This window comes from Enterococcus sp. DIV0970a (genome assembly GCF_051711265.1).
In the GTDB taxonomy this organism is placed as follows: domain Bacteria; phylum Bacillota; class Bacilli; order Lactobacillales; family Enterococcaceae; genus Enterococcus_D; species Enterococcus_D casseliflavus.
Genome location: NZ_JBIOMF010000001.1, coordinates 1,153,426 through 1,211,096, shown reverse-complemented (window position 1 = coordinate 1,211,096; position 57,671 = coordinate 1,153,426). Strand labels below are relative to the sequence as shown.

Annotated in this window: 38 protein-coding genes and 1 pseudogene (2 of these 39 only partly in view); 11 read left to right on the top strand and 28 right to left on the bottom strand. The window is 43.8% G+C overall.

Annotated features, from left to right (window positions below; genetic code table 11):
- On the bottom strand, nt 1-1,471 hold the 5' portion of the coding sequence (locus tag IGK14_RS05630) for an oligopeptide ABC transporter substrate-binding protein (RefSeq protein ID WP_081116753.1). The gene continues 323 nt to the left of window position 1, outside the view; 1,471 of the gene's 1,794 nt are visible here — the first part of the coding sequence; the start codon lies at nt 1,469-1,471; the stop codon falls past the left edge of the window.
- Between the two features lie 377 nt (nt 1,472-1,848).
- On the opposite strand from IGK14_RS05630, the gene IGK14_RS05625 reads away from it, so the two are divergent.
- The 5 genes from IGK14_RS05625 to IGK14_RS05605 all read left to right on the top strand — a co-directional run bounded on the left by IGK14_RS05625 (nt 1,849) and on the right by IGK14_RS05605 (nt 6,606).
- The gene (locus IGK14_RS05625; protein ID WP_081116754.1) at nt 1,849-3,150 is read left to right on the top strand and encodes a DUF1576 domain-containing protein; all 1,302 of its coding nucleotides are present in this window, start codon (nt 1,849-1,851) and stop codon (nt 3,148-3,150) included.
- Nucleotides 3,147-3,497, top strand: coding sequence for a hypothetical protein (locus IGK14_RS05620; protein ID WP_081116755.1), 351 nt, complete (start codon nt 3,147-3,149; stop codon nt 3,495-3,497). The genes IGK14_RS05625 and IGK14_RS05620 overlap by 4 nt, the downstream gene beginning before the upstream one ends.
- A 167-nt stretch (nt 3,498-3,664) precedes the next feature.
- Nucleotides 3,665-4,027 (top strand): YxeA family protein, encoded by a 363-nt coding sequence (locus IGK14_RS05615; protein ID WP_438711820.1) that lies wholly within the window; start codon nt 3,665-3,667, stop codon nt 4,025-4,027.
- 7 nt (nt 4,028-4,034) lie between these two features.
- Complete coding sequence (locus tag IGK14_RS05610) at nt 4,035-4,787, top strand: ABC transporter ATP-binding protein (RefSeq protein WP_142962718.1); 753 nt, start codon at nt 4,035-4,037, stop codon at nt 4,785-4,787.
- A 13-nt stretch (nt 4,788-4,800) separates the two neighbouring features.
- Nucleotides 4,801-6,606, top strand: coding sequence for an ABC transporter permease (locus tag IGK14_RS05605; protein WP_142962719.1), 1,806 nt, complete (start codon nt 4,801-4,803; stop codon nt 6,604-6,606).
- A gap of 104 nt (nt 6,607-6,710) precedes the next feature.
- Here the strand turns inward: IGK14_RS05605 and IGK14_RS05600 are convergent, their stop codons facing one another.
- The 4 genes from IGK14_RS05600 to IGK14_RS05585 all read right to left on the bottom strand — a co-directional run bounded on the left by IGK14_RS05600 (nt 6,711) and on the right by IGK14_RS05585 (nt 10,259).
- Nucleotides 6,711-7,418 (bottom strand): demethylmenaquinone methyltransferase, encoded by a 708-nt coding sequence (locus IGK14_RS05600; RefSeq protein ID WP_086292111.1) that lies wholly within the window; start codon nt 7,416-7,418, stop codon nt 6,711-6,713.
- A gap of 159 nt (nt 7,419-7,577) precedes the next feature.
- Nucleotides 7,578-8,306 (bottom strand): GntR family transcriptional regulator, encoded by a 729-nt coding sequence (locus IGK14_RS05595; RefSeq protein WP_081116759.1) that lies wholly within the window; start codon nt 8,304-8,306, stop codon nt 7,578-7,580.
- Nucleotides 8,307-8,407: 101 nt separating this feature from the next.
- On the bottom strand, nt 8,408-9,763 hold the full coding sequence (gene celB, locus IGK14_RS05590; RefSeq protein ID WP_081116760.1) for a PTS cellobiose transporter subunit IIC: 1,356 nt from the start codon (nt 9,761-9,763) through the stop codon (nt 8,408-8,410).
- Nucleotides 9,747-10,259 carry a hypothetical protein gene (locus IGK14_RS05585; RefSeq protein WP_015509419.1) on the bottom strand — a complete coding sequence of 171 codons (513 nt, stop codon included), beginning with the start codon at nt 10,257-10,259 and terminating at the stop codon, nt 9,747-9,749. The genes celB and IGK14_RS05585 overlap by 17 nt, the downstream gene beginning before the upstream one ends.
- A gap of 418 nt (nt 10,260-10,677) precedes the next feature.
- Between IGK14_RS05585 and IGK14_RS05580 the strand changes: the two genes are divergently transcribed.
- Nucleotides 10,678-11,046, top strand: coding sequence for an iron chaperone (locus tag IGK14_RS05580; protein WP_081116761.1), 369 nt, complete (start codon nt 10,678-10,680; stop codon nt 11,044-11,046).
- Between the two features lie 76 nt (nt 11,047-11,122).
- On the opposite strand, the gene IGK14_RS05575 is transcribed toward IGK14_RS05580, so the two are convergent.
- The gene (locus IGK14_RS05575) at nt 11,123-12,463 is read right to left on the bottom strand and encodes a peptidoglycan DD-metalloendopeptidase family protein (protein WP_010747909.1); all 1,341 of its coding nucleotides are present in this window, start codon (nt 12,461-12,463) and stop codon (nt 11,123-11,125) included.
- 283 nt (nt 12,464-12,746) lie between these two features.
- Here IGK14_RS05575 and IGK14_RS05570 point away from each other — a divergent pair, with 283 nt between their 5' ends.
- Nucleotides 12,747-13,178 (top strand): GNAT family N-acetyltransferase, encoded by a 432-nt coding sequence (locus IGK14_RS05570; RefSeq protein ID WP_010747908.1) that lies wholly within the window; start codon nt 12,747-12,749, stop codon nt 13,176-13,178.
- A gap of 253 nt (nt 13,179-13,431) precedes the next feature.
- Here the strand turns inward: IGK14_RS05570 and IGK14_RS05565 are convergent, their stop codons facing one another.
- The 18 genes and pseudogenes from IGK14_RS05565 to IGK14_RS05480 all read right to left on the bottom strand — a co-directional run bounded on the left by IGK14_RS05565 (nt 13,432) and on the right by IGK14_RS05480 (nt 44,026).
- The gene (locus IGK14_RS05565) at nt 13,432-14,742 is read right to left on the bottom strand and encodes an alpha-glucosidase/alpha-galactosidase (RefSeq protein ID WP_010747907.1); all 1,311 of its coding nucleotides are present in this window, start codon (nt 14,740-14,742) and stop codon (nt 13,432-13,434) included.
- 19 nt (nt 14,743-14,761) lie between these two features.
- Nucleotides 14,762-14,863 (bottom strand): annotated as a pseudogene (locus tag IGK14_RS05560) (carbohydrate ABC transporter permease); the annotation flags it as partial.
- A 147-nt stretch (nt 14,864-15,010) separates the two neighbouring features.
- A complete protein-coding gene (locus IGK14_RS05555) occupies nt 15,011-16,033 on the bottom strand; it encodes a LacI family DNA-binding transcriptional regulator (protein WP_010747906.1) in 1,023 nt (340 codons plus the stop codon).
- A 219-nt stretch (nt 16,034-16,252) separates the two neighbouring features.
- Nucleotides 16,253-16,945: a response regulator transcription factor gene (locus IGK14_RS05550; protein ID WP_010747905.1), complete on the bottom strand. Its 693-nt coding sequence runs from the start codon at nt 16,943-16,945 to the stop codon at nt 16,253-16,255.
- A gap of 11 nt (nt 16,946-16,956) precedes the next feature.
- Nucleotides 16,957-19,557, bottom strand: coding sequence for a sensor histidine kinase (locus IGK14_RS05545; protein ID WP_142962722.1), 2,601 nt, complete (start codon nt 19,555-19,557; stop codon nt 16,957-16,959).
- A 12-nt stretch (nt 19,558-19,569) separates the two neighbouring features.
- Nucleotides 19,570-20,106, bottom strand: coding sequence for a potassium-transporting ATPase subunit C (locus tag IGK14_RS05540; RefSeq protein WP_010747903.1), 537 nt, complete (start codon nt 20,104-20,106; stop codon nt 19,570-19,572).
- A 41-nt stretch (nt 20,107-20,147) separates the two neighbouring features.
- On the bottom strand, nt 20,148-22,178 hold the full coding sequence (kdpB, locus tag IGK14_RS05535; RefSeq protein ID WP_438711814.1) for a potassium-transporting ATPase subunit KdpB: 2,031 nt from the start codon (nt 22,176-22,178) through the stop codon (nt 20,148-20,150).
- A gap of 12 nt (nt 22,179-22,190) precedes the next feature.
- Entirely contained in the window at nt 22,191-23,867 is a 1,677-nt protein-coding gene (gene kdpA, locus IGK14_RS05530) for a potassium-transporting ATPase subunit KdpA (RefSeq protein ID WP_010747901.1), read from the bottom strand.
- Between the two features lie 259 nt (nt 23,868-24,126).
- Entirely contained in the window at nt 24,127-29,616 is a 5,490-nt protein-coding gene (locus tag IGK14_RS05525; protein WP_438711812.1) for a bacterial Ig-like domain-containing protein, read from the bottom strand.
- Nucleotides 29,617-29,643: 27 nt separating this feature from the next.
- Entirely contained in the window at nt 29,644-30,126 is a 483-nt protein-coding gene (locus IGK14_RS05520; RefSeq protein ID WP_311955104.1) for a LytTR family transcriptional regulator DNA-binding domain-containing protein, read from the bottom strand.
- On the bottom strand, nt 30,063-30,371 hold the full coding sequence (locus IGK14_RS05515; protein ID WP_438711810.1) for a hypothetical protein: 309 nt from the start codon (nt 30,369-30,371) through the stop codon (nt 30,063-30,065). Before IGK14_RS05515 ends, IGK14_RS05520 begins: the two co-directional genes overlap by 64 nt.
- Before the next feature lie 615 nt (nt 30,372-30,986).
- Complete coding sequence (locus IGK14_RS05510) at nt 30,987-32,021, bottom strand: DUF916 and DUF3324 domain-containing protein (RefSeq protein WP_142962726.1); 1,035 nt, start codon at nt 32,019-32,021, stop codon at nt 30,987-30,989.
- A gap of 111 nt (nt 32,022-32,132) precedes the next feature.
- Complete coding sequence (locus tag IGK14_RS05505) at nt 32,133-32,780, bottom strand: WxL domain-containing protein (RefSeq protein WP_142962727.1); 648 nt, start codon at nt 32,778-32,780, stop codon at nt 32,133-32,135.
- The gene (locus IGK14_RS05500) at nt 32,777-33,085 is read right to left on the bottom strand and encodes an LPXTG cell wall anchor domain-containing protein (protein ID WP_142962728.1); all 309 of its coding nucleotides are present in this window, start codon (nt 33,083-33,085) and stop codon (nt 32,777-32,779) included. Before IGK14_RS05500 ends, IGK14_RS05505 begins: the two co-directional genes overlap by 4 nt.
- A gap of 14 nt (nt 33,086-33,099) precedes the next feature.
- Nucleotides 33,100-34,569: an adhesive domain-containing protein gene (locus IGK14_RS05495; RefSeq protein WP_438711808.1), complete on the bottom strand. Its 1,470-nt coding sequence runs from the start codon at nt 34,567-34,569 to the stop codon at nt 33,100-33,102.
- 102 nt (nt 34,570-34,671) lie between these two features.
- Nucleotides 34,672-41,178: an Ig-like domain-containing protein gene (locus IGK14_RS05490; protein ID WP_438711807.1), complete on the bottom strand. Its 6,507-nt coding sequence runs from the start codon at nt 41,176-41,178 to the stop codon at nt 34,672-34,674.
- Entirely contained in the window at nt 41,175-41,606 is a 432-nt protein-coding gene (locus tag IGK14_RS05485) for an Ig-like domain-containing protein (RefSeq protein WP_260603259.1), read from the bottom strand. Before IGK14_RS05485 ends, IGK14_RS05490 begins: the two co-directional genes overlap by 4 nt.
- Nucleotides 41,603-44,026 (bottom strand): adhesive domain-containing protein, encoded by a 2,424-nt coding sequence (locus tag IGK14_RS05480; protein ID WP_438711805.1) that lies wholly within the window; start codon nt 44,024-44,026, stop codon nt 41,603-41,605. Before IGK14_RS05480 ends, IGK14_RS05485 begins: the two co-directional genes overlap by 4 nt.
- 984 nt (nt 44,027-45,010) lie before the next feature.
- On the opposite strand from IGK14_RS05480, the gene IGK14_RS05475 reads away from it, so the two are divergent.
- A complete protein-coding gene (locus tag IGK14_RS05475) occupies nt 45,011-46,324 on the top strand; it encodes an LPXTG cell wall anchor domain-containing protein (RefSeq protein ID WP_438711803.1) in 1,314 nt (437 codons plus the stop codon).
- A gap of 216 nt (nt 46,325-46,540) precedes the next feature.
- Nucleotides 46,541-47,425, top strand: a complete 885-nt coding sequence (locus tag IGK14_RS05470; RefSeq protein ID WP_194194742.1) for an Rgg/GadR/MutR family transcriptional regulator — start codon at nt 46,541-46,543, stop codon at nt 47,423-47,425.
- 72 nt (nt 47,426-47,497) lie between these two features.
- On the opposite strand, the gene IGK14_RS05465 is transcribed toward IGK14_RS05470, so the two are convergent.
- Nucleotides 47,498-49,060 carry a polysaccharide deacetylase family protein gene (locus IGK14_RS05465; RefSeq protein WP_438711801.1) on the bottom strand — a complete coding sequence of 521 codons (1,563 nt, stop codon included), beginning with the start codon at nt 49,058-49,060 and terminating at the stop codon, nt 47,498-47,500.
- 234 nt (nt 49,061-49,294) lie between these two features.
- Here IGK14_RS05465 and IGK14_RS05460 point away from each other — a divergent pair, with 234 nt between their 5' ends.
- Entirely contained in the window at nt 49,295-49,969 is a 675-nt protein-coding gene (locus IGK14_RS05460) for a CPBP family intramembrane glutamic endopeptidase (protein ID WP_142965761.1), read from the top strand.
- Between the two features lie 78 nt (nt 49,970-50,047).
- On the opposite strand, the gene IGK14_RS05455 is transcribed toward IGK14_RS05460, so the two are convergent.
- Nucleotides 50,048-54,112 (bottom strand): MucBP domain-containing protein, encoded by a 4,065-nt coding sequence (locus IGK14_RS05455; RefSeq protein WP_438711799.1) that lies wholly within the window; start codon nt 54,110-54,112, stop codon nt 50,048-50,050.
- Between the two features lie 637 nt (nt 54,113-54,749).
- Here IGK14_RS05455 and IGK14_RS05450 point away from each other — a divergent pair.
- Complete coding sequence (locus IGK14_RS05450) at nt 54,750-55,364, top strand: helix-turn-helix domain-containing protein (RefSeq protein WP_438711797.1); 615 nt, start codon at nt 54,750-54,752, stop codon at nt 55,362-55,364.
- Between the two features lie 270 nt (nt 55,365-55,634).
- On the opposite strand, the gene wecB is transcribed toward IGK14_RS05450, so the two are convergent.
- Both wecB and IGK14_RS05440 read right to left on the bottom strand, forming a co-directional pair.
- The gene (gene wecB, locus IGK14_RS05445) at nt 55,635-56,759 is read right to left on the bottom strand and encodes a non-hydrolyzing UDP-N-acetylglucosamine 2-epimerase (RefSeq protein WP_218212756.1); all 1,125 of its coding nucleotides are present in this window, start codon (nt 56,757-56,759) and stop codon (nt 55,635-55,637) included.
- Between the two features lie 2 nt (nt 56,760-56,761).
- A protein-coding gene (locus IGK14_RS05440) for a capsular polysaccharide biosynthesis protein CapF (RefSeq protein WP_218212939.1) crosses the window boundary here: on the bottom strand, nt 56,762-57,671 show its 3' portion. Its footprint extends 200 nt past the window's final position; only the last 910 of its 1,110 coding nucleotides appear in the window; the start codon falls outside the window, past its right edge — the gene reads right to left on this strand; its stop codon occupies nt 56,762-56,764.

Here is a 57,671-nt window from a genome sequence, read left to right as displayed (position 1 = left end):
GGAAGACATCGATATCTGGATCATCGTTTTTCAGCTTGTCGTAGAAGGCTTGGAAATCGATCAAACGACCTGTTGAATATTGAACATCTAAACCGATTTCTTGCCATTGTTGAACATAGTAATCCGCCAGTGGTTGGGCAACTTCCCCACCAGACATTGACGCAAAGTTGATGGTCAATTTGTTGCCATCTGGATCTTCTCGGAAGCCATCGCCATCCACATCGATAAAGCCAGCGTCATTTAGAAGTTGGTTTGCTTTCTCCATATCTAAATGGTATCCTTTTGCATCGCTGTTGTGCAACGTACCATAAACAGGTGGGATCAATGTTGAAGCATTTGAACGCAAGCCGTGATAGAAACGCTCACCGATCGCATCATTGTCGATGGCATAGCCCATTGCTTGACGCAATGCTTTGTTCGCCATTTTTGCATTTGGATCAAAATCAACACTGTTTGTTTCATCATTCCATGAACCTAAATTAAAGCCAAGATACGTATAAGATTGTTCTGGACGACCTAACATTTGGTAGCCATCCATGTTTTGATACGTATCAAAGGTATCTGTTGGCATTTTTAAGACTAAATCGTATTGCTTCGCGTTTAACGCTTCATTGATTGAAGCCGAAGGGACGTTACGCATCACGATTTTTTCTAAGGTTGGTGTATCGCCATAGTAATGTTCATTCGGTACATATTCCACCGTCTCACCTGGTACGATATTACTCATTTTGTATGGACCAAAACCGATTGGATTGGTTCGAACGGGATCACTTGAAGGCATATCTGCCACTTCAATGCCTTCAAAGGCATGTTTCGCTAGTGCAGAGTTCCAGATCGCTCCACCGGATTGCTGCATACCTGGATGCATTTCTTTAAACTCGATTTCAACGACTTTGTCACTGACTGCTGTGATCCCCGAGATCGTATCAGCTTCGCCGCTGTGGTATTCTTCCATACCAACGATATTTGTAAAATCATTGTTGTAACGAACGCCATCATAGTCTTGATGTCCGATGACTTCATAAGAGAAGATCACGTCTTCAGCCGTTACATCGACCCCATCAGACCACTTCAAGTCCTCACGCAAAGTGATCGTTGCCTTGTTATTATCGACATCTAATTCTAAATCAGCTGGTCCACCATTCACAATTCGGAAATCTTCATCTTGTAGGAACAAATATTCATGGCTTGGTAACATGAAGTCACGGTCATAAGCATCTTGATAAAACTCCCATTGAAACAACCCTTGGAATTGCGTATCTGTTACTACCGCAACATCTAAGACGCCCCCATCGATCACTTCATCGTTATTTTCAACTGCAAGCTGCAAATCATTGATATCAAATCCAGCTGCCTCAGTTGATGATTCTTGTGTATCTGTCGAACCTGTTCCACCTTCGTTACTTTGTCCGCAAGCCCCTAAAACAAGCGCTGCCAATAAAGTAATCATGCCAAACTTCGTTTTCTTCATACTCTTCCTCCTTATTTAAATCCCTTCCTCGTGATTCAGTGATCACTCGATCTTCGAATAAAAAAACCAAGCAAACAGTTTTTTTTATCTTAAAATGGCTTTTTTATTAGAAAATCTGAACGAGATTAACTAAATTATAACAATTTTCGTAAAATTCTTTCTGTCAATAATTTCACCGATTGATGAAATTATTGAAAAAAGGGCGATTCTCCTTGATACATCGCCGTTATTTTTATTCGCATTTTCTTAAATTTTTCTTTTTCTCCCTTTTTTGGTTCTCATTTCTCTCGTCGTCCTGCTACTTAAAACTGTCAAAAAATACTTTTTTGTCGCTAAAAGGTGTGATACTATGAAAAAAAGGAGCGTTCAATGAAACTATGGCAGATAAACGAGTTTTCTTACAAACAAAATCGAAACCCTTTGCACCTATCTCACAGCTCTTAACCCAGCGCTTGCTTTTGGCGTATAGCATCGTCTTGATCCTCATTGGCTTGGTTGCTTCCCCTCCTCAAGCTTTGTGGCAAGGCTCGCTGGCAATCTTAAATGCCCCCAGCAATTTGATTTCTGATTATTTTGCGATCGGCAATCTTGGAAGCGCCTTTTTAAACAGTGGCTTATTGACATTGATCAGTATCCTCCTTGCGAAAAAGCAAGGAACGATTATTAGTGGACCAATGATCGCTGCTTTTTTTACCATATCTGGCTTTTCTTTTTTTGGAAAAAACATCTTTAACTCGATTCCCATTCCACTTGGTGTCTATTTATATTCTTACATACAGCAACGCCCCGCTACACAATATTCACTAGTTGCCTTATTTGGCAGTGCCGCCTCGCCGGTCATCAGTTACTTAGCATTCGGTTTAGGGTTGCCTTTACCAGTCGGGATCGCTTTTGGTTATGGGATCGGTCTATTGATCGGTTTGGCGCTCCCTCCTCTAGCAGCTCAATTTTTACAATTCCACCAAGGTTTTTCTTTGTATAATATCGGGTTTGCTGCTGGCATCATCACTATGTTTTTCACGAGTTTTTTACGGCTGTTCGACTTGGAAGTCTATTCAAACAAACAGTTGACGACGGAGTATCACTATTATCTGACTGGGTTCTTGCTCATTCTTTGTCTTGCCATGTTTCTTATCGGTTATCTTCTAAATCAGCGATCCCTCAAAGGCTTGCCTGAGCTTTTTCAAACGTCAGGGAAATTAATGACGGACTATGTCACGATTTTTTCCCTTGGGGTCACGATGATGAACATGGCGATGATGGGGATGTTGATGCTGTTCTTTGTCTTCTTCTTACAAGGCGAACTATCTGGTCCCCTTTTAGGCGCAATACTGACCGTGATTGGTTTCAGTGCTTTCGGGAATCACTGGAGAAATAGTTTGCCTGTCATGATTGGGGTGGTTTTAGCAACCAAGGTCGGTTTGACCTCTGATGTCTCGACCTTCAGTTTATTGCTGACAGCGATCTTCGGCACCAGTCTAGCCCCCATCAGTGGGTATTATGGTCCAGTTGCTGGCGTAATCGCTGGGGTGGTCCATGCAGCCTTGGTCACAAATATCACCTATTTACATGGAGGATTGAACTTATACAATAATGGCTTTTCCAGTGGATTTGTCGCGGCAGCAATGGTACCATTGTTAGATGAATACCAGCAAATCAGAAGGCGGAGAAGAAAATGATTGAAAAAGAACGGGCACGGCGAATCGTCGATGAAGTGGTCACCTACTTTTTGTCCCATGACTGTCAAAAGATAATAAGTGAGATGGCCTTTGAAGCAGAGGGGTTTAAAGCAGTTGTGCAAGGTCAATTTCCAGAGCAGCCCACTGATTTAGAACACTTTATCGACATGCTCAACACACCAAGAGATAGCACGTTAGAAAATTATTATGTGGAGCTGTTAGGCGGTCATCAAACGATCCATGAAGAAAAAGATTACTATCTATTAGGATTAATGATCGACGAAGCCGCCATTATGTATGACGAGGGCCAACTAATCGTTGAACTATTTCGCAAAAAATACAATTGAAAAGCCCTACGCAAAAAACGTTTCTAAGCGGTGACCTTCACCCTTTAGAAACGTTTTTTGTTCGTTTGTCGTGACAAGATTGAAAGTTTATTGATAGATTTTTCACACTACTTTTCAGAAAACCAGCGTTATACTTTCATCATAATAAAAAATGAGGTGACCGATAGATGAAAAAACTTCTGATTGGACTTGCAGCGCTCCTCCTCATAGGGTTCGGCGCATTGCAAGTCGCACAAACCGTCATCATGGGCGGCGACAGCTACTATGTCCAAATCACCACAGATGGTGAAAAGACGAATTCTAAGGATGACAATGGGAATGTCTATACTCAATACCATTACGAATTTCCAGGGTATGATGAGAACGGCAAAAGCAAAACCCTTGATTTCAACGGTTTCCAAGAACGACCATTGCGCAAAGAAGCCTATTTGAAGCTTACTTGGAACGAAAAAAAAGGGGTAACTGGCTATGAAGAGGTCAAAGAAAAAGACATCCCAGCCAAAGCATTAACCCAATTAAAAGGAGCGTAACGCAACGATGGAAAAAATTATTCAAGCAAATGAACTGACCAAAGTATACGGAAAAGCCAACGAAAAACAAACCGAAGCCTTAAAAGGCATCAGCTTTGATATTGAAAAAGGCGAATTCATTGGAATCATGGGGGCTTCTGGTTCAGGGAAATCCACCCTACTCAACATTCTTTCAACGTTGGATCATCCGACAAAAGGTGCCATTCGCATCAACAATAGCGATATCACCAAACTAAAAGGCGATGCCTTGGCAGATTTCCGCAGCCGTGAAATCGGCTTTATTTTCCAAGACTTCAATCTATTAGAAAACTTAACGGCTTCAGAAAACATCGCTGTCCCGTTGTCTTTACAAGGAGTCAAACCAAAGATCATCCAACAACGGATCAAACAAGTCGCAGAACGCTTGTCCATCACACATATTCTCGACAAATATCCAGCAGCGATCTCTGGTGGTCAAAAGCAACGGGTGGCAGCCGCGCGAGCCTTGATCACGGAACCAACGATCCTTTTTGCGGATGAACCGACAGGTGCCTTGGATTCAAAAAGTGCGAAAGACTTATTGAATATGATGGACGACTTGAATACCAATGACCAAGTATCGATTTTATTGGTCACTCATGATCCCCTTTCTACCAGCTATTGCCAACGTATTTTATTTATCAAGGACGGAAAGATCCATCAAGAAGTCAAACGTGAGGATCAAAGCCGCGAAGCGTTTTACCGCCAGATCCTTGTCATTCTAGGAAACTTGGAACAATAAGGAGGAAGAACACATGCTTTGGAAACTATCACTTACCGGGATCAAAGCTCGGTTGAAGGATTATATCGTCCTCTTTTCTGGTCTAGTCATGGCTTCAGCCATCTTTTATATGTTCGAATCAATGGCGAGCAATGAAGCCTTTTTAAAAAGCAACTCGATCATCAGTATGGTGGTCTTCGTCTTTCGTTTTGGCTCGGTCCTCTTAGGGATCATTACCTTTGCCTACATCTTATACGCCAATTCTTTCTTGATGGCGATGCGCCAAAAGGACTATGCCATGTTTATGATGTTAGGAGCCAAAGGACGAAAGATCGCCCAAATGATTTTTATCGAAACCTTTATGGTAGGTATCGTTGCCACCGCAGTCGGCTCGATCTTAGGGATCGGCTTAGCAAGTGGTGTCAATACTTTGCTAGTCAATCAATTAAACTTGCAGATCTCCCATTATGCAGCATTTAGTCCCGAAGCATTGATCGTAACCGTCGTCTTCTTCTCGGTTCTCTTTTTGATTGCTGCCATCTTCAATGCACGGGCAATTGCCAAAAAATCGATTTTAGCATTATTACGAGAAACAAGCACGCCGGCACAAGTCAAACAACGGCCATTCTTGCTCTTCTTGCAAACCATTTTAGGTCTTTGTTCCTTAGCCATCGGCTATTATATGATGAGCGATTTGATGACCTTCCAATTGATCGGGATCGGCATCGCCCTTGTCACGATCGTTCTTGGCACATACCTCGTCTTTCGTTCGGTGATCATCGCTCTTTTATCCCTATTAAAGAAGAACGATACGATCGCGTTGAAAAAGTTAAACAATTTCACCTTGTCGCAATTAAGCTTTCGGATTCGTGAGTATACCCAGATGCTTTCGATGGTGGCGATGCTTTTTGCTCTAGCATTAGGTGCCTTGACGGTTGGTCTTGGCTTTAAAAACGAGATCCCTATCCTAGCAAAAACTGTTGCCCCTTATGACTTGTATTTGAACAATGCCCAAAACGCCTCTGACGAAAAAGTCAATGCGTTAAACCCGACCCTTGATGTGACCTACAGCATGAAAGAAACAGATGACACCATTTATTACGTGAAGGAACAATTCAACGAAAACAACTTGCTCAGCTCCAGTATGGATCAGATGAGTGTCGATGTCACTTACAACAAGCTGACTGGCGATCAATTAGCTTCTGATCTGACCGCCCAAGACCAATTGCGTAGCTACCTCTTACCAGAACAACGAGGTAAGGAGATCCAAGTCGTGGATCAAACCGCTTTTGGTGCAGTCAATGCGCCGGAAACTAGCTTGCGAATGGTACAAGTCAAAGACTTCCAAGCAAGCTACGATGCGTTGCGTGATTTGGCGCAAGCAAATCAAGACGCAAATTCTTCAGAAACCGCCGATATGAATTTCTCACAACGGGTCTTCGCCTACGACAGCTATAACGGGATTTTCTCTGGTTTTGAATTTATGGGCTTCTTCCTGGGTATCGCCTTCTTGACGATGTTAGCAAGCTGCCTGATGTTCAAAATTCTTTCAGGGGCAAACAGCGACATTCAACGTTACACGATGCTGAAAAAAATCGGTACCCGCACGCGTTTACTGAAAAGCTCGATCCGCAAAGAGATCGGCGTGCTCTTCCTAGTTCCTGGTATCTTAGGAATGATCCATGTCTTGTTCGGTCTAAAAATGTTCACCACCTTGATGATCGATCCGTACCATGACCTATGGCTACCTTTTGGCATCTTTATCGCCCTCTACGCCATTTATTACGTGGTGACCATTGGGTTATACACCAACATTGTTTTAAACCCAAAAAAAAAATAACAATCACACTCTGAATTGCTCAACGCAAAGAGACCACCAAGCCATAAAGGGCATGATGGTCTCTTTCATTTTTCTCGTTTTTTTCGGACAAAGGGAAGACAATTTTAGGGTTTGACCCCTAGATGCATCGCCGCCGCACCTCCTGCATAGCTTTTGACTTGCAGCACATCAAAGCCAGCTGCCTGAAATTCTCGTTTCAATGCCTCCCTGTCAGGAAAATCCCGTGCAGACTCCTGCAGCCAGGAATATTCTTGATAGCTTTTGGCGAACAGTTTGCCAAATAACGGCATGACATGGTGAAAATAAAAAGTAAACAGTTGCCGCCAGCCGATCAGTGTGGGCTGTGATGTTTCGAGACAAACGATTTTCCCACCTGGGCGCAACACCCGATGGATCTCTGCCAAGACTTGTTGGCGATCCGCGACATTTCTCAACCCGAACCCGATCGTCACATAATCAAAGTGCTCGTGTGGAAAGCTTAATGCCATCGCATTGCCGGTCTGCCACTGGATCTGCGTTTGTTGCTTTTTCTGTGCCTTTTCTTTGGCAACCGTTAACATTTCTTCGCTAAAATCAACGCCGGTCACTTGCCCCGTCGGACCGACCGCTTCATTCAACGCAAACGCCCAATCCCCGGTACCGCAGCATAAATCTAATATCTCAGCACCCATTGGTACTGCCATTCGTTTCATGGTATCCTTGCGCCACCGTTTGTGCAGCTGAAAGGAGATAATACCGTTCATTCGATCATAACGGGAAGCGATCGATTCAAATACATCATGTACTTTGGTTTCTTTGGCTGTTGTTGCCATTGCGGCACGTCCTTTCTTTTCCTCGTTTTAGACCCTAAATTCTTAACGTTTAGCTGCCAGTTGCTAAAAGCTGCTGATAATTTTAGTCTAGCACGAAAAAACGAGGGGAACAAAGACCATGCTTGCCATCGTTTTTAGTCGATTTGCATTGTTAATAACTTAAAGTATTATCTTTTTGTGCATATACAAGGTTGCCATCCGATAATCATAATGAATCATCGAAAATGCCAATAGTTCGCCATTTTTTAAGTAACTATCATCCCTTACAATCAGTGCGGGCATGCCTTCTTCTAGATGAAAAAACGCTGCTTGTTCCTGTGATAGCGGTTTGCTTTGGATGAACTTGTCGATGAAGGCGACTGTCAGTTGTTTTTCTTCTGCCAAAGCTTGGAACATCGACCCCTCCATCATTGTTTCGGAGATCTCCCCCACGATTTCAGGTATATAATAGGAACGTTCAATCAAATAGGGTTTGTCATCTAATGTGCGAAAACGTTGGACTTCGATAAAGTGTTGATCTTTCGCAAATTGTTTTTGACTTGGAAGAAACAGCGCCTCTGATACTTTGACCAGCCGCTTTGAGGCTTTGACCGTTCGAATGTTTTTCTCGCCCCGTGTCAAGTCTTCATTGAAGCCAAGATCACCTTGTTCAATGGCCGGTTTTTGGTTGTTTTGAAAGCGAATATACGAGCCGCGGCCTTGCATCTGGTAGATCCAGCCCATCTTGCTCAATTTATTGAGGGCTTGACGTAACGTATAACGAGAAACGGGATAAATCGCCAAAAGCTCTCGTTCACTAGGCATCTTCCCCTGCTCATTTCCTATGTCACCCGCTTCGATCTTTCTGATCAATTCCGCTGCTAAGTCTTCAATACTGAGTTTCGTCATTTGCCTACTCCTTTCCTTCGGATTCTCTACTACTATTATCATCTTTGGCGTAAAAAAAGCCAGCTATTTTTCATAGCCGGCTTATCAAAAAAACAGATTGATTATGCCTTCGTTGCGTTTGCTTGTTCGTCCTTGTATAATTTGCCATCATACATTTTGATGAATGGAAACCAAATCAAGAAAGCAACGACTGCACAGATGATTGCTAAGACAAAGGCACGCCAGTCACCACCTGAACCAATAAAGCCAGATAATCCAATTGGGGTCGGCCACGCTACTTGAGCAATCGGTGGGTTAACAAAGCCTAAGTTGATGCCAAAATAAGCAACGGACATTGAAGCCATTGGTGCTAAGAAGAATGGGATCGCTGTGTACGGGTTGTATACCACTGGCATCCCGAATAAAATCGGTTCATTGATATTAAAGAAGGATGGCACGATCGCTGCTTTTCCTAAAGCACTTAACTGCGCTGATTTTGCAAAGAAGGCGATGAAAATCACCATTCCTAACGTCGCTCCTGAACCACCGATCGTAACAAAACTGTTGTTAAATTCACCCGCAAAGGCAATGTTGGCACCATTTTGGTTTTCCACCATATTTGACAACACGATTGGCGTCAAGAATGAGGTCACGATCGTTGCCCCATGAATACCGACGATCCATAGTGCATGCATGAAGAAGTAGATAACAAGCAGTCCGATCCAGGTACTGGTCAATTGCGTCACGAAACTAAACGGAATCGCAATGACTTTGAAAATATCTGTGCCCATTGCGACTAATGCACCATTGATAACGATCACAGCTAATGAAGTCAGTGCCGTTGGAATCAATGCCGTAAAAGAGGAAGATACTCCTGTTGGCACTGTGTCAGGCATTTTAATGACAATATTGCGTTTCACACAGAACGCATAAATTTTTACGGCAATGATCGCCATGATAATCGCTGTAAAGATCCCAGTTGTTCCTAAACGAGTAACGCCGCCAGCCATTTCCCAGCCATCGATGATTTTTTGGTCATCAGAAATCACATTGACTAGTGTTGCCATACCGCCTTCAAAAACTAATTGTGGCAAGCACATAAAGAACGCCATCATAGAAAGTAATGCTCCATTGACTGGGCTAAGAACGATTTTCTCTTCTTGCGCTTGGATTTTCGTGTACTCGTAACCAAACACGACACAGAAGTAAAGTGCTAAAATCCCCATTGTTGCGGTATTACCTAACATGTAAAGATTTTGGATTTTATCGAATGACGCACTCCAAATACCCTCTAATACAGGAAAACTTTGTGGCAAAACGCTGATGATCAAGAACATTGATCCTACGATAGTGAAAGGAATCGACGCCATCCCGGCTGCCATGACCCCACGAACGATCCGTAATTGTGAGATTTTCCCCATTGGACCCATTAAGTAGCGGTCCAAGAAGGCAAACATTTTGTTATTTTCTGAATCCATTGACTGTTCCTCCTTGAGTTTCAAATGTAGTCAAATACGTGAAATATTTGTCGCGGTCATGCTCGATCAACCACGCTTTACGCTGAATGAACAAACACGCCATCATGCCGACAGAAAACAAAGCAAGTAAGATCCCTCTACCCGATTGATTCATAAAAGGAATCAACGTTGCTTGCTGCCCGATCAAAATACCAAAAATTGCAATGAGATTGACGCCGAATTGGAGCCAATAACCGATCTTTGTCACCAGTAAACGATTCGATTGCTGCCAATATTTTTGAGTTTGTTCAATAAGTATAAGTCCATCAACGATCAATAAGGCAATGGGAATCAAACCAGCCCATGTCCATTGAGACAGACTCAATAGGGTCCAATAAAGATTGACAAAGAAAAAGATCGCAGTCATATAACGAAAAAGCAAAAAACGATTAAACCGCATACTTTTGTTTGCATATTCTTTCTTGGCTGCTTGGGTTACCGGTTTCCTTTTGGTCACAAGTCCTCCTCCTTTCGTTTTGCTTTCGCTCAACAACTTGTTCGAACAAGTTATATTCTAGCAGAATTCTTGTTGAATGCAACCGATTTCTTTTTGAAAGTGTTCTCTGAAAATAATCTGCTTTTTCATTCGTTATTTCTGAAAAGTTAAGCGAATCTCAAGGAACCTTGCAGGATAGCGAGGGAATGTTCCTGACTCTTGGCTTTAGTTCGAGTAGAAAAAAGTTATTTTTAGCATTCGTTTTTGCAAACAGTGTTTGTTCCTGAAGGCTTTATCCCCCAAACAAGGCAACAGGTTTGTAAACTTGCTAACTTTACAGTACACTCTAAGTAACAAAATGTTTGATTTCGAACACGCGTTATTTTTAGTGATCGACATTCCCTGTACTCGTTCCTTAAAACGAAAGGAGATCCTCCCAATGGATGTATTAGAAACTTACTTAACCAGCATTGAAGATCCAGTAAAGCAAGAAAAACTGCGTGCCTTATTTGCCGCTATTACCAAGAAATTTCCTGACCTCGTTCCAGTCATCAAGTGGAATCAGCCGATGTTTACCGCCCATGAGACCTTTATTATCGGTTTCAGCGTTTCAAAACCGCATTTTTCTGTCTCCCCTGAAACCAAGTGTCTTGAACAGTTTGCCGATGCTATCGAAAAAGCTGGCTACAGCCATACGGATAACATTTTTCGCATCAGGTGGACTGAGCCGATCGATCAAGCATTGATTGAGGACATGATCGCTTTCAACCTGAAAGACAAAGCGGAGATGACCCGCTTTTGGCGCTGAGCCAATCGAGACTTCGTAAAAAATGAGCAACTTAAAAACCGCAGAAGCTGGTTCGCTTCTGCGGTTTTTCTGACTATTATAAGCCTAATTCTGGCGCCGGATCAAAGAATCCTGACCATAAGCTTGTTGACATCCCTAAATGTAGATGGACGCCAGTTGAATTTCCAGTCGTTCCCATACCGCCAACATATTGTCTAGCTGAGACGCTTTGTCCGACCGAAACAGCTGGCAGCGTACTAAAGTGCATGTAGTAGCTGTAAACGCCATTGGCATGTTTGATGATCACATAGTTACCAGTTGACGGACCATAGCCCGCTTCAACGACTTCGCCTGCTTGGATCGCATAGATCGGCGTTCCTGTCCCCCCAGTAAAGTCGATGCCATTATGTTGATTTCCTGATGCACCTGTTGGATCTGTTCGATACCCAAAACGACTCGAAATATGAACCGAATCGACTGGCATTTGCCATCCACCTGTGCTTGCTTGTTCCTTTGGCTCAGCTGCTTGCTGCACAGGTGCAGGCGTAGCTGCAGTTTTTTCTGACGACACCGATGTTTCTGGCGCCACTGCGGCTTCCGTCTTCGGCTGGGCTGCTGCCACTGCTGCTTGTTGAACGGCAGGACTTTCGGCGGTTTCAGCTGACTTGGCTTCTGCTGCTTGCTGACGTTTTGCTGCTTCTTCTGCTTCTTTGCGCGCTTTTGCTTCTTGTGCTTCTTGCTCAGCCAGTTGCTTCAACGCTGCTTCTTTTTGCCGTTGTGCTTCTGCTTTGTCTGCTTCCAATTGGTCTTTTTTCTCTTCCTCGGTGTTCAACGCCAAGGCAAGGTCGGCTAGTGCAACTTCTTGATTCAATTTGACATCAGCTAATTCCGCTTGTTTTCCTTGCAATGCGTTTGACTGCTCTTCGATCGCAACCAATTGTTCCTGCAACTCTTTTTCCAATTTCTGGCTCGTTGCGATATCTTCTTGCTGTTGTTCGACGATACTGTTGCTGGCATTCATGATCGTTACAGAAGCGATCGCCCGTTGAATGGCTTCTCCGATGGATTCCGCATCAACGATTTTTTGGAACAAACGATTGGAAGGTTCCGACGTTTGAATGTCACGCGCTTGATTCGCCAGTACTTCTGTGCGCTTGATGATTTTCTCTTCAAGGACTTGGATCTCTTGTGCCAAGGCATTGACTTCTTCTTCCGTCGCCGTTTTCTTTTGTAGGATTGCTTGGATTTCTCCTTCAATCGATTGAATCTCTGCCTCTGTAGATCGTTTCAGTGATTCTAATGAGGTGGATTCATTTTTTATGTCATTGATTTTTTCATTTTGCTGCTGGATCTTCTGATCAAAGCTGTCTGCGGATACCGTCACGACAGGCAGCGTCAGCAAAACAAGTGAACTTGCAACCAAAAGTGTCTTTTTCATTTTTTCTCCTTAACTAGATGTGTCTTATCGCTTTCTCTAGCATACCGAAAGATGTCACTCTTGGGGCTGTTTTCACACAAATAACATCTGGCTGCAAGAAATTGACATCTAGCTGAAACAAAGTTGTTAGAATATTTCAACGAAAAAGATTGCTTTTCTTCGCCATTTAACCTTCGTTACTTATCAATCGGTTCATCTCCTATCCGATTGCCTACGAAAATGCCGCGATTTGCAGTAATCAGCAGTGGACCTATGCTATACTGAATAAAAAAAGGAGGTTCTCATGATACAACAAGTGACCAAATTTACCGATTCTGAATTAGAAACTATCGCCCAGATTTGGCTGCAAAGCAATTTGGAAGCCCATGACTTTATTTCAGCTGCCCATTGGCAAGATAACTATGACTTTGTGAAAAAAGCCTTTGCCGATGCCCTTATCTACACCTATTCGGTGGATGATCAGCCTGTCGGCTTCATCGGGATGTTGGATGAGTATATCGCTGGTATTTTCGTTTTGAAAGACTATCGTGCCCACGGCATTGGAAAGCAACTTTTACAAAAAGTACAAGCAGAACACGAGAAGCTGACTCTGAACGTCTACCAAAAAAATACAGCTGCTATTGCGTTTTATCTCAAACATGACTTTACCATCGTTTCTGAACAACTGGACTCTGATACCAATGAAATCGAAAACACCATGGAGTGGCATCGTTGATGCTGCTTTTTTTCACCTTCTTTTTCCCCTTTTGATCAATCGTACGACCATAACCGCTGATCGGCTGACCCGTCGAATCAATGGATACATTAAACGTCAAAAAGCATTGACTTCCATTTGCTGGATCGGCAATGCTTTCTTTATTTACTAGCGGTATTTCAACCAATGGTTCCCCCATTGGTGACAATCACTTCGCGATACCAATCAAAGGATTTTTTTCGATACCGTTTGAGTGAACCAGTTTCCTTTTTTATCAGTGATAATCTGGTAAATAATCCCCATGGGCTTCGATCAAATCGTCGACTAATTGGGTAATGTCTGCCAATGATAGTTCTGATGATAAATGAGGATCGAGGTATGCTGCTTGATAAATCTTGTCTTTCTCAAGGGTCAACGCTGCTTCGACAGTCAATTCTTGCACATTGATGTTGGTTCGGTTCAATGCAGCAAGCTGCGTTGGTAAAGCGCCGACGTAGGTTGGTTGGATGCCGTTCTTATCCACCAAACATGGAACTTCCACACAGACATCTTCTGGTAAATTGGTGATCAAGCCTTTATTCAAAACATTTCCAGCAATAACGGTTGGATTGCCGGTCTTGATGGCATCCATGATATAAGAGGCGTATTCCCGACTTCTCTTATGGGTCAAATCGCCATTATCGACGATATCCTCCCGCATCGTTTCCCAATCGCGAATCTGATTTTCGCAACGGGTTAAATATTCATCCAACGGAATCCCCAAATCGTCGATCAATTCTGGGTATTTTGATTTAATGAAATAAGGGTGATACTCGGCATTGTGCTCACTAGATTCTGTAATATAATAGCCAAAACGTTTCATCAATTCAAAGCGGACTGAATCACGGTGGGGATTTTCTTTCTCTTCAGCCAACTGACGGATCGTTGGATAGAAATCTTCCCCATCTTTGGTAATTTCCAATAAAAATGCCATATGATTGATCCCAGCAATTTTCCACTGGAAGTCAGCCAGATCATATTGTTCTTTGATCCCTAAATACTCGAATAATTCTGGAACACATACTTGCACACTATGACAAAGCCCAACCGTTTTGATGGATGTTGCTTTCAATACCCCCATCGTCAGCATCGCCATCGGGTTCGTATAATTCAGCAACCATGCATTTGGACAAACTTCCTCCATTTCTCGAGCAAATTCCAACATGACTGGTAACGTACGCAACGTCCGAAATATTCCGCCAATGCCCATCGTGTCACCTATTGTTTGACGTAAGCCATATTTCTTCGGTATCTCAAAGTCAATGACGGTGGAAGGTTTGTAGCCACCAACTTGAATGGCGTTTACTACAAAGTCGGCATCTCTTAGTGCTTCTTTGCGGTCATGATAGACCTGTATTTCTGCTCGGTTTTGATTGGCATTTTTATTGATCGTCTTTAACATTGCCTCGGATTCACGAAGTCGTTTCTCATCGATGTCGTAAAGGACGATGTGGGAATCTGCTAAGCTCGGGGTCAACATTGCATCTCCTAGAACATTTTTAGCGAAAATAGTGCTTCCTGCTCCAATAAAGGTGATTTTTGTCATTCTCTATTGCTCCATTCTTTTATAATTTACCGCCAGTAGTGGCAATTCCTTCAATAAATTTACGTTGAAAAATGATAAAGACAGCAACTATGGGCCAAATCGCTAGTAGCGAGCCTGCCATTTAGAGCCACTTTCTTGAAATGATTCATGCTCTTTTTATGTATCCGTTTTCTTTTTACAAAACAAATATACTGTTTACTAATCAGATTGTCAATGCCTTTTAACTAAAATAAAAAGAGTAAACACTTTACAGTGTTTACTCTTAGCATTAATCTCTTTCTTTTTCACTTTCTCTGACGATCATCTTACTGGCCACCATGATTTTAACAGGTACTTGACGAATGCCTTTGATCCGCTCTTCTACCATCCGTAAAGCAATTTTTCCCAGTTCTTCCATATCGATGGCAACGGTACTTAAAGATGGGGTCAAAAATTCTGCAACTTCGATATTGTTGAAACTGACTACTGAAATATCTTCTGGTATCCGATACCCACGTTTTTGCAAGGAGCGATATGTACCAACTGCAATCGAATCATTGGCGACCATAATAGCTGAAGGAAGGCTCTCTTTGCATTGTTCAAGCAATTGCTCAGTGGCTTTGATACCGTCTAATGTGTTCCATCCTTCTAGGTAGACATTGATGTATTCTTCCAATCCTTTTTCTTTCATCCAATACACATAAGTGATCATCCGCATATCATCTGGCGATTGATGTATCTCACTGGATGCATCCAGACGTACCCGATATCCCCCAATAAAAGCGATATTTCGATGCCCTTTTTTATACAAACGCTCTAAGTGCTCGGTTGCTGCTATAGAGAAATCCGTATATACCGCATCCCATTCTGAAGACAAAGAAGGATCATCGATCACGACTATATGAGGATTGACTGCTGCGATCTTTGCTAAAAAAGTTGGCAAGACTTGACCAATGACAAGGATTCCCTGATACTCCCTTAGCTCCTCAATGGCAACGGGGTGTTCAGACATATAATACGTTTTTTTTATGCGAAACTTATTTTGTTCTGCTTGTGCTTGAATGCCACGACGAATCGCCCGAAAATAGGGATCTTCTAATTCAGCTTCTTCCGAAACAGTGGATACCACTGCAATATTCATTGCCTTTTTCACAGGTACTTTCTTCTTACTATAGTGAAAATATTCCACGGCTTCGTTGATCTTATTTTTTGTTTCTTGCGTGACAGATAACGTAGGATCTTCATTGAGCACCCTCGATACAGTTGCGATCGATACACCCGCTCGTTTTGCGACGTCTCTAATTCCTGCCATAATACTCTCCTTTTTTACTTTATACTATGATATAAACACAAAATGATCAGAATGAAAAGAAATTTTAGTTAACAACCAACCTACTTGTTTACCCACAGTTTCAAATCATCTATGGAGAAGCAATCAGTTCAACGTCTCTTCGCAATTAACAAAAAATAGAAACGAGCAGCGACCAAAGAACCGCTGCTCGTTTTTCCTCCTTATTTCCTATGACGACCGCTACTCTGCTGGATACTCCCGCAAGCGATACCCGACGCCGATTTCAGTGATCAAATATTCTGGCTGCAGCGTATTGGTTTCGATTTTTTTGCGAATGTTTGAGATATTGACTCGCAAAGTTTGTGCATCCGCTGCAAAAGGTCCCCAGACTTCGCTAGTCAGGGTATCGTAAGTGACGACTTTGCCTAAATTCTTGAACATAACTGCCATGATGCGGTATTCGTTTTTGGTCAAATGGATCTCATTTTGATTCTTGTACAGGATTTTTTTTTCAAAATCGATCGTTAACTCCTTGTTTACAAGAATTGGGCTGCTGCTAAAGGCAGTTGTCTCCTTGTGCCGTAGTGCCGTGCGAATGCGGGCAAATAACTCATTGGTACTGAAGGGCTTCGTTACATAATCATCGGCACCGAGGTCTAATGCTTGCACTTTGTCTTGTTCATCTTTGCGAGCAGAGATCACGATGATCGGTGTGTTCATGCGCTTACGGATGATTTTCAACAGCTCCATACCATCAATGTCCGGTAAGCCCAGATCCAGCAAGATGAAGTCGATGGTTTCTTCCTGCAAGAGCATCAATGCCTCCATGCCAGTGCCGACTGATGTAAAGTTGTAATGCTCTCTTTGCAAGACGACTTCCATAAAATCAACGATATTCGAATCATCTTCAATCAATAAAAAATGTCGCTGCATGTTCTCCCTCCTTACTGCTTTAAATAAATACGAAAGATCGTACTCCCTGCTTTCGTTTCGATCGCCAATTTGCCTTCATGGGCATGGATGATGGTTTTAACGATACTCAGTCCGATACCTAATCCATTTTTTGAATCCACCGGCACTTCGGTGTCATTGGTCAAATTCGCTTGGATTTTTTGGTATTGCCCTAAGGGGATCTCCCCTTGGTTTTCGATTTCAATGACCACTTCTTGCTCTTGAGAAACTCGCAAGAAAATCGGTGTATCGGCGGTTCCATGGCGAACCCCATTTTCAATCAAATTAAACAAGGCTTGTTCGATCAAGATGGGATCGACTTGGACAAAAATCAGCTGATCAGGCATCTTCACGATGATTTTTTGTTGCGGATAGACTTTCTTTAGGTGTGTCAAAACCGCTTCGATAATTTCTTCGATTGGTTCTTCACTGCGCTTGACCGCCATATTGGTCAAGTTGATACGGGTCACCGACAATAAGTTTTCAACCATGCGGATCAACCACTGGGATTCACTTTGGATGTCTCCTAGCAGCTTTTGTTTCGTTTCCTTTTTGATCACGCCTTCGGTTTCACTCAATGTTTCGGCAATGCCAGAAATTGTCGTCAAGGGGGTCCGCAAGTCATGGGAGACCGCACGCAGCAGATTGCTGCGGACTTTTTCCCGTTCGTTTTCTAATTGGATCTGTTCTTTCTCACTCGCTAATGAGACTTGTTCCAACACGGTCGCGATTTGGGTGATCACAAGGCGCAAGTAATTCAATTGACTATTGGCCAACTGATGCTCCTCGTTGCGTTCTACCCCAAGGGCGCCTAGTGGTTTGCCGTTTAAAACGATCGGCAAGTAAAACCCATTAGCACCAATCAGAGTATCTGTGCCGCGACCAGCTTCTTTTTGATTTTTCACGACCCAAAAAGCGACGGCTTTCTCATCCTTGCCAGTCAGTTGAGACAGTGTTTCTCTTGAAGAATGCAGACTTCTTAAATGGCCTTCTCTGTCATATAACGCCACTTCTCGCTGGAGTAAGCGTGCCAAATAGGTGGTCGTACTTTCATAGATTTCTTGCTCATTCCGCGTTTCCATGTATTGTTTGTTCAGTTCATACAATATCTCCATTTGATGCTCTTTTTCCTTGGCATTTTCTGCTTGGGTCTTCAATCGAACCATCAAGTTACTGATCATCAAGGCAACGATCAGCATGATCACTAATGTGATTGGATAACCTGCTTTATAGACCGTCAAGGAATACAAGGGTTCGACAAAGAACCAGTTGTAAGAAAGGACACTAATGATCGATGCCATGGCACTCCATAGATAGCCACTCGTGTAACGGGCCACTAAGAGAACAAAAAAGATGTAGACCAGCATCAAGTTCTGCTCGCCGAAATGCAGATACTGCATGCCTTCTGTCACTAAGGTGGCGAGCATGATCAGCCCAAAGGTCAAGGTGAAATCTCGACCGCCGCCTTCAAATAATTGCGAAAATGTCAGCCGTGGTCGCTGCATTTTTTCTTTAAAAGGAATCAAATGGATCTCAATGTCATCAAGGCGGCGAATCAAGCGGTCTTCTAAATCCTCGACAAACAATTTTTGGAACCACTTTTGAGAAACCTGTTTCCCCATGATAATGTCACTGGCACCCGTCATTTTGGCATACTCTACGATGGTTTCAAAACTGTCATCCGCTTCGATGTTGATGACTTCTGCTCCCAAACGCTCTGCCAATGGCACTTCGGTAGGTGTATCATCTAACGATCGAACTTGGATGACCGTCCATTCGGCACCCACTCCTTGGGCTAAGCGGGCGGTCCAACGAATGCATTTCTCTGCCATTTTCGGCAAGCGATCATCAATGATGGTCAAAAGCTTGCTTTGGACTCGTTTTCGACCGCCGTTCATTTGATTGATATGATTGGAAGCTTTTTGGATCGCTAATCCACGTAAGTGATCAAGTTTTTCTGGCGTAAAAAAGTTTTTTAGCGCTCGTTTGGCATTTTCATCAGCATAGATTTTTCCTTGTTCCAATCGATCGATCAGTTCGTCTGGTTCAACATCCACTACCCGCAAACTGGCGTGTTGGAAAAAGGTGTCAGGCACCGTTTCTCTGACTTCCACTTCCGTGACCTTTTCCACGATATCATTCAGACTTTCGATATGCTGGACATTGATGGTCGTGTAGACGGTGATTCCTGCATTCAATAGTTCATCGACATCTTGGTAACGTTTTTTGTTTCGCGCACCAATGGGATTGGTATGTGCCAACTCATCGATCAAGACGATATCTGGTTTTAGTTGGATCAGTCGATCGATATCTGGCTCATAAAGGGTCAATTGCTTGTGCTGGTATTGCTTTAATGGTACTTGTGGTAACCCTTCAAGCAATCGATTAGTATCGGGACGTTTGTGGGGTTCGATATAGCCGATCACCACATTTTTGCCCATGAGCAAACACTCATGGGCTTCGGTTAACATCGTATAGGTTTTTCCGACACCGGCAGCAAAACCGAAAAACACCCGTAGTTTGCCACGTTTAGGTCCAAAGCCTGCTTGCAGCAGTATCTCTTCTGGGATCGTCTGCTGGTTGTTTTCACTCATAGATGCTTCCCCCTATTCCTCGGGTAATTGATCGAGCTGCTGATTCAAGGTCATGATATTGACGTATTCTCTTGCGGAGAACAGATCAGCTACTTTATTCCTGTTTATTATATCATGAATTATTTGTTCATCGATGCCTCTTGTGTCAGCGATCCGCGGCAGTTGAAAAAGTGCCGCTTCGACACTGATATCAGGATCGACGCCACTACCCGAAGCGGTCACGAGATCGATCGGCACACTGGTTTGGGTTGGGTTTTCTGCCAGCAACGTCGCTGTCCGCTCAGCTACAGTCTTTTTTTGGGTCGTATCATAGGGCGACAATTGTGAAACGGTTTGATCACGCCCTTGGAAGTAACCTGCTTGGTCAAAAGGTTGCGCAATTAGCTCAGATCCTTTGATCGCTCCGTCTTCCACGATTTGACTGCCGTTGGCTTGATGGGCAAAAAAGACTTGTCCGACTCCAGTGACCAACAATGTATAGAGACCGCCAAATAGCACGGTACTAACTAGTAAAAATTTGATACTGGCAAAGAGGGTGTTCTTCATCATGTTTTCCTCCTAAATGACTCCTTGACTCTGATGGATTTTTCTTATAGCAGAACAGCTGACAAAAGCAAATCTACTAGCTTGATGCAAATGAATGGTGCGATGATGCCGCCTAGGCCGTAGACGACCAGATTGTGCCGCAGCATTTGGCTGGCTGGTTTTTCTTGGTACTTGACCCCTTTCAACGCCAGAGGGATCAAGGCGATGATCACGACTGCATTGTAGATGACTGCGGACAAAATCGCAGTTAAGGGACTACCAAGATTCATGATATTCAGCGCTGCGAGTTCTGGATAAATCGCATAAAACAGAACAGGGATCACTGCGAAATATTTGGCGATATCATTTGCGATACTAAAGGTCGTCAAAGCCCCACGGGTCATCAGCAGCTGTTTACCAATTTGGACTACTTGCAGTAATTTGGTAGGGCTGGAATCAAGATCGATCATATTGCCCGCTTCTTTGGCTGCTTGCGTACCAGTGTTCATCGCCATTGCCACATCGGCTTGGGCGAGTGCGGGTGCATCGTTGGTTCCATCCCCCGTCATCGCCACCAAATGCCCTTTTTCCTGATATTCGCGAATCAGGTTCATTTTGTTTTCTGGTGTTGCTTCGGCTAAGAAATCATCGACGCCCGCTTCGGCGGCAATAGCAGCTGCCGTCAAAGGGTTGTCCCCAGTGATCATGATCGTTTTGATACCCATCTTGCGCATGTCGGCAAATTTTTCTTTAACCCCGTTTTTCACGATGTCTTTTAAATAAACGACCCCGAGTACTTGGCCATTTTTCACTACGACCAATGGAGTTCCACCAGCCTTAGCGACTTTTTCTACGATCTCGTCATATGCCGTGGGATAGGTCTGCCCTTTTGCCGTCACATATTGCTTGATCGTATCCGCAGCTCCTTTACGGATCTCATCACCACGATAGTCGATCCCAGACATCCGTGTTTTGGCACTAAAATCGATCCAATGAACATCGGCTTGCTGAAATTCCCGTTCACGAATATTGAAGGCTTCTTTGGCTAAAATCACGATACTGCGTCCTTCTGCCGTTTCATCGGCAAAAGATGCCAACTGCGCTGCATCTGCCAACTCTTTAGCGGTGACCCCCGGTACTGGCAAGAACTCACTGGCACGGCGGTTTCCCAGAGTAATGGTTCCTGTTTTATCCAGCAGCAAAACATCCACATCTCCTGCTGCTTCAATCGCGCGTCCACTCATGGCGATGACGTTTTCTTTGGTCAAATGACCCATTCCAGCGATCCCAATCGAGGAAATCAAGGCGCCGATCGTGGTCGGTGCGAGACAAATCAATAAAGCGATCACGATCACACTGGAAATCGCCGTTCCCCGACCAGATAACTGACTGCTAAAATCGGTAAAAGGAATCAATGTGATGGAAACTGCCAAGAAGATGATGGTCAGTGTCACTAAGAACAGCTGCAAGCCAATCTCATTGGGTGTTTTTTTCCGTTGCGTCCCTTCCACCATCGCAATCATCTTATCCAAAAAGGAGTGGCCATTTTCAGCGGTCACTTTGATGACCAAGTAATCGGAAACGACTAACGTTCCTCCCGTGACTGCACTGCGGTCGCCGCCAGATTCACGAATGACAGGTGCTGATTCTCCTGTGATGGCACTTTCGTCCACCGAAGCAGCACTTTCCACGACATCCCCATCGGCAGGAATTTGTTCGCCAGATGGAACATACACCAAGTCGCCTTTTTTCAAATCGGAGGAACGGACTTCGATAAAAGCCTCTTTCGCTACGTCTTCCAAGGACATGACTTTGTAGGTCATGATTTCTTTTTTGGCTTGCTTCAAACTATCCGCTTGTGCTTTGCCGCGCCCTTCTGCCACTGCTTCGGCAAAATTGGCAAACAACAAGGTCAACCATAAGAAGATGGTCACACTGATGCTAAACCACAACGGGACCGTTTGTTCTTGAAAACATAAAATCGTTGTCAAGATTGCCCCTAAATAAACCACAAACATCACGGGGTTTTTGATTTGGTGACGAGGATCCAATTTCTTAAAGGATTCGCCGATCGCCCATTGATAGATTTTTTTCATTTTTTCTCTCTCCTATTTCGTTGTAAAGAAGTCTGCGATTGGACCTAAAGCCATCGCTGGTAAAAAGCTCAGTGCACCGATCACGATGATCACAATGATCAGCATCGTGACAAAGACTGGACTCGTGGTTGACAAGGTTCCTTCATTACGAACGGTTTTCTTTTTGGCCCCCATGTTTTCTGCCAGATATAAAATGGCTGCGATGGGAACGAAACGTGAAACGAACATCAAGATACTACCCAAACTATTTAGGAAAACAGTATCTGCGGTCAAGCCGCCAAAGGCACTCCCGTTATTGTTGCTGAAGGAAGTTGCTGCATACAACAGTTCGCTAAAGCCATGGGCGCCTTGGTTGGTTAGCCAGCTCATGATGTCAGGATGCAAGGTCATCAACATAGCCCCGAAAAGAGTCAGTAGCAATGGCGTCAAAATAACGATACTCGTCATTTTAATGTCAAAAGCTTCGATTTTTTTGCCGATATATTCAGGTGTTCGTCCGACTAATAAACCAGCGATAAAGACCGTCAATAATAGAAAAGCGATCATGCCATAAAGTCCGCTTCCGACACCACCAAAGATGATTTCCCCCAGCTGCATCAAGAACATCGGGATCGCACCCCCGAGTGGTGTGAAACTATCCAGCATGGCATTGACTGATCCATTGGAAGCAGCGGTGGTACTCACTGCCCAGAGACTCGACCAACCGATACCGAAACGTACTTCTTTGCCTTCTAGATTGGCATTCCCAAGCACTTGACTGAATTGCGGTCCATAAGCTTCACTGATCACTACGCCAATAAAAGCCAGGATCAAAAAGACGGTTGCGGTGATCAAGATCGTACGTCCTTGTTTCCACTCTTTGATCCAAAAGCCAAAGGCAAAAATCAAAGCAGCTGGCAGCAACAAGATCGCTAAGTTTTCTAAAAAATTACTGAACATCGTTGGGTTTTCAAATGGATGAGCAGCGTTGGCGCCAAAGAAACCGCCGCCGTTAGTCCCTAATTGCTTGATGGCGATTTGACTCGCTACTGGTCCGAGCGCCATCCAAAAGGATTCTCCCTCAAATCCATTGACTTCCACGCCGCTACTGAACGTTTGAACGACACCTTGAGACAGGAGCAAGATCGCTAACATCAATGAAAGTGGCAAAAGGATATAGAGCAAGGAACGGGTGATGTCTTGCCAAAAATTCCCTACCGTACGTTTTTGTTTTTGCTGCAGCCCACGAATCAAGGCACACAATACGGCTAGTCCTACTGCCGCTGACAAGAAATTTTGCACCGTTAATCCTAATGCTTGGGAAAGATTGGTCAGTGCTTCTTCCCCAGCGTAAGCTTGCCAGTTCGTGTTCGTCACAAAACTGACGGCTGTGTTCAATGCTAAGTCAAAGGACATATTCTCAACGGCTGCCCCTTGCGGTAACCAGTGCTGAACCATCAATAATCCGGTCAAGCCGATGATGGAAAAGACACTGACGGCCAAGACGGACAATAGATAGGTTTTGGCGGTCATTTCTTTTTTACTGACCGAACCAATCACTCGATAGGTCAACCGTTCAATGGGTTGAATAAAGCGGACAAACCGCGGTGTTTTTCCTTGCATGATTTCTTTGATATACCAGCCCAAAGGAACCGCTGCTGCTAGTAAGATCAGTAAAAATAAAAAGCCTTGCACAAAATAGCTACTCATCGTTCTCCCCCCTCAAACAAGTACCAAAAGAGATAGATCATTACGATCACTCCGATTATTCCTAAAACAAGATTCATATTCTTCACTCCTTCATGACGTAAGCATACGCAAAAAGAAATAAAAATAGTGTAAATCTTCTGCTAGCATCTTTATATCTTCTTTATACGGCTGCTTATCGGACAAGAAAACCGCAATACAGCAGGTATTAAAAAAAACAGCGGATATTCTTCACGATATCCGCTGCTAGAGTCATTGCGACTTATTTCGTTTTTCTGCTTTTGTTCGTGTGTTTCTTACGAAAGAAGACGATCCCCGCTAGAGCAACAAGGCTCACTCCTGCAATCGAATAGCCTTGAGTGATGGCTGTACCAGTCTTTGGTAGCACCCGTTTGTCCTTTGCGGTCGCTTTGGTTTGTTTGTCAGTCTGCCCTTCATCCGTTGGTTTTTGTTGCCCTTTGTCAGAATCATCTTTCTCTGGCTGCTGATCGTCCTCCTCTGGTTCTTCTGCTTTTTCAACGACTTTGATCGTCGCTGTGGCGGTGACTGCTTCTTGTGAGCGAGTACCAAATAAACGTGCGAAAAAGTTAGGAGTTGCTGCTTCATCGGTTACGATTGAATAAGTGACTTGATAGGTGCCCGTTTTCTTCGTATCCACCGAACCGTCCACCAGTAGTTGCTCCAATGCGAGTGACTTACCGTCACGATCTGTAGCGGAGACAAAATTGTCGGCTGCTGTCCAGTTGTCACCGACATAAATCACGCTATCTTTCACAGTCACAGACGTTTGATCTGCCAACACGGTGATCGTGGCAGTTGCTTCGGCTTTGCCATTTCGATAAATGACTTGGTATTTTCCAGGCACATCAGTATTGACTGTACCGCTAATCAATACTTGATCATAATCGACTGCTTGTCCGCTTTTATCTGATGCCGAGACAAAATTATCGACGGCTTGCCATTTCTCTCCTTCATAGATTGTACTATCTTTTGCTACGACCGTTTCTTCGTGAGCAACCACAGTGATTGTCGCTGTGGCGCTGACTTTTCCATTCGTATAAGTGACATCGTATGTGCCTTCTTGATTGGTATCGACGGTACCAGTAACGATTACTCCTGATAATTCAACCGTTGCTCCCGTTTTGTCTGTGGCTGAGACAAAGTTGTCGGCAGCTTCCCAATCGTCGCCGACATAAAGAGTACTGTCTTTGGCTTTGACACTCGTTTGATCTGCCAATACGGTGATCGTCGCTTTCGCCTCGGCTTTGCCATTGCGATAAATCACTTCATATTTCCCTGGTGTGGCGCTATCGACTGTGCCTACTGTTGTGATATCAGTCAGTTTTACTGCGTTGCCGTCTTTATCTGTTGCCGACACAAAGTTGTCGGCAGCTTGCCAGTCATCGCCTTCATAAATCGTACTGTCTTTAGCAACTACCGTTTCTTGGTTGGTAACAACCGTGATCGTCGCCGTTGCTTTTACTTTGCCGTTTTGATAAACCACTGGATATTGACCTTCTTTGGAAGTATCAACTGAACCACTAACCGTCACTCCTGAAAATGGTACATTCGCTCCTGTTTTGTCCGTGGCTGAAACAAAGTTGTCGATTGCTTGCCAGTCATCTCCGACATATAAGGTGCTATCTTTGGCTGTAACTGAAGTTTGATCAGCTAGAACAGTGATCGTCGCTTTCGCTTCAGCTTTGCCGTTACGATAGATTACTTGGTATTCTCCTGGTACTTTCGTATCCACTTCACCACTGGTGGTGACTTCTGCCAAGCTTAACGGTTGTCCCTTCTTATCCGTTGCTGAAACAAAATTATCCGCAAGCTCCCATGAATCTCCAACATAAAGTGTACTATCCTTGGCAACGACTGTTTCTTGATTGGCAACCACGGTGATCGTCGCTGTTGCTTTTTGATTGCCGTTTTGATAAACCACTGGATATTGACCTTCTTTGGAAGTATCAACTGATCCCCTAACTGTCACTCCTGAAAATGGTACATTCGCTCCTGATTTGTCCGTTGCCGAAACAAAGTTATCCACCGCATGCCAGTCGTCCCCGACGTATAAGGTGCTATCTTTTACTTTGACTGATGTTTGATCAGCTAACACGGTGATCGTTGCTGTCGCTTCGGCTTTGCCATTGCGATAAATGACTTGGTATTCTCCTGGTGTGTCCGTATCAACTTCGCCGTTGATGGTCACTTCTGCGATTGTCACTGCGTTGCCGTCTTTATCCGTTGCCGATAGAAAATTATCAGCTGCTGTCCATGCATCGCCTACATATAACGTGCTGTCTTTGGCTGCTACCGTTTCTTGGTTGGCAACCACGGTGATCGTCGCTGTTTGACTAACACTGCCATTGATGTATTTGACTTCATAGGTGCCAACGTTTGTCGTGTCGACCTCGCCATTGACTGTGATTTCCGAGAAAGTCAACGCATTGCCGTGTTTGTCTGTCGCTGAAACAAAGTTGTCTTCAGCATGCCATTCATCTCCCACGTAGATCGTGCTATCTTTGGCGTCGATCGTCGACAAGTCTTCTTCTGGTGTGATACCGACAGAAAGATGATTGCCCGTCCGATTCACTTGCACCTCTTTACCAAGCTGAAGTTCCTGTGGTATGACGTAACCTTCTGGGACGTAGGAAACATAAAGCGTATAGTTCCCCGTATAAATATCAGTTAATTGGTATTCTCCATTTTCATCCGTTACGACAGAAACGATATCTCCTGTCAATTGATTCCAAAGCGTCAAAGTAACCCCCGCAATCTTCTCAGTTGGTTCTTCGGTATTATAAACATCAAGCGTCGCATTGGTTTTGTAGATGATCCCGCTGGAATCGCCTGCCGAAAATTGCAGATTGGCCACCGTCGAGGTAGCCGTCCGTTTGGCTTCCGACAAGGTATCGATCGTATCAGAAACGATCGTGGCTGAGGCTGAGATTTGGCCGGCGTTTTGTGAAAGGACGTTGTAACTGATTTCGATATTTTTCGTTAGAACATAGTTTGAAAAGACAAGCTGTACGTTCCCATCAACTTCTTTGACTTCATAGCTGTCATCTGGCACATTCGAAACAGTGATCGATCCTAAATCGATTTCGCCATTGGTGTTCCCTAACGATTTTAGAAGGATCGTTGGATTTGCTACTTTTTTCGAGCCATCATCGATATTTTTTGTCGTGACCTTGACCTGCGTCATGTTTTTCGTATTATTGACGGTATTTTGCGTAATGCCAATAATATCTGTCGCCGTATTGGATACTGAAACTGTGGCTGTGCCTTGTTGATTATTAGATAACGGTTCTTTTGCATAACCAGGTACATAAATCGTACTCATTTCCTGCCATCCATTGGCGTATTGATAAGCAATAATGTAGCGTCGATTGGTCGTCCCAAAATCAAAGGTATAATAGTTGGTTTCTTCATCATGGGTGATCGTTGGATAATTCGGATCGCTTTCCTTCATGGCTTGGTTATCATAATAGCCACGATCCCAATACTGTGGATAAATACCACTGACTTGTTCATTGGAAACATCGATGATCGAAAACACGACATCGGTATTTTTCGGTACATGAGTTTCAACGGTCAAATCACTGATGGTATCTTGACGCGCGTTGACTAAAAACTGATTCTTACTGCTTTGGAGCGTGCGTTCAGAGTACAGTTTCCTACCGGTATAGACGGAGGTGTGAACCGTGTCAAGTCCCGTTGCGGAAATCGTGATTGGAATTGTATCATTAGGAATCGATTTTGTCGGTGCTAAACTGTCTGGCACGTAATTGAAGCCAATATCAAATTGAACGGAATAGGTAATGGGCGACGTAAAAGTGACCATCGTTCCGCCTGCTACTTCTTCAATCGTATAATCTTTTCCTAATGTGTAGTAAAAACTAACTTTTGGTACCTTTCTCAAAGAAAGATACTCTGGGTGTTTAATAAACATTTGCAAATTTTCGATTGGTTGTGAGTTACTGCCTTCGATGTTGATGGAAGTATCACTCATGTAAGCACCATTTTGATCATAATTTCCCCAAGCCGTTTCAGCATTGTTGGGATTAAGAACACTGATTGGTTCGACATAGTTGTCTTCAACGATTTTGAATTCTCTATTGGCGATCAACGGTGTCGAGACATTAAGAATGATATCTTTCTGATCAAAGGGTACGGTTATGTTCGTGGAACCAAGAGTGAGATTGCTGTCTTTTGTAGCGGTCACAATCAGTTTGTCCCCATTATTTTCGACAGAAAAATAATCCGAAAAAGTCACATTTTGATAAAAGGCGTCTCTTGCTGTTAACTGTTTCGCTGTGATCGGCTGTCCGTTTTGACTCGAAAGGATGATTTGTTGACCAGCTTTCATCTCCGTCGGCATTTGATGAATTGATACATAGTAGTTTCCTTTAGAAAGGCCGTTCATAAAACTGGCAGAAGCAACCCCCATATAATACCTAGAATCGACTTCTTTTTCATCTTTGCTGGTTTTTGCGATAAAGGAAAACCCTCTGTTTTGGGCAGTTGTTTGTTTTAGCTGTACCGAACCAAATCCGGTCGTTGGATACCCTTTTGAAAAAGAAGGCGTATATTCCGTCAGCTCGGTCAAACTCATGGTGAATTGATAAGAAACCCCATAAGCCTTTTGTTTGTCCATCTGTTTGACTTCAACGGCAGTATTGTAAAGACTATTTGAAGTGATTGTATAGTCCGTCCCTTCGACTAATGCTGTCTGTGTTTCTGGTTTGATCTTTCCTTTGATATCCACCTCATAGCTGAAAACTTTTAACGGTTGGGTCTCAATCTTTTTGAAGGAAGCCCCCGGCGTATCAACCAAATTCAGTGAAAGAGTTTCCGTTCCAGATAATGTCCGATCGGTATTGTAGTAGACCATTCCTTCCATCCCAAAGACATTTTTTTCTGACACATATTGAATCGGATCGACCTCTTCATACAAATCAATCGCATAGCTTGTCTGGTTTTGATCGCCGATCTCAATCGTTAGCTGAGGCTTATCTTCTGAATATAGATAACTAGTCAACTCGATCGAAAAAGAGGCATCATGAACCGATTGATTAAACGTGATCATCAGTTGATGAGCTGCACTATCTACAGCCCACGATGCATTGATCGCTTCATTGGTTCCTTGCACATCACTAAAGCCAAGGCCTTGCGGCAAGTCAAAAACAGCAGTGGTGCCAGCGAAATAATCTTTGTCATTGATTTCAAAATCCAATTTCAGTTTCACTGGACTATTGTTTAAGATTCGTGTTTCTGCCGTTCGGCTGAATTCTTCGCCAGCAATGGTCAGCAGGGTACCTTTTTCCAAAAGTTCTTGGTCATTGATGCGCGTGCTGACACGAGGTGTGTGTTGCTCTTCTTTGGTTTCTTTTGAATCGGATGTTGAAGAACTTTCTTGTCTCGCATGGCTAGAATCTTCCGTTATATTTGAGGAAGCCGATGTGGTCGTTTCACTTGGTTCCGTGTTTTCTGAACCAGCTGATGATTCCTCTTTGTTCGCTTCGGAAGAATAATCTGTTTCAGCATCCTCAGCTGCTTGTGCTTCGTTTCCGTTAGCATCATTTGTCGATTCAGTCATCGTTTCTAGTAGTTGATCGGATTTGTCTAGCGTGTTGACGGTCTGTTCTTGTTCGGTTGTTTCCGCTATCGCCATGATCGGAGTGATCACTTGAGTGATTCCTAGTGCGGTAACAACGATCCCATGACGAATTCTTTTGCTTCTCTTATTCATTTTTTCCTCCAATAAATGTATGTAGTTTTAACTGATTGCCTTACGGATTTTTTTCCCGACTTCTAACTCTTCTCCATTAAAAAAGCACAAAACATTGTTTGTTCGATCGATCATTTTGATTTGTCGCGCATTGATAATGTAGGATTTAAAGACGTTATAATACTCTGGCAGCTCTAATTGTTTGATCACCTTCAAGGAAGTTTCGAGGAATTCGATCGATTTTTTTTGGTGAAAAGCGATTCGGTTTCGCTCTCCTTTGATCGTTGTAATATAGTTGATTGCTTCTGCATCAACCACCATCAACTCTCTTTTACTGACGATTTTTAATAAGTGCTTTTTTCCGAGTAAAGATCGTTTGACTTCGATCGCTTCCGTTAATAAATTTCTTAGCTGCATTGCCACCTCCTTTTCTTTTGTATCGATGATCCCTAAAGGACAGATAAGATTCAGCTTCTTGATTTCGATTTTGGAGGCATAGGCACCATAAAAAGCGATTTGACACTTTTGCATTGTTCCCTCAAGCTTCCTGCTAATTGAAAACTTCGATCAAATCCTTTCATTTCGATGGAAAATAAGAAGAGATCGTTCACATCTGTTAGGTATCCGTCAAGAAAAGGGGCTAATTCTTCAGGTGAAAGAATCTCAACTAAAGAATGCGGAACACGACTTTCCGTAATCATTTTCTTCATCAAATTCCCATTAAAAAAGTTGTCATCTACTATATAAACAGCGAAATTGCTCAAATTTGCAGACATCTTAATTCTCCTTTTTGCATCATTTCTAATTGTATTCTTAATCAAAAATGCCTGCTTGCACTTTCAAACGAATTAACGAAACATTCATGCAAAAAAGGTAGTTTAAATTAAAAACAAAGTAAGAAAAGACGCTGTAATTGGTCTAAACCTATTATAGATAAAAAGACACGCTAAAGAGTTTTCTTAAAGCTTTTATAAGGGAGTAAGCGTAGCCAACAGAAAAATATTATGTTTTTTTAACAATATCTATGAAAGAATTTAAGGGAAGCGGAAACATTATTATGTAAAGTTTTATGATAATTTCATGTGAAAAAAAACGATCAGAACCCAACATCACAAACGTTATTTATTTTCCACTGGATGCTTCTCTCCTTTCAATGATTGAAGAACAATTATTCATCAGTGATGACATGAACTCCTATTGGTGAATGTCAAAATTCCCTCTTCACTGTTCTCAACAAAACGTGCGGAACACGAAAAAACCATTTATTCTCAATGATAAATGGTTTTCTTTCCTGATTCTTTTTATGAGTGGTACTGCTTTTAGCTATTTGAAAACATTTTTTACTATAATAGTAGACTTTTCCTGCAACCACCGTTGATTTCCACTACCTGCTAATCATCACTTTTATTCAATGCTCGCTTCAGCTTACGATTATGCCAAATCAAATAGGCGATGATCAGACATAAAACACCACCGATCAATAAATAGAGAAGGATCGGCGAAGAGGTTTCTTCAATACTGACATCTTGCTCGTTTCTTTCTTGCGCTTCTTGCCTTTCAACTTGGAAAGTGGGCTCTCCTTGCCATTGTTGATCAGCTGCTTTGAGGGTCGTTTTTATTTCATACTCTCCTGATTGCAGTTCGTTTCCATCTAATGGCAGTGCGTAATTCATTAACGCATTGGGCGCTAATTGGACCTCTTTTTCCCCTTTGATCGCTGTTGCTTGTCCATCATGAAACACTTCATAAGCAAGCGTGGCCTTGCTAAGATAATTTGCCGCTGTATTTTCCACCGCTACGATGATGACATTGCGGCGATTGATTTCTTCCAGATGAGCTTCCTCAATCCGGACCGCTAGTGGGATGTCGGTCTCTTTGTTACGGAGCAACACCGCCACTTCTCTGGCTAGTAGGTTTTGGACATTACCTTGAAATTCTTCACTGCCGGTTTGCTGGACGTATAGTCCCCCTGCCAAAATCCCATCAAAGGATTCAGATGGCATCTTGACTGTCAAGGTGATTTCTTTTTGCTCATTAGGGGCTAACGAAAGGGTTTCATCACTTAAGGTGACGAGTTCTTCGATCGCGTATGGAGCAGAAGGCGTTGCTTCTTCATTTGCCCCAGAGTACTCAACGACACCCGTCATGTTCGTGACCGCTCGATTAAAGGATAGCTGTAGATTGATTGGTTGCTCGCTTTTATTGGAAACCATGACCGCTAGTTTTTCTTCTGCCTTGGGCTCCAGCAACAAATCATAGTACATCAGCTCTTTGTCTTGCTGTGACTCTGGCAATTTGATTTGAACATCGAAGGTATCAAGCGAATCTGCTGACCCCGTACTGCTCGTACCAATGAAAAATAAGACCGTTAGAATACTTACTACCCAATACTGAAATCCTTTGCCTCGAACTTTCTTCTGATGCATCCTGTCAGATCCTTTCTACACAAAATAGGAAAGAAAAATCAGCTAGCATAAAAAGCAGCCGCTCAGGCAAGCTGCTTTTTTTCTGCTAACTGTTACGCAATGACTACTGCCCTATGGGGTCGTCGGTGCACTGCTGATCGTCCAAACGAGGGTCGTTTGGTAGGTTGCTGATTGTTTTTCCGTATTGGCTGGGATCGAAAGGGTAAATTGTTCTAAAGGCATCGACGTTTCACCAATCCCTTCGCCAGCATTGGCGGTCAAGAGCGCATACTCATTGTTGATCGCCGCAAAATCAAGCTCGCCATTGGCAATATCACTGGTTCCTGTTGGCGGCGAACTCAAGTTATTGGTCAACGTCCCCGTATCTACCGTTAATACCGCACCGTCCAACGTGCTGTCTCCTGCCGTAAATTGGGTTGCTTGCCGTACTTTGATCGCCCAAGAAGAGTTCGCCTGTCCTCGGTTATCGCTGACCGCAACTGCCCCTCTTTGCAGCGTTGACCCATCCCCAGGTAGTCCAGTTCCATCCGTAGTAGCCACCCATGTTTCGGCATTTTCTGTTTGGATTTCATGGGCACCAAAATCTAAATTCGTTGGTAGCTGCGTATTGGGATCACTCCCGCCTTTATCCGGGTCAAACACGATGCCCCCAGAGGTATATTCTACGACACCGGTCGTGTCATCTGCTTGCACTGTCGCACCAATGCTAAGGGCAGTCAATACCCCCAATGCGCCTATTATCGTTTTCTTTGAAATCATTTTGCCATCCTCCTTTTTTTGATGAAAATGATCAATGTCAGACTAATGAAGAATCCGCCTATTACGGGCAGCCAAAAGTGATTGGTTTCTGCAAGCTGTGGCAGCGGTTCTTCTGCGTTAGTAACCGTTTCTTGACTGGTCGGTGGTTCAATTTCTTCATCAATGGAATCACTGCTAGCTGTTTCCGTTGGTCCTTCATAAAACTCAATGTTGCCGGTCGTCGTATTGGCTACTGCTGATGGAACGATACTGTAGAAACTGCCGATCATCAAAATCAGAAGCAGCACAAGGGAATTTTTTTTCATTCTGCTCTTCCTTTTCAAGGTGTATCAGAAACGGTCCACACGACTGTGGCGCGATACTGACCTTGAAATTTAGGTGTTTTCTCAGGTACAAATAAATTGAACTGGGAAAAATTAACAGTCAGTCCACCAGTCGATGCCGCATTTTCCAACGTCACCACATTTTTTTCGACATTTTGCTGCAGGGCAATCGTTGCATTATCAGGTAAAACCACTCGACCGTCTGTAAATGACGAATTGACAGTTCCAAGCTGAACCCTTAATTCGGCAGCTGGCAATGTTCGCGTACCATTGACCCAATTGGTGGATTGTCTGACCTTGACTTGCCATTTTTTCTGACGATTGCGGGTATCATTGATCCGTAAAATCCCAGTTGTAGCTGCTGCGCTTTGGTCGCCGTTGGCGGTTGCCCGCCATGTCTCACTCTTTTTCGTTTGAATGGCATGTCGGCCAAAATTCAGCTGAGTCGGCAGATTCGTCCGATCCATCGTCAGTGCTTCGACCATGAAATAAATCATGGTTTGGCGACTACTGATATTTAGCGCACTAAAGTTCAAGAGATTGATGTCCGTCGGCTTTGCCTTCAACAAAGAAGCCGAAAAATTGGCGGTCCAATTTGCGGACAACTGTCCTGGACCCGAAAGTAGCGTCGGAATTTGAACATCCGTTGCTCCTAAAACAGCTGCATCCGCCATTTGTTCTTGAACGGTTGCCAAATTGTTCAACGCTGACGTTACGGTGCTAAGCAGGGTATTCAGCAACCCTTGCAGCAATGCACGAACGACGCCACCAATATCGATGCCGATCACTCGGATCTGGGTATTTTGAATCGCCGTGCTTAAATTCCGTAAAATTTGCGGGACATTGGTTCCTAAAACGACACCGAGGTTCGAACTCATATTGGCATACAACGCTTCTCTTTGGGTGGTGAACTGCAACGGACTGCTTATTTCTACATTTCCTAAATTACCAACGGTTTTTAGCAAGGAAATTTGCTGATTGACAGCCGTTAAATCGATTTGCACGATCCCGAGATTGAGATTTAAGGAGCTGGTCAAGGAATCAAGCGCTGTTAAGATCGCATTCAAAAGCGGGACATTGGCAATATTGACTGTGGTCGACGTTTTGATAGCTGCTGATCCATTGGCACTGATGCTAGTTCTCAACTCTACGGGGATCGCCAACAAAGCAAATTTATCCTCACCGTTGACATTGACAGAAGCGTTCAAACCCCCGTTCCCTTTGATCGAAAAAGTCACTGGTCGATTTGTCACACTGCCTGGCCACGGTGCACTTGCTGAAGTACCACTTGTATTGGCACTCGTCAAATTGCTTAAAATTTCCACATCTAATACGTTCACAGCCGCCTCGGCTTCTTTGGTCGTTGTTAATAGATACAAATTGACGAAACTGATGCTGGTCAACAAGAAAATCAACTGAGCGATCGTCCATTTGTAAAAGCGTTTTCCCCTCCTTCTGCTTTCCATACCATTTCTAACCCTTTCTTTACGAAACGATGATCAATGCTTCAACGTTTTGATTCACTAGAGATACCAGCGGAGGATGTCCACTCCGCTGGTAAAGTGATGCTATTTTTGCTGGTCTTTTTTCTTTCTTGCTTTGAAGAACAAGCCGATTCCTCCGACAACGAAGACTGCTGCTCCAATCACTGAAGCATACCAAGTTCCTTCTGATCCCGTTTTCGGTAAGAATTTACTTCCCCACCAGCTTTGGTTGTTATTGTTGCTGTTCCAATTATTGTTTCCCCAATTGCTCCAGTTGCCCCAAGCGCCGTTGCTTCCGTCGGTACCATTCGTACCATCAGAACCATTGGTGCCATCCGTGCCATCGGTACCGTCCGTGCCGTCAGTACCATCTGAACCATCCGTGCCATTGTCACCCGTTGGTACCACGATTGGTGTTGCAGCACTGCGGTATTCTCTGCCACCTGCTGTTACGATCGCCACAACATCAAGGGTTTCTTCTGGTGAAACATCCTCTGGATCTAATGTGATGCTAAACGCACCATTTCCATTGGTCGTTCCAGTTCCAACAACGTCACCTGCTTCATTCAAGATTTCGATCGTCGCATTGGCTGGTCCATTCCCGAAGACTGGATAGCCATCGGTAGGATTGCCAGTGATCGTAGCAACCGGTGCATCAACCGTCAAAGCATCGACTACGGTCGTCGTCGGATCACTCAGGGTTTCGCCATCTGCTAAAGCAAGAACCGTAACGGTTTCATCTTCCGTCGCTTCCGCGGATAGCTCAACACGCCAGTCGCCATTTTGATCGGCGATCGTTGTGATTGGTCCTTCAGCCGCGAAGATGGTCAGGAATCTACTTGTTAACGGATCGCTGATGGTAACGGTGATCGTAGCACCTGGCTCACTCGTTCCGCTGATCGTTGTATCACCAGCCGTGACTGGGTCAATAGTTGGTGTATCTGTCTTGATGCTTTCATCATCGACAGGTACGACAATTGGTGTCGCGTTACTGCGGTAGTCATCCCCGCCAGCAGTGACGATCGCCACAACCGATAAGTTTTCTTCTGGTGCGACATCCTCACTAGTCAATGTGATCGTATAGTCACCATTTTCATCGGTAGTGCCTGTTCCTACGACATCCCCCGCTTCATTCATAATTTCAATCGCTGCATTGGCAGGCCCGTTCCCAGTTACTGGATAGCCTTCTTGGGAATTCCCAGTAATGGATGCTGAAGGTGCGTTGACCGTGATGCCATTAACAACGGTCGTTGCTGGTTCACTGGCGGTTTCTCCTTCGCTTTGCGCCACTGCTGTTACGATTTCATCTCGAGAAACTTCCGCAACGTCCACTGACCAATTTCCTGCTTCATCTGCTTCGGTTTCAACCGCTTCTTCTCCTGTTACCGTCACGGTGACCATCGCTCCCGCTACAGCAGTACCAGTGAAGGTCGTGTCACCAGCTGTGACTGGTTCGATGATTGGTGTAGCGGTTTGATCGATCGTATTCTCAACGGGCACGACGATTGGTGTCGCATTACTCCGATAGTCTTTGCCACCAGCGGTAATGATCGCAACGACGTTCAGTGATTCTTCAGGAGAAACAGCTTCACCAGAAAGCGTGATCGTGTAGTTGCCATTTTCATCGGTAGTGCCTGATCCAACGACTTCTCCCGCTTCATTCATGATTTCAATCGCTGCATTTGGTGCTGCCATCCCCGTCACTGGGTAACCATCCTCTGGATTGCCAGTGATGGACGCGGTCGGCGCTGAAACCGTGATGCCATCCACACTCACTGTGATTGGCGCGCTAGGATCTTTTTCAGGTGATTGTGCCACAACAGTGACGGTATCACCCTCCGCAACTTCAGGTACCTCGACTGTCCAATTGCCCTCTTCGTCCGTTTCGGTCGTGATCGGTTCATTTTCACCAATCGTTACCGTCACCGTTGAACCTGATTCGGCAGTCCCGCTGATCGTCGTATCGCCAGCTTTGACTGGATCGATCGTTGGTGTTGCAGTTTGTTGCTCTTCTTGATCCAAAGGTACCACGATCGGTGTCGCGTTACTGCGGTATTCTTTGCCGCCAGCTGTCAGAACTGCAACGACGGTTAAGCTTTCCGCTGGTGCAACAGCTGTTGGTTCAAGAGTGATACTGTAGTTTCCTTCTGCGTCTGCAGTTCCTGAACCGACGATTTGTCCATCGCTATTCAAGATTTGTACGGTGGCATTGGTTGGTGCCGTTCCCGTTACTGGATAGCCGTCCGTGCTATTGCCTGTGATCGTTGCACTAGGAGCAGTGACCGTCAATGCACCTACACCAACTGTGACTGGAGCGCTTGGCTCTTTGTCAGGTGATTGTGCCACAACAGTGACTGCATCGCCTTCAGAAACTTCTGGTACTTCTGCCGTCCAATTGCCTTCGTCATCCGTTTCAGCCGTGATTGGTTCCGCATCTGGTACGGTGATCGTCACGGTCGAACCTGGTTCAGCCGTTCCGCTGATGCTGGTATCCCCCGCCGTGATTGGATCGATCGTTGGTGCTGCTGTCTGATCCACTACCGTATCTGCTGGTACGATGACCGCTGTTGGATTACTGCGGTACTCTTTCCCACCAGCTGTAACGATGGCAACGACGTTTAAGGTTTCTTCTGGATCGACAGTTCCAGCAGTTAAGGCCACTGTATAGTTGCCGTCTCCATCGGCAGTGCCTCTTCCAACGACTTCATTGGCTGCGTTCAAGATCTCGATCGCTGCATTGGCTGGTGCTGTACCAGTCACTGGGTAGCCATCCGTGCTATTGCCGCTGATGGAAGCTGTTGGTGCTGCGACAGTCACTCCTTCAACGATGACAGTGATTGGATCACTTGGGTCTTTGCCGTCACTGTCTGCGACGACTGTGATGGTATCCCCTTCAGACAATTCTGGCACATCGACACTCCAGTTGCCTTCGTCATCTGTTTCGGCGGTTTCTTCTGTGCCATCCGGTAGTGTTACAGTTACAGTTGAGCCTGGTTCGGCGGTTCCGCTAACTGTTTCATCGCCTGCTTTGATTGGATCAACCGTTGGTGCCGTTGTTTGATTTTCACCCGGTTCAGCTGGCACCATGATTGGTGTCGCTGGACTGCGATAATCCTTGCCACCAGCTGTGACCACCGCAACCACCGTCAAGTTTTCTTCAGGAGAGACGTCTTCACTGGTCAAATTGATCGTGTAAAGCCCTGCATCATCGGTCGTACCCGTTTCAACTATCTCGCCAGCTTCATTCAAGATTTCGATGGTCGCATTCGCTGGTCCTGTTCCAGTCACTGGATAGCCATCCGCTGCATTGCCGCTGATGGTCGCACTAGGTGCTGTCACCGTTAATGCCCCGACCGTGATCGTTGCTGGTGTACTTGGTGTTTCATTTTCTATTTCTGCCACTGCCGTAACAGTCGTTCCTTCGGAAAGCGCTGGTACCTCAGCTTGCCAATTGCCCTCATCGTCAACTTCAGCGGTGATTGGGTCTTCCTCACCGACCGTCACGCTGACTGTTGCTCCTGGTTCGGCTGTTCCGCTGATTTCTGTTGCGCCAGCCACTGCTGGATTGATCGTTGGTTGACTACGGAAGTCATCCCCACCTGCGGAAACGATGGCAACAACACGGACTGTTTCCCCCGCTGATGCCTCTTCACTGGTCAAGGTAACGGTGTAAACGCCATTCTCATTGGCTGCCCCTCTGCCAATCACTTGATCATCAGCATTTAAGATTGCGATTGCCGCATTGGCTGGTGCTGTACCAGTTACTGGATAGCCATCTGAACTATTGCCAGAAATCGTTGCCGTTGGTGCTGCCACGATCAGCCCTTGCACCGTCACTGTTACTGGTAAGCTTTCTGTTTTGCCGTCTGCCAAGGCAGTAACTGTCAAAACATCATTTAGAGAAACCGTCGGCACAGTTGCCGTCCACTCACCTTCGTCATTCGCTGTTGCAGTAACAGTATCACCGCTTGGCAGTTCAACGGTTACCTCTGCTCCTGGTTCAGCCGTTCCGCTAACGGTTGTATCCCCAGCAACCACTGGTGCGACAGTCGGTGCTGCTGTTTGGTCTTCTGCGTTGTCTTCTGGCACCACGATAGTAGTTGCTGGACTGCGGTATTCTTGACCGCCAGCTGTTACCACTGCCACCACTCGCAAGTTTTCTGCTGGAGAAACACCTTCTGTCAAGGTGATCGTATACTCACCGTCTCCATTGGCAGTGCCACTGCCCACCACTTCACCCGCATCATTTAAGATCTCAATGGCTGCGTTGGCTGGTGCTGTCCCTGTAACTAGATAACCGTCAGTACTGTTGCCAGTGATCGTTGCCGTTGGTGCTGCCACGTTCAAGGCACCGACACCGACACTGATTGGTTCACTTGGGTCTTTGCCTTCAGCTTCCACAACCACTGTGACCGTGTCGCCTTCTGAAAGCTCTGGTACGGTGACCGTCCAATTGCCTTCCTCATCCGTTTCGGCAGTCACTGGATCTTCTCCTGGAATCGCTACCATCACCGTTGAACCAGGTTCGGCAGTTCCTCCAACAGATGTATCCCCTGCTTGCACTGGATCGATCGTTGGTGTGGTCGTTTGGTCTGCTGGGACCACGATGGAAAGCGGCGCACTGCGGTATTCATCGCCGCCAGCTGTTACCACTGCTACCACCTGAAGTGGTTCTGAAGGATCAACATCACTACTGCTCAAGGTGATGCTGTAGGTACCCTCCCCATTTGCTTCGCCACTGCCGACAACCTCATCGGCTGCATTTAAGATCTCAATCGCTGCATTCGGCGTGGCCGTTCCTGTAACTGGATACCCATCGGTACTATTGCCGCTGATCGCTGCTGTCGGTGTCGCCACACTAAGTGGATTTACGACGACTGTTGCTGCATCACTTGGTGTTTCCCCATCGAGGGTCGCTACCACGGAAACTGTTTCTCCTTGAGAAACCTCGGGCACCGTTGCCGTCCAATTGCCTTCGTCATCTGCTTCGGCAGTGACTGGCTCTGCGTCCCCAATCGTGACTGAGACTGTCGCGCCAGGTTCAGCCGTACCACTAATGGTCGTGTCGCCGGCTGTCACCGCTTCAATGGTTGGGACTGCAGTTTGATCCAAAGGTACTGTGATTGGTGCAGCCGCACTGCGGTAATCTTGACCACCGGCTGTGAGTACCGCCACCACCCGTAAGGTTTCAGCTGGAGACGCATCATCACTCGTCAACGTGATCGTATATTGGCCTTCGTCATTGGCAGTGCCAGTACCTACTACTTCGTCATCGGCATTCAAGATTTCGATGGCTGCATTGGCTGGTGCCGTTCCCGTTACTGGGTACCCATCGGTACTATTGCCACTGATCGTCGCGGTTGGCGTAGCAATCGTCAATCCATTGACCCCAACACTGATTGGTGCACTTGGGTCTTTGTCTGGTGCTTGTGCGACCACTGTGACGGTTTCTCCTTCAGAAACTTCAGGAACTTCAACCGTCCAGTTGCCCTCGTCATCGGCTTCACCAGTCACAGGTTCTTCACCTGGGATCGTTACCGTCACCGTAGCGCCTGGTTCGGCAGTCCCACTGATCGTCGTGTCCCCTGCATTGATTGGGTCGATGGTTGGTAATGCTGTTTGTTCAAGCTCATCTGCTGGGACCGTCACTGGTGTGACAGGACTGCGGTACTCATCCCCGCCAGCTGTTACGATCGCAACGACAGACAAGGTTTCTTCTGGTGCTGCATCGGCTGGTGCAATGGTTACCGTATAGTTTCCATCCCCATCGGCTGTGCCAGTACCAATCACATCGCCTGCTTCATTCAGTACTTCGATCGCTGCATTCGCTGGAGCAGTCCCCGTGATTGGATAGCCATCGGTACTATTGCCGCTGATGATCGCTGTCGGTGCTGCTACGGTCACTCCTGCGACTCCAACGCTGATTGGCGCGCTTGGCTCTTTGCCTTCGGCTTGCGCAACGACCGTAACTGTATCGCCACCAGAGACTGCCGGCACTTCTGCAAGCCAGTTTCCTTCGTCATCCGTTTCAGCCGTTACTGGTTCTTGATCGGTGATCGTCACAGTAACCGTCGACCCTGGTTCTGCCGTTCCGCTAATCGTGGTATCCCCTGCTGTGACCGGATCGATCGTTGGTGTCCCTGTTTGTTCAATGTCTGCTGGTACGGTGATTGGTGTGGCATTACTGCGGTAGTCTTGACCGCCCGCTGTCACAACTGCCACTACCCGCAAGGCTTCTTCTGGCGCCACATCGGCTGGATCTAGGGTCACGGTATAAGCACCCGTGTCATCCGCCGTCGTGCTACCAACAACATCGCCTGCTTCATTCAAAATCTCAATTGCCGCATTCGGTGTCGTTGTTCCGCTGACTGGATAGCCATCCGTGCTATTGCCTGTGATGGAAGCGCTCGGTGCACTGACCGTAACACCATCAACGGTCACGGTAATCGGTGCACTTGGATCTTTGCCTTCAGCTTCGGCAACGACTGTTACCGTATCGCCTTCTGATAATTCAGGAACCGTCGCTTCCCAATTGCCTTCGTCATCGGCTTCTGCCGTGATCGGATCGCCTTCAGGCAGCGTGATCGTCACTGTGCCCCTGGTTCAGCCGTTCCGCTGACAGTCGTATCCCCAGCTGTTACTGGGTTGATCGTTGGTGTTTCCGTCAAGTTTTCTACATCATCTGCAGGAACTACAAGCGGTGTGCCTGTACTGCGATAGTCTTCACCACCAGCCGTCACGATCGCTTCCACCCGCAAGTTGTCGCCAGCTGCCACCTCTTGAGGATCAATGGTGATCGTGAAGTTGCCTTCATCATCGGCTGTTCCACTACCAACGACATCGCCTGCTTCATTCAAAATTTCAATCGCTGCATTGGCAGTCGCTGTTCCCGTTACTGGATACCCATCTGTGCTACTTCCAGTGATCGTAGCCGTTGGTGCCGCCACGGTTAAACCGCTTACACTAACGGTGATTGGGGCACTCGGATCTTTGCCTTCAGACTCAGCTACGACCGTCACGGAATCGCCTTCTGCCAATTCAGGAACCGTTGCTTCCCAGTTGCCTTCATCATCGGCTTCAGCCGTGATTGGGTCGCCTTCAGGAGAAGCGTGATCGTTACCGTGGCCCCCGGTTCGGCTGTCCCACTAACAGTTGTATCTCCAGCACTGACTGGATCGATCGTTGGTGTTTCCGTCTGCAGGATATCTGCAGGCACCACAACAGGTGTTGGGTTGCTTCGATAGGTTTCGCCGCCAGCGGTCACAACCGCCGTCACATTCAAGGTTTCTTCCGCGGCAACATCCGCTGGATCTAACGTCACCGTATAAACGCCATTCTCATTGGCAGTACCTGTTCCGACAATTTCGCCATCCGCATTGGTGATCTCAATGGCCGCATTTGGTGCAGCTGTTCCAGTCACTGGATAGCCCTCTTGACTATTTCCTGTGATCGAAGCCGTTGGGGCATTGACCGTCAAGGCGGACACGGTGGTACTTGCTGGCTGACTTGGTGTTTGTCCTTCTAGTTCGGCGACAGCTGAAACCGTATCGCCCTCTGACACTTCGTCCACATCAACACGCCAATTGCCCTCTTCATCGGCTTCCGTCACGATCGGATCTGCACCGTTGACGGTCACAGTAATCGAGGCACCAGGCTCAGCCGTTCCGCTGACGCTTGTATCCCCGGCAGTCACTGGTTGGATCGTTGGTGTTCCCGTTTGTTGCTCGGCATCGTCTGCTGGAACGACGATTGGCGTATTGCCACTGCGGTACGTTTGACCGCCAGCAGTAACGATTGCAGCAACATTCAAGTTTTCATTTTCTGCTACATCTGCTGGGTTCAACGTGATACTGTAGTTGCCGTTCTCATTTGCCGTGCCAGTGCCAACGACTTCACCCTCGGCATTGGTGATTTCAATGGCTGCATTTGCTGCGGCTGTCCCCGTCACAGGATACCCATCGGTGCTGTTTCCTGTAATCGAAGCCGTTGGGGCATTGACCACTGGTGCTGCTACCGTTGCCGTCGCAGGTTCACTCGCTGATTCCCCATCCGCTTCCGCTACTGCTGTGACTGTATCACCTTCTACCAATTCAGGGACATCGGTCGTCCAATTGCCGTCACCATCTGCGGTTGTGGTAATAGGTGCACCGCCGTTGATCGCCAATGTGATGGCTGCGCCTGGCTCAGCTGTTCCGCTGATCGTCGTTTCCCCTGCTGTCAGTGGATTGATCGTTGGTGTATCGGTTTGATCTTCTGGTGTGTCTGGTGCAAACCAAATCGAGTTATTGCCGTCAGCATCCGTAAATAAATCAATGGTGATGAGGTCAAGCTGAGACATCGTTGCTTCGAAGCGAGCTTCGTAAGGAGTGGAAGGATTCGCCACACCATTTTCAACCAATTGTGCATAGGTCGGACTGGTAACATTCGTTGGAATCACCACGTTTGTTTGACCTAAAACAGAAGCAGAAGCGACTTGATCTGCTAGATCTGTCGTAGCATTCAAGACATTTTGAGCAGTTTCAACCGTGCCATTTAAAGTCGCTTTGGCGGTATTGACTGTTGTTTGAACCAGTGTATTGATTTGTCCGATTAATGTGCTTATTCCAGGAATTCCACTGGCACCATCTAGAATACTGACTTGAATCTGTGCCGCTTGTAAATTATCAAGAATTTGATTGATGCGCTGATTGACAACGATAAATAAACCATCATCCACATTGGCAATCAGGGCACGTTCGTTTTCGGTTAATCCAGCTGGAACTTCAAAATTCGCTTGGCCAAATTGTCCAAGTTGATTTAATAAGTCTAACTGGGTCGTAATTTCAGCTAAGTTGACGGAGATCACTTGGCTGACATCCACGATTGAAGCCGCCGTATACAACGGATTTGGTACGCCGGGTAGGATTGTTGGCGGAATATCCAATGCGTCAGCTAAATTTTGATTGACGATCCCATCCACCGTACTGATCAAGGTATTGACTGCTGGTGTGACTGTCCCGATCAAGGTTTGCAAGGCTGGGAAATTCCCCAGTTGTAGTGTCACATTGGTGGAAATCGACGCATTTCCTGCGAGTTGAACCAAACCAGTAAGCCCTTGAGGAACCCCAACAACTGCGACTTTATCCCCATTCAAGACATCAACCGTTACTGCATTTGATCCAGAAATCGATAAATTGACTTGGTTCGTTGCCCCAGGCGTTGCATAAGGTGCAGACGCACTCGTGCCTGAGTTATTAGACGCTGTGATATCTGAGAAAAGTTCAGCTGAAACCAAAGCAGCTTCAACCGTCGTTGGTGCCCATAACAAACTTGCTGGCACGACCACCGTACTCGTCAACAGCATCCCACTGACAGTTAAATTCGCAATAATGTTTTTCTTTGTTCGAACGCGTGTGTTTTTCTTTGAATCCATGAGCTTTTTGTAATTAATGCCTTTCATTCATTCTCCTCCTGTTCGAAAAAATTTAACCGACAAAAGATAAAACTGATGATCTCTGGAATGATTCCTGCCCCCTTTTAAACCAGATGAAAATCTATTTCAACCCAACACCCAAAGGCATAGAGAGAAAACAAAAGTTACCGATCGCAAAGCGAAGATTTTTTCGCATGCTTTCTGAAAAACCCAGTGATTTTTGTTCAAATCGTTTCACAGCATTTTAGAACGCACTTGTGAAACTTAGAAATTAAATAACTAAACAAACACACTGTTTACCAAAATTCTAGCAAATTTATTTCTTTACAACAAATTATAAACACGATAAATAATTAAAAAAAAACTGAAATTAACGTTACAAAACATAAAACATTTATTTTATAAACAAGCACATATTATTTATATTTATCTTATAAACGGGTGCACAACGATAAAAAGTTATCATTTTTTATCAAAAAAAGCATCTTATTCCTTATAATTAATCAACATAATGAATACGATTACATTTGTCTCTTTCTACGCAACAGGAGAGAAAAACGATGATGTTGTTTTTTCTTGTTTTCAACCCCGTTTTTCACCTGAGAAAATAAAAAAAACAAAAATAATTTGGGCGTTTTTCACGATATTGTCTAAAATAACTCTTACCGACGAAAAAAAGGGCTCGAAAAGCTCCCAGAACGTTCTGTGAAAAAAGGAATGAAAATCTCCTATTAAAATCGAGCGTGCGCAATCATGAAATGAAATTTCTTCAACCACCACCTACTTTTTTCTTTCAGGGAAATTCTTCAGTAGCTATTTGGTCTTATATTTTAGACGTAAGCGTTCACTCGCTTCTTTTTGTTTATACTTGCAGGTAAGAAGGAAACGCTGCTGCCCAATCGTCTTCTTCTAATACCACATAAGGAGCATGAGAAGATGGATTGGTTAGTAATGATTCTTGTATTGATATGTCTTAGTTTTGTCTGAGAAAGAAATGTAAGGGAGAAGATTATGAAAAAAGAAATCGTAACAAGTTTAATGACCACCGCAATTTTAGGAACCTTCACTGTTAAAACCTGCTTCGCACAGGAAAAAAGCGCATCATTTTTGACCGATCCAATCACTCATCACGTCTTATTAAAAGATGGTGATTATTGGTATGACGAAGGCAAAGTCGTTCCCAAGGAATATGCGGAGCAACTGATTGCAAACGAGCAATTAAGTAAACCTACACAGGAGCCCGCTCCTCATCCGACTATGCAAGTTCCTTCACAAAAACAACCAGTATGTCAACCACAGCAGATACCAGCGCTGAAAAAACAAAATGAGCAAACTATTCCTACCTCAAAAGAACCATTTGCCGTTCCAGAAATGAAACCTGACGAACCCGAGCAACCTGCATCGACTATAGAACCCATAAAAACGCCTCAAGCGGTCCCGCCTGCTGTTCCAAAACCTTCAGGTAAAGTGGCACAAGAGGTAATACCTACGAGCGCTCCCCATGCTGTACCTGGTGCTACGCCAACTCTCATAAACAAGAAGCAGAAATTGCTGGTTCCGACGAAAACTCCAATTGCTGTACCTGAGAAAATTCCTGCTCCTTTAGTACCCATTGATTCTTTGGTGCCGAATAAAGTGCCTTATGCTGTACCTAGTGCTACACCACCTGTGATCAACCAGAAACAGGAATTGCTGGTTCCGACGAAAATTCCGATGGCTGTACCTGAGAAAATTCCTGCTCCTTTAGTACCCATTGATTCTTTGGTGCCGAATAAAGTGCCTTATGCTGTACCTGGTGCTACGCCAACTGTAATCAACCAAAAGCAGGAATTTCTGGTTCCGATGAAAATTCCGATGGCTGTACCTAGTAAGATACCGACACCTTTAAACCAAACGGAATTCCCGCAACCTGGAATTCCTGTCAATGCTGAACCTAAAGCAATGACGATTGTTCACCCTAACGGAAAAGAACAGATTGCAGCCCTTCCGTCATCTAAAGCAACGACAACGAAAAATTTGGATAACGGCATTCATAGACAACAGAAAAGCAACACTCCTTCTAGAGTCAAATCGATCAGAAAAAAACTTGTTCAACAAAGACCTAAAGAACTATCTAAGAAAAACTTTGACAATACTGAAGAGCGCGAAAATACCCGACTAAATCATAAGCAACAGATCAAATCATACACTGCAGCTGACAATAGCTATTTACCCAAAACAGGCGAAAATAGTCTTTTATCCTTTTTGATGCAAGCTGTTGGGATAATGGTCATTGGAATTGCTGGACTACTTTTCTTTCGAAAGAAAGGTCGCCATGAGAAATAAAAAAAACGTGAGAACCCGGCGTTCTCACGTTTTTCAATTGATTTGGTTTATATTTGTATCTGTCTAACTAGCAATCATCACAAAAACTACCAACTGTTTTCTCATGAAATAAGTTGAGGTCTGAAATATAAGACCTTTTTAATTCCTACACTGGACTTGTTTTACTATAATGGGGATACATGATTTCATTAATTCAATGAGAGCGGAGGCTTTCTTATGTATGGCGAAACGATCAGACAAATCCGATTGAAAAAAGGCTTCACCCAAAAAGAAGTCTATGGCACGATTATTTCAAAATCCTATGCCATCGAATTTGAAAAAGGCAAGCATCAGATTGCTGCCAACCTACTGTTGCAAATCTTAGAAAATCTATCAATGGATATCGATGAATTTCTCTATATCGCAAATGGCTATCGGCTGGATGAGCAAAACAGCTACAACCATCGGTACACGCAATATTCAAACAAGCACGATATCAACCAGTTACAACTTCTATTACAGGAGCTGCAGCAAACCTCTAGCCGATTGAACAATGTCCGCATCGCGGAGGTTCGCTCACGGATTCGCATGCTGCAATGCTTGGCAGAGCATGGCGTCTATCGGAAACGTGCGGTTTTGGAATGTGATCGTCAAACGATTATCTCCTATCTCGTTGATGTTGAGAGCTGGACGTTACAAGAAATCCAACTCTTTGGCAACACCATCGATCTTTTGGACAACGACCATAATTTCCTCTTCTTTAAAAAAGTATCCAAGATGCTCGAATACTACATCGATATGGAAAAAGGTCGGGAAATCTATTGCGCACTACTGATCAATTTGATCGAATATACGCTAAAACACCAGCAATACGATGCGACGGAAGTTCTCGTCGTCCAGTTAAAACTTTTGGCGACAGACTACAAAGAATTTTTCCACCAAGCCGTCTGCAAGTTTTTCCAAGGCGTGTTGCTCTTAAGAACCGGTGACAAAAAAGCAGGCAAAAGGATTACCACAAAGATGCTAGCTATCATGCGAGAATTGGATCAAGGTGCCCTTGCCGATGATTTTGCTTTGCTGCTGGATGATGACTACCTCCGAGCATTTGCCTCCTCCGAGTGATAAAGCGGCAACTGCAGCGTTCGTTTAATAAAAAAAGGAAGTGATGATTGCCATCACTTCCTTTTTCAGCTATTAGCTAACGCTGCGTTCGTCTGTCGCACCAAAGTATTGATACATTGGTTTTTGGCTGCCATTGAGCAATTGATCGACCGTCACAAATTCATAGCCTTGCGCTTTGAGTGCTTTGATGATACCCGGCACGGCTTGAACAGATTTCGGATGAATATCATGAAGCAAAATAATCGATCCATCGTAAACATTGTTTTGGACGACCTTCAAAATCTTGTTCGGATCTTTTAGCTTCCAATCCTCGGTATCAACACTCCATTGAATGATCGATTTTCCTGCCGCTTGGGCGCTTTGCTGATCGATCGCCCCATATGGCGGGCGCAAATTCTTAGGCAAGACCCCTGTCGCCTGATAGATGGCTTTGTCAGTCTTGGTTATTTCCGCTTTGACCTCCTCTGGCGACAACGTATTTAATTGGGGATGTGAATAGGAGTGACTGGCAATTTCATGTCCTTCCTCATGGACTTTTTTCGCGACTTCAGGATATCGATCCACCATCTGACCCAATTCAAAGAACGTTGCCTTCACATCATTGTCTTTCAAGATTTTTAAGAGATCCAATGTCGAAGTATCATTTGGTCCATCATCAAAAGTCAACGCAACATATTTTTTGTTTTCGTCTAACATCGCTTGTTGCTCTTTCAATTGATCCGCATTGACCAGCTCTGGATCAATAAAGGGCGCAATCTCTTTGTAAGCCAAAGTGATCTCGGATACACCTGTTTGATTTTGCGGCAACTGGAGCGTTATTTTTTCAGGATCATAAGTAAACTTTGAATCATAGGTGATTCGGTCCATCCCCAAGACCGCATCAATGATTTTAGTCGGTTCTTTGACTTGATCCAAAAGCTTTTGTTGAATCACTTGCTGGACCTCTAACAAGCTGCCTTCATCTGGAACCAAGTCTTTCAAGGATAATTCATTGCCGGTTTTCTCGGAAATAAAAATTGGATCGGCAACCACGCTATCCGCATCTTCAAACCGCCCAGTCTCCCGATTCCAAACATAGCTGTCCGCTTTTAAGGAATAGGTTGACACTTTTGATGCAACTGCTTGTGCTTGAATCCGAGCGATCGTAACGGTCTCTTTGTCGGCGTGCTTTTTGCATAGCTTGTTCGCCATGGTCGATAATTTCTGACTTGCATCCTTTACAGGGATGGCATTTTCTTCTTTTGGTCGGAAAATCAATTCTTTTTTGTCCCCATCAGACAATGTTTCAAGTTTTGCGGGAATTCCCTCTTTGTCCTGCTCTTCTTGGATCGATGCTAATAGCTTTTGCGCGGCAGCTTCATATTTTTCGCGTGCCAATGCTTCTTGCTGCTTCAAAGTAAAAGCGATATAGCCGCCAGTGGCGATAATGACGATTGTCAGCAGCGTCATCAATGAAAAGAGATACTTGCGATGGGTTGGCTTCTTTTTAGAAACTTGACGATTGGCGGTTGGCGTGCGTCTTGTCGTTCCCGTTGTTTGCTTTTGATGTGATTCGACCCTCGAAATAGGTGCTTGTTTTTCAGAAGTCGCTTCTCTATGTTGTGAATTATTTGAATCATTGCTTGATTTCTTCATAAACATTCTCCCTCAAACATAATAACGTAAACAAAATGTAACATAAGCGTAATAATATTTCAACAGTGTTACAGAGATTCTTATAAACTTCTCTTTTTGTTCACAAATTTTGAGAATTGTTCTTAGAAATCCTTTATTCTGCTTTTAAGAAAACCAATTCTGCCAAGTATGATATCGTGTTCACTGCTTTTTCTTTTTGTTTAAAAATAATGAGAGATATCTTTTTGTACTTTGATGTTTTTTCTGTTTATAATTCAGCATGTGGCAATTACTATGAAGGATGTGTTCAAAATGAAACACAAATCAGCAGTTTATTTATTCGTTCTCACCTTAATCATAGGGTTAACCTATCAATTACTTCCATATACTCCACTAAATGATTCCGTGTTATCGATCATCGGTACCATCTGGAATCTGGTCTTCGCATTTAGCGCAGGGTATTTTCTCTTACGAGCAACCTTTTTGGAGCAGTTCAAACATTTTCGGTTTACCGTTTTATTGTGGGGCGTCCCTTTCGTCATTTTGACTGGCGTGTTCTTTTCCTTTATTTATGCCGCTATTTTTGGACAACCAACAACCAACTCGATCAGCGAAACCATCACTGTCCAAATGGTCTTTTTGCAAGTTCCCTTTATGCTGATGGGAGAAGAATTGCTTAGCACCAACCTCTTGTTGGCGTTGCAGAAAAGAGGCCTTTCATTTGCCTGGTCATCCATCATTTGCAGTGTGCTATTCGCTTTGTGGCACATTCCAGCGTACGGCTTTCATCCAGCTCAATTATTGATCACCTTGATGCCTGCCAGATTGGCACTCAACTACGTTTGGAAAAAATCCAATAGCGTATGGATCAGCTGGATCTGCCATTTTCTTTATGATTCCCTGGGATTCATTTCATTTTTAGGTAAATAAGCATCAAAAAGGACAGCTGAAGCCTAGCTGTCCTTTTTGATAGTTAGTACCGCCTTTCCCCAAGGGCTTACTTAATCACTATTTTCGCTTTCTGAAATAAAGCCAGCTTGCTGTGGCGATAAAGAACAAACCAACTACAAACGGGAACAACGTCCCCTGTTCATCGGTTTGCGGCAATCTTTGTGCAGAAGCGCTTTTTTTCGAAACAACAGTCGCCGTTGGTTCTTTTTCTTTTTTATCAGAAATAACGGCGGTTGCTACGTTTTCTTTTGTATAAACATACGTCACAGTTGCCTCTTCCTTACCGAATGTGCCTTTGGCATTTTGCGGCAGTCGACTTTCGTCTACTATGTAGCCGTCGATTGTTAGTTGATATTTTTTTGTGCTGGCATCGTAAGACTCGCCTACGTTTCCACTGATCGTTTGTGAAGGATGAATTTCTTTGCCTTCTGTATCTACGTATTCGACCGTTATATCCGCTGCTGGTATCGGATTTTTTGTGTAGATGTAGGTGACGGTTTGCGCTGTTTCGCTAAATACGCCTTTAAGATTTTCTGGTAATTGGCTTTTATCTATGGTGTAACCGTCGATTTTTAGTTGGTATTGTTCTGTGCTAGCATCGTAAGATTCGCCTACGTTTCCACTGATCGTTTGAGGAGAATGAATTTCTTCGCCTTCTGTATCCACATACTCGACCGTTACATCCGCTGCTGGTATCGGATTCTTTGTATACACATAGGTGATGGTTTGCGCTGTTTCGCTAAACATACCTTTACTATTTTCTGGTAATTGGCTTTCGTCTAAGGTGTAGCCTTCAATCACTAATTGATAGTTCTTCGTGCTGGCATCGTAAGACTCACCTACATTTCCACTGATCGTTTGAGAAGCGTGAATTTCGTTGCCTTCTGTATCCACGTACTCCACTGTGACATCCGCTGCTGGTACGGGATTTTTTGTGTAGATATAGGTGACGGTTTGTGCTGTTTCACTAAAGACACCTTTAAGATTTTCTGGCAATTGGCTTTCATCCAATGTGTAATCTTCGATTGCTAGTTGATATTTTTCTGTACTAGCATCGTAAGAGTCGCCTAGGTTTCCATTAATCGTTTGAGAAGCCTGAATTTCGTTGCCTTCTGTATCCACGTACTCCACTGTGACATCCGCTGCTGGTATCGGATTTTTTGTGTAGATATAGGTGACGGTTTGTGCTGTTTCACTAAAGACACCTTTAAGATTTTCTGGCAACCGGCTTTCGTCTAAAGTGTAGTCTTCGATTGTTAGTTGGTATTTTTCTGTGCTGGCATCGTAAGAGTCGCCTAGGTTTCCATTAATCGTTTGAGAAGCCTGAATTTCGTTGCCTTCTGTATCCACGTACTCCACTGTGACATCCGCTGCTGGTATCGGATTTTCTGTGTAGATATAGGTGACGGTTTGCGCCGTTTCGCCAAATACACCTTTACTATTTTCTGGCAATTGGCTTCCATCTAGTGTATAGCCATCGATCGATAGTTTATATTGATCTGTACTTGCATCGAAAGAGTCGCCCACATTACCGCTAATTTTTTTAACAGCGTGGATTTCGTTGCCTTCTAAATCTACATACTCAATCGTGACATCAGCTGCGGGTACAGGATTTTTTGTGTAAATGTAGGTGACGGTTTGCGCTGTTTCACTAAACATACCTCTACTATTTTCTGGTAATTGGCTTTGATCTAGGGTGTAGCCTTCGATTGTTAGCTGATATTTTTCTGTACTGGCATCGTAAGAGTCGCCTACGTTTCCACTGATCGTTTGTGAAGCGTGAATTTCGTTGCCTTCTGTGTCCACATACTCGACCGTTACATCCGCTGCTGGTATCGGATTCTTTGTATACACATAGGTGACGGTTTGTGCTGTTTCACTAAAGACACCTTTAAGATTTTCTGGCAATGGGCTTTCGTCTAAGGTGTAGCCATCGATTGTTAGTTGATATTTTTCTGTGCTAGCATCATAAGACTCGACCACATTTCCACTGATAACTTGAGAAGGATGAACTTCTTTGCCTTCTGTATCCACATACTCCACTGTTACATCCGCTGCTGGTATCGGATTCTTTGTATACACATAGGTGACGGTTTGTGCTGTTTCACTAAAGACACCTTTAAGATTTTCTGGCAATGGGCTTTCGTCTAAGGTGTAGCCATCGATTGTTAGTTGATATTTTTTTGTGCTGGCATCGTAAGAGTCGCCTACGTTTCCACTGATCGTTTGGCTAGCGTGAATTTCGTTGCCTTCTGTGTCCACATACTCGACCGTTACATCCGCTGCTGGTATCGGATTCTTTGTATACACATAGGTGACGGTTTGTGCTGTTTCACTAAAGACACCTTTAAGATTTTCTGGCAATTGGCTTTCATCCAATGTGTAGTCTTCGATTGCTAGTTGATATTTTTCTGTACTAGCATCGTAAGAGTCGCCTACGTTTCCACTGATCGTTTGGCTAGCGTGAATTTCGTTGCCTTTTGTATCCACGTACTCGACCGTCACATCTGCTGCTGGTATCGGTTTTTTTGTGTAGATATAGGTGACGGTTTGTGCCGTTTCGCTAAATACGCCTTTACTGTTTTCTGGCAATTGGCTTTCGTCTAAGGTGTAGCCTTCAATCACTAATTGATAGTTCTTCGTGCTGGCATCGTAAGACTCACCTACGTTTCCACTGATCGTTTGTGAAGCGTGAATTTCGTTGCCTTCTGTATCCACGTACTCGACTGTTACATCCGCTGCTGGTATCGGATTTTCTGTGTGGATATAGGTGACGGTTTGCGCCGTTTCGCCAAATACACCTTTACTATTTTCTGGCAATTGGCTTTCGTCTAGTGTATAGCCATCGATCGATAGTTTATATTGATCTGTGCTTACATCGAAAGAGTCGCCTACATTCCCGCTAATCGTTTGACTAGCGTGGATTTCGTTGCCTTCTAAATCTACATACTCAATCGTGACATCCGCTGCTGGTACAGGATTTTTTGTGTAAATGTAGGTGATGGTTTGTGCTGTTTCACTAAATACGCCTTTACTGTTTTCTGGTAATTGGCTTTCGTCTAGGGTGTAACCGTCAATTGATAACTTATACTCATCCGTACTAGCATCATATGAAGCACCAATGGTACCAGATAAAGTCTTCGTTTCAAGGATTTCTTGCCCTTGAGTATTAAGATATCTGACAGTTACCTCTCCCACCTGCTCCGGGTCAACAATGACATTGACTACATGGGTTGTATATACACTATATGAGGCTTGTCTAGCCATAAAAATTGCTACGTAAGTCCCCGGTTTGCTCGGATCAACATTTGTGTAGTACGGAAAGATCTGTGAGTCAGAAATACTTTTTTCTATGTTGCCGCTAAAATTTAACTTAAACGCCTCGATCCCTAATGCCTGTGTTGAGAAATCGAAGTTACTGTTTACAGGAATATGAATCGTATCGGGGCTATCTCCAAAAGCATACTCGCCTACAATTTGACGCTCATAAAGTGCCAATGTTTTGGTTTCTCCTGCTTGCAAATTGATAGAATTTCCAATCGATGTAAATGCGTAGTTCAATCTTTGATTCGTTGTACCCACTTGCTTAATAAAGTAGCCCCCTGAAGGAACCTGAATCGTTACCTTTCCTGAACTGTCCGTGACTAACAACGTCACTTCACCAGATGTCGAGGGGGTCAATGTGAAATAAGCGCCTTGGATTGGCTGGTTTGAATTACTATCTAAAACTTGAACCGTCAGTTGCGCATTGGCAGCTCTTGCAGACGACGGATCAACAGAAGAAGGGACATTATTTACAGGGCTTGCAGCAGGTTCTTCTTTATTTTCTGATCCGCTGATGGCTTCTTTACTGTCACTACTTGCTTGTGTTTGTTCGTTCTCAGCATCCACGCGCGCTGAGGTCGTTGTTGTTAGCGTAGGATTTTCTACTTGAGAGGTAGCTTGTCCAGCATCCGCAGAAGCATTCGTATCATCAGATTGTACAGTTTTCACTTCTTCCTGATCCACCTGCGGAGATTCTGAAAACACTTGGCTTTCCGCCACTACCTGAAATGCTGGCGTTACCACCGCAGCACTTAATAAGATTACTAAAGATAGAATAGATTTAAACTTCTTTTTCACAAACTTTCACCTTAACCTTCTTTTTCAAAATTAAAACCTTTTTATCCAAACTTTTTTTACGCCTAAAAATCATTATAATTTATTGATTTTTAATTTACAAACAATTTTTTATTTAGCGTATTATCCACTCCTATCAAAAATTTTTTATGCGGACACATGAAATACCATTGATCGTATGTATACTTAATTCACTTGTCATCGCATTGCATCACCTCTTCAGAATTTTATAATTCAAGCACCCTTACCTTCAAGCAAATCCAGTGCAAACCAGCGCAAATCTTCTTTGCATCCTTGTTTTATCAATGATTTCATTTTCAAAAAAGGAGACTATTTTTTACTTGATCGTGACTTTCTTTTTTTGAATGATTCGAGCAAGTCTATCTTCTACTCTCAATATGTGCTATCTTTGAACATTTATTACTTCATATATGACAATTGTTACTTATTACAGGTGAAGGATTCACTGAAAAAAATCGAGCACTTTCAGGAAATTTTTTAGGAATATCTGACATAAGCTCATTTAAATTTAATCTTTTAAGAACAAAGAAAAGAACTTGTGCATTTTTTCGTTAAATCGAGCTTTACAATTGTTTCTTTGAACCGCTTTATGATAGGATAGGTCAGAAGGAGCATTGAAATGACTATAGCTGAAAAATTAAAAGAGAGTCGCTTGAAATTAGGACTCACCCAACAAGAAGTTTCCGAAAAATTATTTGTTACTAGACAAACGATCTCAAATTGGGAAAACAACCGAAGTACCCCAGACATCGACACACTGATCAAATTAAGTGATCTCTATCAAATCGATTTAGAGTCACTACTAAAACCAGAACAATTAGCAGATGAACCAGGAATAAAGAGTGAAGAAAAGAAACCAACCTTCCGCCTTCCTCTATACTTGCTAAATTTGACTGCAGTCGTCGCTTGCGTTTTCACCGACTTCTTTACACCTACAGGAACAATGACCTTATGGACAGCTGCTGCACACTTTTTGTTACTAGTTAACTTTGTCCTTTTATTCGGCTTTTTCCTCACAAAAAAAAGACCCCTCCCTGCAAAAACAATTGTCTTTGCATTAGGAAAAGGTCTGATGATCTTAGCCATTATATTAGGTTTTACTCTTTGGTCGAATAAAGGAGCTTCCGCAGATGCGTTACATCTGATTGGCCATAATTATGGTCATTTTATCTATTTGACGTTTAAAGCAATTGGGGTGATTTATTTGTTTGATTGGCGGAAGTTTGAGATGTAGCATATTAAATTGATAGTTATACCAGTTAAAAGATCATTCAAGTAAAAGTTTTTTAATATACTTAATCAAAAAGCTTTTTCTCCAAAATTCTTTTATCTTATATTTTCCCATATAATTAACAGAGTAATTATTTATTCGTATTATTAAAATACAATCCTGAATTAGTAACAAGAATTTTTTAATAATCTTCATAATATTGTAAGGATTACTAAAATCATATTTAAATAACATTGATTCTTCTATGAATATAAATTCCATAATCAGTTTTATTTATTCATTCCATACTTTACGTTTCACATAATCTGTATAAGAAACAATAATCCGTAATACTTTTTCAGACACATTTGGCATTGAATAATCTGATACTTGTCGGAGAGTATCATCTTCTTGTGTCTCTATAACTTCTAATCCTTCAAGAATTCTGTTTTTCTTCAACCCAACCATCATCACACTAGCTTCTTCCATAGCTTCTGGTCTTTCATGTGCCTGACGGATATTTAGAGCTTTGAATCCAAGAATCGACGCTTCTTCACTAATCGTACCACTATCACTTAAAACAGCTTTAGCATTCATTTGAAGCTTATTGTAATCATTAAATCCCATAGGTTTCATGGTTTGAATCAATTCGTGGAATTGAATACCCTCTGATTCTATCATTTTCATTGTCCGAGGATGGGTACTGATAATAATTGGATATTGATATGCTTCAGCAATTGAGTTTAGTGAATCCACTAAATCATGAAAATTTTCTTTTGAACTAATATTTTCTTCCCTATGTGCTGATACTAAAAAATACTCATTTTGCTTAAGACTTAGTTTTTCCAAAATAGGTGAGTTCTCAATATCTTCTTTTCTAGAATTCAGCACTTCAAACATGGGACTACCGGTTTTAATGATTCGATCCGCTGGAAGCCCTTCTCTCAATAAGTATTCTCTGGCGATATCACTATACGTTAAATTAATATCAGCTGTATGGTCTACAATTTTTCGATTTGTTTCTTCTGGTACTCTTTGATCAAAACAGCGATTTCCAGCTTCCATATGAAAAATTGGAATATGTCTCCTCTTCGCTGCAATTGCACATAAACAACTATTAGTATCTCCCAAGACTAAAAATGCGTCTGGTTTTACTTCATCAAGAATCGGATCAATTTTGATCAATATATTCCCAACGGTTTCAATGGCTGTACCTGTTGCTGCATTCAAAAAATAATCTGGCTTCTTTAATTTAAAGTCTTCAAAGAAAACTTCATTTAGTTCATAATCATAGTTTTGACCAGTATGTACAAGTACATGGTCAATCGCTTTAGAACTCTCTAAACGATTAATAACTGCAGATAAGCGAATGATTTCAGGACGAGTCCCGACGACTGTCATAACTTTTAATTTTTTCAATGCTAGACCTCCAGGTAATAAGTATCAGGATTTTCAGGGTCAAACGTTTCGTTTACCCACATAACAGTGACCATGTCAGTATCCCCTAAATTTTCAATATTATGGGTATAGCCAACAGGTATATCGACTACTTCTAAATTCTCACCAGAAACGAAATACTCAATGATTTCTTTAGAATCAATCTTTCTAAAGCGGATGACGCCTTTTCCACTTACTACCAAAAATTTCTCATTTTTGGTATGATGCCAGTGATTTCCTTTAACAATCCCCGGCTTTGAAATATTAATTGAGACTTGTCCGCGATCTTCAGTCCTCAAAAATTCGGTGAATGATCCGCGATCATCGATATTCATCTTTAAAGGATATGAAAACTCATCCTCTGGTAAAAAGCTAAGAAATGTACTATACAGATTTTTTTCTATTCTACGATTCAATTGAGGTACAGATAGATTTATTCTACTTTCTTTAAAAGAAAGAATTATATCTCTCAAAGTGCCCACAGTTACTGTATCCGTTTCTCTTACTGAACAAAAGTCGTCGACAATAAATGGTTTTGCTTGAAGGCAGTGCAGCAATTCCTTAACAACATCATCAATATAGCAAAGTTCAATTTCCGCATTTTTATCATTAACGGTTATTTCTTCACCTCGAGCCACTTTATAACAAAAAGTCGCTACTACCGTATTATAATTTGGTTTCGACCATTTTCCATACAAATTAGAGAATCGGTAAATGTAGACTTTCGCTCCAGTTTCTCTTTGATATTTTCGTAAAAGATCTTCTCCAGCTTTCTTACTGCGACCATAAGCATTGTTAAGAGCAGCTTGAATAGAGGATGATATCATTACTGGACAGGTATTGTTGTATTCCTTTAGTTTATCTAGAAGAACTGAGGTGAAACCGAAATTTCCT

Excerpts from the sequence above, each read along its gene's own strand:
- IGK14_RS05565 (WP_010747907.1), bottom strand. The coding sequence starts at position 14,742 with ATGACAAAAATCACCTTTATTGGAGCAGGAAGCACTATTTTCGCTAAA.
- IGK14_RS05595 (WP_081116759.1), bottom strand. The coding sequence starts at position 8,306 with ATGACGAAACTCAGTATTGAAGACTTAGCAGCGGAATTGATCAGAAAG.
- IGK14_RS05525 (WP_438711812.1), bottom strand. The coding sequence starts at position 29,616 with ATGAATAAGAGAAGCAAAAGAATTCGTCATGGGATCGTTGTTACCGCA.
- IGK14_RS05580 (WP_081116761.1), top strand. The coding sequence starts at position 10,678 with ATGGATGTATTAGAAACTTACTTAACCAGCATTGAAGATCCAGTAAAG.
- IGK14_RS05545 (WP_142962722.1), bottom strand. The coding sequence starts at position 19,557 with ATGAGTGAAAACAACCAGCAGACGATCCCAGAAGAGATACTGCTGCAA.
- IGK14_RS05510 (WP_142962726.1), bottom strand. The coding sequence starts at position 32,021 with ATGCATCAGAAGAAAGTTCGAGGCAAAGGATTTCAGTATTGGGTAGTA.
- IGK14_RS05505 (WP_142962727.1), bottom strand. The coding sequence starts at position 32,780 with ATGATTTCAAAGAAAACGATAATAGGCGCATTGGGGGTATTGACTGCC.
- IGK14_RS05450 (WP_438711797.1), top strand. The coding sequence starts at position 54,750 with ATGACTATAGCTGAAAAATTAAAAGAGAGTCGCTTGAAATTAGGACTC.
- IGK14_RS05610 (WP_142962718.1), top strand. The coding sequence starts at position 4,035 with ATGGAAAAAATTATTCAAGCAAATGAACTGACCAAAGTATACGGAAAA.
- IGK14_RS05470 (WP_194194742.1), top strand. The coding sequence starts at position 46,541 with ATGTATGGCGAAACGATCAGACAAATCCGATTGAAAAAAGGCTTCACC.
- IGK14_RS05465 (WP_438711801.1), bottom strand. The coding sequence starts at position 49,060 with ATGAAGAAATCAAGCAATGATTCAAATAATTCACAACATAGAGAAGCG.
- IGK14_RS05555 (WP_010747906.1), bottom strand. The coding sequence starts at position 16,033 with ATGGCAGGAATTAGAGACGTCGCAAAACGAGCGGGTGTATCGATCGCA.
- IGK14_RS05475 (WP_438711803.1), top strand. The coding sequence starts at position 45,011 with ATGAAAAAAGAAATCGTAACAAGTTTAATGACCACCGCAATTTTAGGA.
- IGK14_RS05480 (WP_438711805.1), bottom strand. The coding sequence starts at position 44,026 with ATGAAAGGCATTAATTACAAAAAGCTCATGGATTCAAAGAAAAACACA.
- kdpA (WP_010747901.1), bottom strand. The coding sequence starts at position 23,867 with ATGAGTAGCTATTTTGTGCAAGGCTTTTTATTTTTACTGATCTTACTA.
- IGK14_RS05460 (WP_142965761.1), top strand. The coding sequence starts at position 49,295 with ATGTTTTTTCTGTTTATAATTCAGCATGTGGCAATTACTATGAAGGAT.
- IGK14_RS05500 (WP_142962728.1), bottom strand. The coding sequence starts at position 33,085 with ATGAAAAAAAATTCCCTTGTGCTGCTTCTGATTTTGATGATCGGCAGT.
- IGK14_RS05550 (WP_010747905.1), bottom strand. The coding sequence starts at position 16,945 with ATGCAGCGACATTTTTTATTGATTGAAGATGATTCGAATATCGTTGAT.
- IGK14_RS05615 (WP_438711820.1), top strand. The coding sequence starts at position 3,665 with ATGAAAAAACTTCTGATTGGACTTGCAGCGCTCCTCCTCATAGGGTTC.
- IGK14_RS05570 (WP_010747908.1), top strand. The coding sequence starts at position 12,747 with ATGATACAACAAGTGACCAAATTTACCGATTCTGAATTAGAAACTATC.
- kdpB (WP_438711814.1), bottom strand. The coding sequence starts at position 22,178 with ATGAAAAAAATCTATCAATGGGCGATCGGCGAATCCTTTAAGAAATTG.
- IGK14_RS05520 (WP_311955104.1), bottom strand. The coding sequence starts at position 30,126 with ATGCAAAAGTGTCAAATCGCTTTTTATGGTGCCTATGCCTCCAAAATC.
- IGK14_RS05495 (WP_438711808.1), bottom strand. The coding sequence starts at position 34,569 with ATGGAAAGCAGAAGGAGGGGAAAACGCTTTTACAAATGGACGATCGCT.
- IGK14_RS05605 (WP_142962719.1), top strand. The coding sequence starts at position 4,801 with ATGCTTTGGAAACTATCACTTACCGGGATCAAAGCTCGGTTGAAGGAT.
- IGK14_RS05575 (WP_010747909.1), bottom strand. The coding sequence starts at position 12,463 with ATGAAAAAGACACTTTTGGTTGCAAGTTCACTTGTTTTGCTGACGCTG.
- celB (WP_081116760.1), bottom strand. The coding sequence starts at position 9,763 with ATGGATTCAGAAAATAACAAAATGTTTGCCTTCTTGGACCGCTACTTA.
- IGK14_RS05515 (WP_438711810.1), bottom strand. The coding sequence starts at position 30,371 with ATGTCTGCAAATTTGAGCAATTTCGCTGTTTATATAGTAGATGACAAC.
- IGK14_RS05625 (WP_081116754.1), top strand. The coding sequence starts at position 1,849 with ATGGCAGATAAACGAGTTTTCTTACAAACAAAATCGAAACCCTTTGCA.
- IGK14_RS05620 (WP_081116755.1), top strand. The coding sequence starts at position 3,147 with ATGATTGAAAAAGAACGGGCACGGCGAATCGTCGATGAAGTGGTCACC.
- IGK14_RS05600 (WP_086292111.1), bottom strand. The coding sequence starts at position 7,418 with ATGGCAACAACAGCCAAAGAAACCAAAGTACATGATGTATTTGAATCG.
- IGK14_RS05540 (WP_010747903.1), bottom strand. The coding sequence starts at position 20,106 with ATGATGAAGAACACCCTCTTTGCCAGTATCAAATTTTTACTAGTTAGT.